Source organism: Burkholderia sp. 572, from assembly GCF_040545135.1.
Lineage (GTDB): Bacteria > Pseudomonadota > Gammaproteobacteria > Burkholderiales > Burkholderiaceae > Burkholderia > Burkholderia cepacia.
The window spans coordinates 1-56,045 of record NZ_JBEPLH010000006.1 but is presented as its reverse complement, the minus strand read 5'-3'; the positions used below and the strand labels follow the sequence as shown (position 1 = coordinate 56,045).

General features: G+C 67.1%; 52 protein-coding genes and 1 pseudogene (1 of these 53 running past the window's edge). 33 read left to right on the top strand and 20 right to left on the bottom strand.

The genetic code is table 11. The annotated features are described in order from the left end of the window. From ABIC51_RS13290 to ABIC51_RS13275, 4 genes are all read right to left on the bottom strand, one after another. A protein-coding gene (locus ABIC51_RS13290) for a response regulator transcription factor (RefSeq protein ID WP_060174506.1) crosses the window boundary here: on the bottom strand, window positions 1-479 show its 5' portion. 205 nt of this gene lie to the left of the window's left edge; only the first 479 of its 684 coding nucleotides appear in the window; it begins with the start codon at window positions 477-479; its stop codon lies beyond the left edge, outside the window. Window positions 480-537: 58 nt separating this feature from the next. Continuing rightward, on the bottom strand, window positions 538-1,935 hold the full coding sequence (locus ABIC51_RS13285) for a sensor histidine kinase (protein WP_049096825.1): 1,398 nt from the start codon (window positions 1,933-1,935) through the stop codon (window positions 538-540). A 13-nt stretch (window positions 1,936-1,948) separates the two neighbouring features. Continuing rightward, window positions 1,949-2,626 (bottom strand): response regulator transcription factor, encoded by a 678-nt coding sequence (locus ABIC51_RS13280; RefSeq protein ID WP_021160456.1) that lies wholly within the window; start codon window positions 2,624-2,626, stop codon window positions 1,949-1,951. A gap of 321 nt (window positions 2,627-2,947) precedes the next feature. Then, complete coding sequence (locus ABIC51_RS13275; RefSeq protein WP_027792903.1) at window positions 2,948-3,157, bottom strand: hypothetical protein; 210 nt, start codon at window positions 3,155-3,157, stop codon at window positions 2,948-2,950. A gap of 278 nt (window positions 3,158-3,435) precedes the next feature. On the opposite strand from ABIC51_RS13275, the gene ABIC51_RS13270 reads away from it, so the two are divergent. Further along, the gene (locus ABIC51_RS13270) at window positions 3,436-3,741 is read left to right on the top strand and encodes a DUF4148 domain-containing protein (protein ID WP_027792904.1); all 306 of its coding nucleotides are present in this window, start codon (window positions 3,436-3,438) and stop codon (window positions 3,739-3,741) included. A 351-nt stretch (window positions 3,742-4,092) separates the two neighbouring features. On the opposite strand, the gene ABIC51_RS13265 is transcribed toward ABIC51_RS13270, so the two are convergent. The 3 genes from ABIC51_RS13265 to ABIC51_RS13255 form a co-directional block, all read right to left on the bottom strand. Then, window positions 4,093-5,085 (bottom strand): LysR substrate-binding domain-containing protein, encoded by a 993-nt coding sequence (locus tag ABIC51_RS13265; protein ID WP_354006505.1) that lies wholly within the window; start codon window positions 5,083-5,085, stop codon window positions 4,093-4,095. A gap of 613 nt (window positions 5,086-5,698) precedes the next feature. Further along, entirely contained in the window at window positions 5,699-6,571 is an 873-nt protein-coding gene (locus tag ABIC51_RS13260; protein ID WP_175861785.1) for a ferritin family protein, read from the bottom strand. Between the two features lie 56 nt (window positions 6,572-6,627). Then, window positions 6,628-7,575: a fatty acid desaturase family protein gene (locus ABIC51_RS13255; RefSeq protein ID WP_059697018.1), complete on the bottom strand. Its 948-nt coding sequence runs from the start codon at window positions 7,573-7,575 to the stop codon at window positions 6,628-6,630. A 418-nt stretch (window positions 7,576-7,993) separates the two neighbouring features. On the opposite strand from ABIC51_RS13255, the gene ABIC51_RS13250 reads away from it, so the two are divergent. Genes ABIC51_RS13250 through ABIC51_RS13140 form a run of 23 tightly spaced genes read left to right on the top strand, consistent with a single transcriptional unit; the run spans window position 7,994 to window position 31,733 of the window. Then, on the top strand, window positions 7,994-9,757 hold the full coding sequence (locus ABIC51_RS13250) for a fatty acyl-AMP ligase (RefSeq protein WP_354006504.1): 1,764 nt from the start codon (window positions 7,994-7,996) through the stop codon (window positions 9,755-9,757). Continuing rightward, window positions 9,754-10,464, top strand: coding sequence for an ABC transporter ATP-binding protein (locus ABIC51_RS13245; RefSeq protein ID WP_354006503.1), 711 nt, complete (start codon window positions 9,754-9,756; stop codon window positions 10,462-10,464). The genes ABIC51_RS13250 and ABIC51_RS13245 overlap by 4 nt, the downstream gene beginning before the upstream one ends. Beyond that, the gene (locus tag ABIC51_RS13240) at window positions 10,436-11,653 is read left to right on the top strand and encodes an ABC transporter permease (RefSeq protein WP_027792910.1); all 1,218 of its coding nucleotides are present in this window, start codon (window positions 10,436-10,438) and stop codon (window positions 11,651-11,653) included. The genes ABIC51_RS13245 and ABIC51_RS13240 overlap by 29 nt, the downstream gene beginning before the upstream one ends. Next, a complete protein-coding gene (locus ABIC51_RS13235; protein WP_027792911.1) occupies window positions 11,650-12,390 on the top strand; it encodes an outer membrane lipoprotein-sorting protein in 741 nt (246 codons plus the stop codon). The genes ABIC51_RS13240 and ABIC51_RS13235 overlap by 4 nt, the downstream gene beginning before the upstream one ends. Then, complete coding sequence (locus ABIC51_RS13230) at window positions 12,380-13,699, top strand: hypothetical protein (protein ID WP_226228720.1); 1,320 nt, start codon at window positions 12,380-12,382, stop codon at window positions 13,697-13,699. The genes ABIC51_RS13235 and ABIC51_RS13230 overlap by 11 nt, the downstream gene beginning before the upstream one ends. Before the next feature lie 15 nt (window positions 13,700-13,714). Continuing rightward, the gene (locus ABIC51_RS13225; protein WP_175861673.1) at window positions 13,715-14,818 is read left to right on the top strand and encodes a hypothetical protein; all 1,104 of its coding nucleotides are present in this window, start codon (window positions 13,715-13,717) and stop codon (window positions 14,816-14,818) included. Between the two features lie 58 nt (window positions 14,819-14,876). After that, complete coding sequence (locus ABIC51_RS13220; RefSeq protein ID WP_006481176.1) at window positions 14,877-15,131, top strand: acyl carrier protein; 255 nt, start codon at window positions 14,877-14,879, stop codon at window positions 15,129-15,131. 7 nt (window positions 15,132-15,138) lie between these two features. After that, the gene (locus ABIC51_RS13215; protein WP_321939128.1) at window positions 15,139-16,032 is read left to right on the top strand and encodes a hypothetical protein; all 894 of its coding nucleotides are present in this window, start codon (window positions 15,139-15,141) and stop codon (window positions 16,030-16,032) included. Between the two features lies 1 nt (window position 16,033). Then, window positions 16,034-16,657 carry a hypothetical protein gene (locus tag ABIC51_RS13210; protein ID WP_027792014.1) on the top strand — a complete coding sequence of 208 codons (624 nt, stop codon included), beginning with the start codon at window positions 16,034-16,036 and terminating at the stop codon, window positions 16,655-16,657. Beyond that, window positions 16,658-17,641 (top strand): ferritin-like domain-containing protein, encoded by a 984-nt coding sequence (locus ABIC51_RS13205; protein WP_021164011.1) that lies wholly within the window; start codon window positions 16,658-16,660, stop codon window positions 17,639-17,641. It begins immediately after the preceding gene. Window positions 17,642-17,644: 3 nt separating this feature from the next. Further along, window positions 17,645-18,625, top strand: coding sequence for a ketoacyl-ACP synthase III family protein (locus ABIC51_RS13200; RefSeq protein WP_027792016.1), 981 nt, complete (start codon window positions 17,645-17,647; stop codon window positions 18,623-18,625). After that, window positions 18,615-19,790, top strand: coding sequence for a PLP-dependent decarboxylase (locus tag ABIC51_RS13195; RefSeq protein ID WP_175853804.1), 1,176 nt, complete (start codon window positions 18,615-18,617; stop codon window positions 19,788-19,790). Before ABIC51_RS13200 ends, ABIC51_RS13195 begins: the two co-directional genes overlap by 11 nt. Window positions 19,791-19,814: 24 nt before the next feature. After that, the gene (locus ABIC51_RS13190; RefSeq protein ID WP_354006502.1) at window positions 19,815-21,389 is read left to right on the top strand and encodes an acyl-CoA ligase (AMP-forming), exosortase A system-associated; all 1,575 of its coding nucleotides are present in this window, start codon (window positions 19,815-19,817) and stop codon (window positions 21,387-21,389) included. Next, window positions 21,386-22,477 carry a hypothetical protein gene (locus ABIC51_RS13185; protein WP_049097861.1) on the top strand — a complete coding sequence of 364 codons (1,092 nt, stop codon included), beginning with the start codon at window positions 21,386-21,388 and terminating at the stop codon, window positions 22,475-22,477. The genes ABIC51_RS13190 and ABIC51_RS13185 overlap by 4 nt, the downstream gene beginning before the upstream one ends. Further along, window positions 22,477-24,327: an acyl-CoA dehydrogenase family protein gene (locus ABIC51_RS13180; protein WP_175899670.1), complete on the top strand. Its 1,851-nt coding sequence runs from the start codon at window positions 22,477-22,479 to the stop codon at window positions 24,325-24,327. The genes ABIC51_RS13185 and ABIC51_RS13180 overlap by 1 nt, the downstream gene beginning before the upstream one ends. A gap of 1 nt (window position 24,328) precedes the next feature. Continuing rightward, window positions 24,329-25,573: a citrate/2-methylcitrate synthase gene (locus ABIC51_RS13175; RefSeq protein ID WP_354006501.1), complete on the top strand. Its 1,245-nt coding sequence runs from the start codon at window positions 24,329-24,331 to the stop codon at window positions 25,571-25,573. Window positions 25,574-25,611: 38 nt separating this feature from the next. Continuing rightward, on the top strand, window positions 25,612-26,274 hold the full coding sequence (locus ABIC51_RS13170) for a class I SAM-dependent methyltransferase (RefSeq protein WP_146253032.1): 663 nt from the start codon (window positions 25,612-25,614) through the stop codon (window positions 26,272-26,274). 3 nt (window positions 26,275-26,277) lie between these two features. Beyond that, window positions 26,278-27,351 carry a TauD/TfdA family dioxygenase gene (locus ABIC51_RS13165; RefSeq protein ID WP_354006500.1) on the top strand — a complete coding sequence of 358 codons (1,074 nt, stop codon included), beginning with the start codon at window positions 26,278-26,280 and terminating at the stop codon, window positions 27,349-27,351. Between the two features lie 13 nt (window positions 27,352-27,364). Then, the gene (locus ABIC51_RS13160) at window positions 27,365-28,378 is read left to right on the top strand and encodes an ATP-binding cassette domain-containing protein (protein WP_021160284.1); all 1,014 of its coding nucleotides are present in this window, start codon (window positions 27,365-27,367) and stop codon (window positions 28,376-28,378) included. Continuing rightward, the gene (locus ABIC51_RS13155) at window positions 28,371-29,450 is read left to right on the top strand and encodes an ABC transporter permease (RefSeq protein WP_059697031.1); all 1,080 of its coding nucleotides are present in this window, start codon (window positions 28,371-28,373) and stop codon (window positions 29,448-29,450) included. Before ABIC51_RS13160 ends, ABIC51_RS13155 begins: the two co-directional genes overlap by 8 nt. A 44-nt stretch (window positions 29,451-29,494) precedes the next feature. Then, window positions 29,495-30,037, top strand: coding sequence for a permease (locus ABIC51_RS13150; protein WP_301764644.1), 543 nt, complete (start codon window positions 29,495-29,497; stop codon window positions 30,035-30,037). Between the two features lie 2 nt (window positions 30,038-30,039). Further along, a complete protein-coding gene (locus ABIC51_RS13145; RefSeq protein ID WP_354006499.1) occupies window positions 30,040-31,458 on the top strand; it encodes an FAD-binding oxidoreductase in 1,419 nt (472 codons plus the stop codon). Window positions 31,459-31,490: 32 nt separating this feature from the next. Then, on the top strand, window positions 31,491-31,733 hold the full coding sequence (locus tag ABIC51_RS13140; RefSeq protein ID WP_027792026.1) for a hypothetical protein: 243 nt from the start codon (window positions 31,491-31,493) through the stop codon (window positions 31,731-31,733). A 100-nt stretch (window positions 31,734-31,833) separates the two neighbouring features. Here ABIC51_RS13140 and ABIC51_RS13135 read toward each other — a convergent pair whose 3' ends face one another. From ABIC51_RS13135 to ABIC51_RS13120, 4 genes are all read right to left on the bottom strand, one after another. Continuing rightward, window positions 31,834-33,186, bottom strand: coding sequence for a TRAP transporter large permease (locus ABIC51_RS13135; RefSeq protein ID WP_027792027.1), 1,353 nt, complete (start codon window positions 33,184-33,186; stop codon window positions 31,834-31,836). 4 nt (window positions 33,187-33,190) lie between these two features. Beyond that, complete coding sequence (locus ABIC51_RS13130) at window positions 33,191-33,760, bottom strand: TRAP transporter small permease (protein WP_175853786.1); 570 nt, start codon at window positions 33,758-33,760, stop codon at window positions 33,191-33,193. Continuing rightward, the gene (locus tag ABIC51_RS13125; protein WP_048027553.1) at window positions 33,757-34,743 is read right to left on the bottom strand and encodes a TRAP transporter substrate-binding protein; all 987 of its coding nucleotides are present in this window, start codon (window positions 34,741-34,743) and stop codon (window positions 33,757-33,759) included. The genes ABIC51_RS13130 and ABIC51_RS13125 overlap by 4 nt, the downstream gene beginning before the upstream one ends. Before the next feature lie 462 nt (window positions 34,744-35,205). Continuing rightward, window positions 35,206-36,291, bottom strand: coding sequence for a helix-turn-helix transcriptional regulator (locus ABIC51_RS13120; RefSeq protein WP_226128462.1), 1,086 nt, complete (start codon window positions 36,289-36,291; stop codon window positions 35,206-35,208). A 433-nt stretch (window positions 36,292-36,724) separates the two neighbouring features. Between ABIC51_RS13120 and ABIC51_RS13115 the strand changes: the two genes are divergently transcribed. Further along, on the top strand, window positions 36,725-37,837 hold the full coding sequence (locus tag ABIC51_RS13115; protein WP_060349617.1) for a histidinol-phosphate transaminase: 1,113 nt from the start codon (window positions 36,725-36,727) through the stop codon (window positions 37,835-37,837). Window positions 37,838-37,900: 63 nt separating this feature from the next. Here ABIC51_RS13115 and ABIC51_RS13110 read toward each other — a convergent pair whose 3' ends face one another. Both ABIC51_RS13110 and ABIC51_RS13105 read right to left on the bottom strand, forming a co-directional pair. Next, a complete protein-coding gene (locus ABIC51_RS13110; RefSeq protein WP_027792032.1) occupies window positions 37,901-38,152 on the bottom strand; it encodes a hypothetical protein in 252 nt (83 codons plus the stop codon). A gap of 775 nt (window positions 38,153-38,927) precedes the next feature. Beyond that, complete coding sequence (locus ABIC51_RS13105) at window positions 38,928-39,416, bottom strand: RidA family protein (protein WP_175899675.1); 489 nt, start codon at window positions 39,414-39,416, stop codon at window positions 38,928-38,930. A 280-nt stretch (window positions 39,417-39,696) separates the two neighbouring features. Here ABIC51_RS13105 and ABIC51_RS13100 point away from each other — a divergent pair, with 280 nt between their 5' ends. Next, a complete protein-coding gene (locus ABIC51_RS13100; protein WP_021160271.1) occupies window positions 39,697-39,996 on the top strand; it encodes an H-NS histone family protein in 300 nt (99 codons plus the stop codon). Window positions 39,997-40,168: 172 nt separating this feature from the next. Here ABIC51_RS13100 and ABIC51_RS13095 read toward each other — a convergent pair whose 3' ends face one another. Next, on the bottom strand, window positions 40,169-40,501 hold the full coding sequence (locus ABIC51_RS13095; protein WP_027792034.1) for a cupin domain-containing protein: 333 nt from the start codon (window positions 40,499-40,501) through the stop codon (window positions 40,169-40,171). 348 nt (window positions 40,502-40,849) lie between these two features. Here ABIC51_RS13095 and ABIC51_RS13090 point away from each other — a divergent pair. Then, a pseudogene (locus ABIC51_RS13090) lies at window positions 40,850-40,973 on the top strand (integrase); the annotation flags it as partial. 372 nt (window positions 40,974-41,345) lie between these two features. Here the strand turns inward: ABIC51_RS13090 and ABIC51_RS13085 are convergent. Further along, window positions 41,346-42,416, bottom strand: coding sequence for a substrate-binding domain-containing protein (locus tag ABIC51_RS13085; protein WP_060349615.1), 1,071 nt, complete (start codon window positions 42,414-42,416; stop codon window positions 41,346-41,348). 248 nt (window positions 42,417-42,664) lie between these two features. Between ABIC51_RS13085 and ABIC51_RS13080 the strand changes: the two genes are divergently transcribed. Genes ABIC51_RS13080 through ABIC51_RS13065 form a run of 4 tightly spaced genes read left to right on the top strand, consistent with a single transcriptional unit; the run spans window position 42,665 to window position 47,205 of the window. Continuing rightward, window positions 42,665-43,681 carry a sugar ABC transporter substrate-binding protein gene (locus ABIC51_RS13080; protein WP_027792041.1) on the top strand — a complete coding sequence of 339 codons (1,017 nt, stop codon included), beginning with the start codon at window positions 42,665-42,667 and terminating at the stop codon, window positions 43,679-43,681. Further along, entirely contained in the window at window positions 43,678-45,228 is a 1,551-nt protein-coding gene (locus tag ABIC51_RS13075) for a sugar ABC transporter ATP-binding protein (RefSeq protein WP_175853783.1), read from the top strand. The genes ABIC51_RS13080 and ABIC51_RS13075 overlap by 4 nt, the downstream gene beginning before the upstream one ends. Beyond that, a complete protein-coding gene (locus tag ABIC51_RS13070; RefSeq protein WP_059688743.1) occupies window positions 45,225-46,253 on the top strand; it encodes an ABC transporter permease in 1,029 nt (342 codons plus the stop codon). Before ABIC51_RS13075 ends, ABIC51_RS13070 begins: the two co-directional genes overlap by 4 nt. Next, window positions 46,246-47,205, top strand: a complete 960-nt coding sequence (locus ABIC51_RS13065; RefSeq protein WP_059495812.1) for an ABC transporter permease — start codon at window positions 46,246-46,248, stop codon at window positions 47,203-47,205. Before ABIC51_RS13070 ends, ABIC51_RS13065 begins: the two co-directional genes overlap by 8 nt. A 33-nt stretch (window positions 47,206-47,238) precedes the next feature. Here the strand turns inward: ABIC51_RS13065 and ABIC51_RS13060 are convergent, their stop codons facing one another. Further along, window positions 47,239-48,303, bottom strand: a complete 1,065-nt coding sequence (locus ABIC51_RS13060) for an ABC transporter permease (protein ID WP_226257412.1) — start codon at window positions 48,301-48,303, stop codon at window positions 47,239-47,241. A gap of 3 nt (window positions 48,304-48,306) precedes the next feature. Continuing rightward, window positions 48,307-49,830, bottom strand: coding sequence for a sugar ABC transporter ATP-binding protein (locus ABIC51_RS13055; protein ID WP_175853782.1), 1,524 nt, complete (start codon window positions 49,828-49,830; stop codon window positions 48,307-48,309). 689 nt (window positions 49,831-50,519) lie between these two features. Between ABIC51_RS13055 and ABIC51_RS13050 the strand changes: the two genes are divergently transcribed. Beyond that, window positions 50,520-51,827, top strand: coding sequence for an MFS transporter (locus ABIC51_RS13050; protein ID WP_175861660.1), 1,308 nt, complete (start codon window positions 50,520-50,522; stop codon window positions 51,825-51,827). Window positions 51,828-52,180: 353 nt separating this feature from the next. Here ABIC51_RS13050 and ABIC51_RS13045 read toward each other — a convergent pair whose 3' ends face one another. Beyond that, entirely contained in the window at window positions 52,181-52,351 is a 171-nt protein-coding gene (locus ABIC51_RS13045) for a phosphotransferase-like protein (protein WP_080982067.1), read from the bottom strand. A 31-nt stretch (window positions 52,352-52,382) separates the two neighbouring features. Further along, window positions 52,383-52,994 carry a GNAT family N-acetyltransferase gene (locus ABIC51_RS13040; protein ID WP_175855532.1) on the bottom strand — a complete coding sequence of 204 codons (612 nt, stop codon included), beginning with the start codon at window positions 52,992-52,994 and terminating at the stop codon, window positions 52,383-52,385. Between the two features lie 1,139 nt (window positions 52,995-54,133). Between ABIC51_RS13040 and ABIC51_RS13035 the strand changes: the two genes are divergently transcribed. Then, window positions 54,134-55,138, top strand: coding sequence for a hypothetical protein (locus ABIC51_RS13035; protein ID WP_226129222.1), 1,005 nt, complete (start codon window positions 54,134-54,136; stop codon window positions 55,136-55,138). 116 nt (window positions 55,139-55,254) lie between these two features. Here ABIC51_RS13035 and ABIC51_RS13030 read toward each other — a convergent pair whose 3' ends face one another. After that, on the bottom strand, window positions 55,255-55,890 hold the full coding sequence (locus tag ABIC51_RS13030) for a hypothetical protein (RefSeq protein WP_354006498.1): 636 nt from the start codon (window positions 55,888-55,890) through the stop codon (window positions 55,255-55,257). Window positions 55,891-56,045 lie beyond the last annotated feature (155 nt).

Sequence of the window (56,045 nt, the reverse complement as noted above, 5' to 3'; positions counted from 1 at the left end):
AGCAGCAGGCATTCGCGCCGCGTCACGGCGAGGCGCAGCTTGCCGTCCTTGAGTTCGCGCGCGAGCGTCTCCAGCATGGACACCGCCGCGACCGGGCCTTCCGTATCGCGCGGCCCGGCCAGCCGCTGCAACGCCTGCAGGCGCTCGTGCAGTTCGATGAACGAATACGGCGCGCCGAAACACGCATCGGCACCTGCGTGCAGCACGCGGATGCGCTCGCGTGCCGATGCCTGGCCGATCAGCACCACCAGTGCCGCACCGCCGCCGTCGGCGACGAAACGCGGCAGCATCGCGATCAGCGCGGCATCGCTGCCCGGCTCGAACGCGGTCGCGACGATCGCGTCGAACGTCTCCTGCGACGCGAGGAACAACCCGTCGCGCAGATCGTCCGCACGCTGCAGGCTGTGCCCGCTCTCCTGCAGCGCCTTGTACAGCCACGATGCTTCCGGGTGCGGCGAAGTCACGAGCAGCACGCGCATCGTCAGCCAACCTCGCGGCGGCAATGCGCGCGCACGTATAGGCGGATGCGAACGCCCGTCATGCGAGCGACCTCGGCCAGCATTCGATCGTCACGCGCGTACCCGGCTCGGCATTGCCGATGCGCAGCGTGAAGTCGTGCACGTTGACGACCGTCGACACGATGCTCAGGCCGAGCCCGGCCCCGGCGAGGTGCCCGGTGCGGCGGCTGCGGTAACGATGCTGCAGCACGGCCTCGCGCTCGTTCGCCGCGATGCCCGGGCCGTTGTCGACCACGTCGATGCGCGGACCGGACGGCGTATCGTGAAGTTCGAGGCGCACGGTGTCGCCCGAGGTCGTGTACTTGAGCGCGTTGTCGAGCAGGTTCGTGAGCGCCTCGAACAGCAGCGCGCGATCGCCGTGAATCCGCGCGACCGGTTCGACGAGCACGACGAAATGGATGGCACGGCTGTCGGCGAGCGGCTCGAACAGTTGCCCGACGTCCGTGACGAGATCTTCCAGCGCGAGTTCGGCGAACCCGCCGCGCCGCTGCAGCGACCCGATTTCGGCGATGCGCAGCATCGCGCGAAACCGGCTGAGCAGCACGTCGGTCTCGTTGCGTGCGCGGGCGACGAGCGTCGCCAGCGCGGCATCGTCGAGCCCGTCCGCGCGCTCCGCCGCATGCGCAAGCAGCGTATGCACGTGCGCGAGCGGCGTACGCAGGTCGTGCGCGATACCGTCGCAGACGCCCTTCACCTCGTTCATCAGGCGCTCGACTTCCTCGAGCATGTGATTGACCAGATGCGACAGCAGGTCGATCTCGTCGTGCCCGCCGATCGGCAGCCGCTGCCCGAGGTCGCCCTGCGCGATGCGCTGCGTGATGCGCCGGACTTCCTTCAGGCGCCGCATCTGCCGCACGCTGAGAATCAGGCCGCCGACGACGCCCGCGCCCAGGCAGAACAGGCCGCCGCCGACCAGCGCCTGGATGATCGCCGCGCGAATCCGCAGGATGTGCGTCAGGTCGCGCCCGAGCACCAGCACGTCGCCGTTGGCGCGCCGCTCCGCCATCGTGCGGACGACCGGCGGCACCTGGTCACCCGCGATCGTCATCGTGTGGTCGAGCGTCACGCCGGTGCGATCCGGCCGGATGCCGTCGGGCATGGCCAGCACGTCGCCGGCGACATGCCTGCCGTCGGCCGTGAAGAGCCCGTAGTAGTTGGTGTGCATCCGCTCGTGCTCGATCCGGTGCTGGATGGCCGCGGCAAGCTGGTTGTCCTGGAGCGAATCGAAGTAGATCATCTGCCAGTCGATCACCACGTCGGTTTCGCGCTCCATGTCGTGCGTGATGATCGATGCGATGAAGCCGAGCAGCAGCATCACCGACACGGAAAACGTCACCGCGTAGACCGACACGAGCCGGAACGTGCTGGAATACCAGTGACGCTTCGGCGCCGGCTGGACGTGATCCGTCGAGGACATCAAGGTTGCGGACTCAGCCAAGGATGTAGCCCGCGCCGCGTACCGTCTGGATCATCTGCTTCGCATCGGGCGGATCGATCTTCTTGCGCAGCCGGCCCATGTGCACTTCGATCAGGTTGGTGCCGGGATCGAAGTGATAGCCCCATACGGCCTCGAACAGCATCGTGCGCGTGATGGTCTGGCCGGCATTGCGCATCATGTATTCGAGCACGCGGTATTCGGTCGGCAGCAGCGCGATTTCGTCGCCGTCGCGAAACACCTTGCGCGAAATCAGGTCGAGCCTGAGCGGGCCGACGGTCAGCGTCGTGGCGAACGGCGCCGGCGCGGTCTGGCTCCGGCGCAACAGCACCTCCAGGCGTGCCGCCATTTCCTCGGGATCGAACGGTTTGGTCAGGTAATCGTCGCCGCCCGCACGCAGGCCGCGCACGCGTTCGTCGACATCGCCGAGCGCGCTCAGCATCAGCACCGGGGTGCGCACGCCGACGCTGCGCATCGTGGTCAGGATCGTGAGGCCGTCGACGACCGGCAGCATGCGGTCGAGCGTGATCACGTCGAACTCGTTGCCGAGCGCGCGGGCCATGCCGTCGCGGCCGTTCGCCACCCATTCGACCGTGAAGCCGCGCCCTTGCAGTTCCCTGACTATTTCGTTCGCGGTGATTTCGTCGTCTTCGATCGTCAGTACATGCGCGATGGCCGTACCGCTCTTGGCCAGCCGGTCGGGCAGGGCCGGCGTGTTACCGGGGGAAACTGATGATGCCATTTACGATTCTCGTCTTCAGCGAAGGGACGCACGCGCTTCGACACCCGAAGGGCGAGCGCGTTCGGATGGAGACTACACGCGCGCGCGTAAATCGTGCGCGTCGACTTCATGAAGAAAGTTTCATATACGGCGGCAACGCCCGCCGGGGCTACCGGCGCGCGTTGTTGCGACAGGATGCCGCACGACCCTTCGCCTTCGCGCACGGGCGGTTGCAACCGATCGCGTCGAAAGGTATCGGTAAAGAATCGCGCATCAGCTTCGGTGCGGCTCCGCGCCGGGCTGGTCGACGCGATGCGAAGCGACGCGATGTGCCGCGTTCTCCACACGCTGCGTGCGCTCGACCTTCTCGTGCGCGAGCGTCACGTCGGCAATCGCGAGCCCCGTTCCCTGCACCTTTGCGAACGCCAGCACCGGTGAGCACACCAGCGCGATGAGCGCGGCCATCCTGACGGTCTCTTTCATTGCATTACCCCGATGCAGGCCGCGCCGTGCGCAGCGTCGATTGATCACGGGTTCGACGATACGCCCGCACGGCTAACCGTTCGGTCGCGCATGCATGAAGGTTTCTTTAAGGTTCGATGCGTACGACGACGATCGCTTCCGCGCGCGGTCGATCCGGATAAAACTAGTTTCATCTTCGCGCGGCCGTTTCGATAGTCCACGGTGCCTAACCTGTGTCGTGAGGTCGACGTTGGCAATCCACCGTACGGCCGGTTCCCAACGCTTCCCAGGAGTCGAAGATGAAACATCCCGCCCGTTACCTCGCCTGTTCCGCGCTGCTCGTGATGAGCTTCGCCGCGCATGCCGCACCGACGCTCACGCCGGCGCAATGCCACGACTATCCGTTCGTGCATACGCACGGCCCGGTCTCCCACCGGCAACTGATCAACGAGCTGAACGAGCTGGAATCCGTCGGCTACAACCCGTCGTCGGGCGACGAGAGCAGCTATCCGGACGATATCGATTCGGCGCAGGCGCGCCTGATGACCGAGTATCAGAAGGATTGTGCGGGCGCAGCCAACACCGTCGCGTCGAACGGCAACTGACTCGCCACCGGCGAACGATCTCCGAGTTTGCGCGCGTGCCTCGCGGCCGCGCGTTTTTTTCGTCGATGCCGTGCACGCTACGCGACGGCTTTTTTCAACGACGGGCGGATCGCGACGGAAGGCAACGTCGTGATCGTGAACGTCGCCGGACGCGCGGTGATCGGCACGATCGATTTCACCGGGTACCACGGGACGCCGCGATCGTGTGTTGTCCCCGTATGGCAAGCACGCACGCGCTCGTGATCGGCTTCAACGTGTCGGTGTCGCTGTTCGGCGGCACGCCGCCGCTCGTCGCCGCATGGCGCGTCGATCGCACCGGCGTCGCGCGCGGCGGCACGCCGCGTACCCGTCCTATCCGACGCGATACATCGGCAGCACGTTGCTGCCGGCCGCTTCCTGGCCCGACGCGAGCGGATGGTGCGCCTGTGCGAGCAGCCAGTTGGTCAGCACCGCGATGTCGAACTCGTTGCACGCATCCGGGTTCTGCACCAGCACGTAACTGCCCGATGCGACCGTGCAGTGCGCGAACAGCTCGACGAGCCGGCCCTGCTTCAGCAGCCCGTCGACCAGCGGCCGCCGCCCGATCGCGATGCCGTGCCCGTCGACCGCCGCCTGCACCAGCTGGTCGTACTGGCTGAAATGCAGCGCGCCGGCGGGCCGCAGGCGCGGCACGCCGAGTTCCTTCAGCAGATGGCTCCACCCGTGCCACGGCCATTCGCAGCGCGGATCGTCGAGATGCAGCAGCACGTGCTTTTCAAGATCCTCCGGCTTCATCGACGCCGCGTCGCCCGCCGTCGCCATCAGGCTCGGGCTGCAGACGGCCACGACGCGCTCGCGAAACAGCACGTCCGTATCGTCCGTCGACGTATACGGCCCCGCATATCGCACGGCCAAATGCAAACGTTTGCGCTTGAGATCCTCAATTTCGCTCGTTGCCGATACGCGCACGTCGATGTCGGGGTAGCTTGCGCGGAACGAACCGAGGCGCGGAATCAGCCACAGCGCCGCGAACGATACGGTCGTCGACAACGAGATCGCGCGCTGTCCCACGCTCGACGACAGCTTGCCGATCACCGATTCGAGGTCGGACAACGCGAACGAGATCGCGTCGTACAGCTCCCGCCCCTTGTCGGTCAGCGTCAGCGATCGAATGTGCCGGTGAAAGAGCTCGATCCGGAGCTGCTCCTCGAGTGCCTTGACCTGCCGACTCACGGCAGATTGCGTGACGTTCAGTTCCTGCCCGGCGCGTGTAAAGCTCAAATGACGCGCCGCGCATTCGAAGCCTCTCAGGAAATCCAGCGAAGGCATACTTCTCAATCGTTTTGCCAATCTCACATTAGCCATACCGCCGCCTCAAAGTTGCACCCATCGACAGGCAAGTCGCCTTTCGTTCCCCTGAATCGTTTCTCCTATTTGGATTCGGAAGCGATTTTATATTGAAGAATGGATGCCGATCATTCTTATTTTCAATCGTGACACTCGTATTTATCTATCGATTTTAGTCGACCCGATATTCTTACATTAACATTATTAAGTAGTGGTTTTGTAAATAAATATCCGGGTGGAATGACGCGAGGAATGGCCGAGAAATACCCACCAAAACAGGGCATTGCGGGCAAAAATCGATGGCACGGCGGACATCTCGACGCCGCAACGGAATCGCACCCCGTGCCTACAATACAATTTCAATCACCCGACATATCATTTCATTTGCCGCATTACGGAAAGAAAACACACGCCAACATACACGCGAAATACCATTTAAATCAGGAATTTCATGTTTATGAAAATATACTAAACGCATGAAATTCGATTGAATCATGCAATAACAGGAAATTGATGAACCCATTATGTCCGGAAATGAATATCCCGCCGGCCGGATACGGGACACCGTGCGCACTACGCCATCTTGCCGGCCGGAATCGGTTCCGCCCAAGCTGGACGGGACACGCATCCGCTATACGCCGTCCACCACGCCATCCGCCACACGGTTCGTCCGCGCGGTCACTTCGCGGCGATAGCGGTTCAGCTCCTGCGCGGTCGTGAACGTGCGCCCGAACAGGATCGACAGGTTGTGCAGGATCCGCTCGACGACCTTCTTTTCCCACTCGCCGTCGAACCGGATCTGTTCGTCGAGCCAGCGCTCGAGCCATTCCGGATCGGGCAGGCGCGACTGCACGGTATCGCGCGGGAACAGCGCCTGGTTCACGTGCAGGTTGGTCGGGTGCAGCGGCTTCTCGGTGCGGCGCGCCGACGCCATCAGCACGCCGATCTTCGCGAACGCCGCGCGCGCGACGTCGCCGCAGTCGTTCAGCGCCTTCTTCATGTAGCGCAGGTAGGCGCCGCCATGGCGCGCTTCATCGCGCGAAATCGTTTCGTAGATCTGCTTGATGACCGGCTCGGTATGCCAGTCGGCCGCGCAGCGGTACCAGTGGTTCAGGCGGATCTCGCCGCAGAAGTGCAGCATCAGCGTCTCGAGCGGCGGCGCCGGGTCGAATTCGAAGCGTACCGCGTGCAGCTCCGCTTCGGTCGGCACCCTCTCCGGCCGGAAGCGGCGCAGGTATTCCATCAGCACGAGCGAATGCTTCTGCTCCTCGAAGAACCACACGCTCATGAACGCGGAAAAGTCGCTGTCGTGCTGGTTGTCGCGCAGGAACATCTCCGTCGCGGGCAACGCCGACCATTCGGTAATCGCGTTCATCCTGATCGTCTCGGCCTGCTCGTCGGTGAGCAGCGACGCGTCGAACCGGTTCCACGGAATATCCGTCTCCATGTTCCAGCGCACCGCTTCCAGCGACCTGAATAATTCCGGATAGAGCATCGTCGTCACCGTCGTTGAACAATGTTCCGGCACGGCACGCACGCGGGCGGCCGGCCCCGTCGCGGTCATGCCGATTGCGTGGACGCCGGCGCCGCCGTTTCGGCATCGGGCGCACGCTCGTCCGCATCGTCGTCCACCGTGCGCGGCGCCAGCCTGCCGCGCAGCAGCGCGTAATAGAACTGCCGGTACGTGCGGTGGTAATAGCGGATGCGCGGCCCGATCGCGCCATGCAGGTCGTGCAGCCGCTCGATCGGCAGGTTCGGCATCATGTGGTGCTCGACGTGATAGTTGTTGCCGTTCGTGAACCACGTCATGAACGCGTTGCTCTCGATCGTCCGCGTGTTGCGGAACGGGTCGGTGCTCGTCAGGTCGCAGCGGTAGTGCTCGGGCATCTCGACCAGCGCATGCACGGGCGCGGCGACGAACACCAGCGGCACGACCCACACCCACACGGCAAACCACGTGTGCAGCGCGACCGACACGCCGGCCAGCAGCGCGATCGCCGCGACCATCAGCAGGTGATCGCGGCGGATCGCGCGCGACACGAGCGGGTTGTCGCCGAAGCGCGCCCCCGGCACGACGAGCTTCGCGACGTTCTTCGCGAACTGGATATAGTGCGCGGCCATCGACAGCCGCCACGCCCACAGGCCGAGATTGACGACGGGGCTCGCGCCGTACTGGTCGCCGTAGTCGAAGAACTCCTTGTTCTCGGGCGTGCCGAGCAGCCGGTGATGACGCAGGTGGCTGTCCTGGTACGCGTGGAACGACACCAGCATCGGCATGCCGAGCAGCACGCCGAACACCATGTTGAGCCGCTTGCTCCGGAACCCCTGGTAGTGCAGCGCCTGGTGCTGCAGCTCGACGCCGTGTGCGTACATCGCGCCGATCAGCAGGATCCCGACGATCTTCAGGATCACATACGTCGACAGCGCGAACAGCATGCCGTGCGCAACGAGCGCGACGTATACCGCGAGCTTCAGCGAGAAGACGACGCCGCTCGGGCGGCTCTTCATGTCTGCAACCGGTTTCTGACGGGCGACAAGCGATGAGGTGACGGACAAGACGCTCTCCTTGAGCCGGACCTTGCCCGGCGCCATGACACGGCGACGCTGGCGCGCTGCCGGGTTGCAATTCTTCTGTGAGTCGATGCTTCGGACAAACGAATTTTCCGAACGCATTGCATGACGCCCGCGCATGAGCGCACCACATCGTGAACTAGACGACCGGTCGAATGCGTACCGGCCATTCACCTGGCGCGGGTTCAGATGCATACGTGCGGGGCAGACACGAGTGGATGCGTGCCGCTCATGCATAGCCTGCAAATATTCCGTTTGTCGCGTCACGTCGATCCGGCAAGAATCCCCCTCACTCGACGAACGGCGCCGCCGGCACCGTGGCACGAGCGGCCGTGTTCCTCAACGGGAGATTCTCGTGACGAAGTGCGCATCCACCATTCATCGCCTGATCGAATCGCTCGAGGACGTCGCGGGCGCCACGCATCGCATGACGTTCGTCGACGAGGCCGGCAACGAGGCAGGCATCACGTACCGGCGCTTCGCGGAAGAAGTGTTTCACCAGGCCGGCGCGCTGCGTGAACTCGACGTGCGCGAGAACGACCTGGTGATGCTCGCCTTGCCCGCATCGGTCGAGCACGCGGTCGCGATGATGGCCTGCGTGATGACCGGCGCGCTGCCCTGCACCGTGCCCGTTCCCGCGCGCCGCGCCACCGCCGGCAGGCAAGTGATCGACGTCGCGTGCGAGCTGTATCGGCCGCGCCTCGTCATTGCCGCCGACGCACAGGCCGCCGCGTGGCACGACGACGCGTTTCCCGCGGCATCGACGCGCGTGGTCGATCTCGACACGCTGTCGATCGCCGCGGATGCCGGCGCGCGCGCACTGATCAGCGCGAAGAGCGGCCACGACCCGCATCACGTGCAGCTCACGTCGGGCTCGACGTCGCACCCGAAAGCTGCGGTGCTCAGCCACGAGAACGTGATCGCGAACGTGCTCGGCATCGGCGGGTCGGTCCGCTTCGACATCGCGGCCGGTGACGGCACCGCCTCGTGGCTGCCGCTCTATCACGACATGGGGCTGCTCACGCTGCTGTCGAACCTGCACTACCGCGCGCCGCTGCTGATGATGCAGCCGAACAGCTTCATCCGGAATCCGCTCGGCTGGCTGAAGCGCATCGCGTCGGCGCGCGCGACAACGACGTCGGTGCCGACCTTCGCGCTGCGCTACTGCGTGCGCCGCTTCAACGCCGCCGCGATGGAAGGCGTCGACCTGTCCGCGTGCCGCAACATCTTCATCGGCGGCGAACGCGTGGACGACGCGACGCTGCGCGACTTCGCCGCGACGTTCGCGCCGTACGGCCTCGCGGCATCGGCGCTGCAGCCGTGCTACGGGATGGCCGAATCGACGCTCGCGGTGTCGATGCATCGTGCGTGGCATGAAGGCACGGTGGACGGCGCACCGTACGTGATCGCCGACACGCTCGACCGGCGCGCGCTGATCGAGCGCCGCGACGCGCAACCGGCCGCCGCGAACGACGGCGCCGACACCGAGACCGAAACCGTGCTCGCGATGGGCACGCCGATCGACGGCATGGCCTTCCGGATCCTCGACGACGGCGACCACGCACTCGCGAACCGCGCCGTCGGCGAAGTCGCGATTCGCGGCACGTCGGTGATGCTCGGCTACCTGAATCCCGACGACGGCTCGATCGCCGCGCCGCTGACGGCCGACGGCTGGTTCCGCACCGGCGACATCGGCTACGTCTCGGACGGCCAGCTCCATATCCTCGGGCGCAAGAAGGAAGTCATCATCATCCGCGGCAGCAACTACTTCCCGCACGACATCGAGGAAGCGCTGGCATCGCATCGCACGCTGCGCAAGAGCACGTGCATCGCGTTCGGGCTGCCCGACCCCGAGACGGGCACCGAGCGGCTGGTCGTCGCGATCGAGGCGCGGCCCGCCGATGCGACACCGCAGACGCGTGCCGAGTGCCAGCAGCTGCTCGCGTCGCGCATCGGCTTCGCCGCGCAGGATCTGTGCTTCGTCGAGCCCGGCTCGTTGCCGCGCACCACGAGCGGCAAGCTGCAGCGCCTGAAATGCCGCGACCTCTATGCGAACGGCGCGCTGCCTGTCATCCACGCAGCGGCGGCGGTCGAAATCGGCCAGGGAGCGTACGCATGACGGCCGCCCCGCTCACGCCGGTGCTCGAGCTGCGCGACGTCACGCGCGTGTACGAGGGCGCGGGCCGCGTCGTCGCGGTGCGCGACGCGTCGATCTCGATCGGCCCGCGCGACGTCGTCGCGCTCGTCGGCACGTCGGGCAGCGGCAAGAGCACGCTGCTCAACCTGGCCGGCTTTCTCGACGTGCCGAGCAGCGGCGAACGCTGGCTCGAAGGCCATCGGATCGACGACGTGCCGGACACGCTCGAACGGATCCGCCGCGAGCGCATCGGCTTCGTGTTCCAGCAGTTCAACCTGATTCCGGTGATGTCGGCGCTCGAGAACGTCGAGCTCGGCTGCTTCGCGTGGGGCACGCCGCGCACGCGCCGCGAGCGCGCCCGCGCGATGCTCGACGCGGTGGGGCTCGCCGCGCGCGAACGCCACCGCCCCGGCGAGCTGTCCGGCGGCGAGCAGCAACGGGTCGCGCTGGCGCGCGCGCTCGCCAAGGAGCCGGCGATCGTGATCGCGGACGAGCCGACCGCCAGCCTCGACAGCACCAACGCGCGCGCGGTGGCCGAGCTGATCCTCGACACCAACCGCACGCTGGGCACCGCCTTTCTGATTGCGTCGCACGACGATCGTCTGTGCGCGCACCTGCCGCGCCGCATCGAGATGCGCGACGGCGTACCGGGAGTGAACCGTGAACTGGTCGACGTTTGCGTGGCGTAACCTCTGGCGCAACAAGCGCCGCACCGTGCTGACGATGGCGATGATCGGCGTCGCCGCGTTCGCGTCGAGCCTCGCGCTCGGCTACGTGATCGCGACCTTCGACGCGGTGCGCGAAGGCTCGATCGACAGCGGCGTCGGCCACGTGCAGGTGCTGCACCACGGTTATCTCGACCTGATCGGCGAACGGCCGCTGCAGTACGGGCTGACCGCCGACGAGCAGGCTGCCGCCGCGCGCGCCGTCGCCGCGCTGCACGGCGTCGCCACCACCGCGCGCGGCATCGACTTCGACGGGCTGATCTCGAACGGCGATCTCAGCTACGGCTTCGTCGGCGAAGGCATCGAGCCGAACCGCGAGCCGCCCGGCTTCTTCGACTATCACACGGTGCTGTCGGGCCGCTACCTGTCGCCCGCGAATGCCGGCACCGAAGTCGTCGTCGGCGCCGAACTCGCGCGCAAGCTCGGCGTGCACGTCGGCTCGGTCGTGCAGTTGATGGCCTCGACCGCGCACGGCGGCATCAACGCGACCGACGCGCAGATCGTCGGCGTGATGAGCACGGGCAACAAGGACGTCGACGAACGGATCGTCGACGTGACGTTCGCGGCCGCGCAGGCGCTGCTGCGCACCGACCGCGCGTCGCGCATCGCGGTGTTCCTGTCGGACACGGCGCACACGCCGTCCGCCGCCGCGACGCTGCGCGCCGCGCTGCCCGCGCTCGACGTGAAGACCTGGGACCAGCTCGTGTCGCTCTATCACCAGGTCGTCGCGCTGTACAAGAACCAGTTCTCGGTGTTCGGCGCGATCCTGTGCGTGACGATCCTGCTGTCGATGAGCAACTGGATCCTGATGAGCATCGTCGAGCGCCGCCGCGAGATCTCGACCCTGCGCGCGCTCGGCGTGCCGGCCGCGACGGTGCGCGGCGTGCTGATCCAGGAGACCGCGTTCCTCGGCCTGCTCGGCGCGGCCGCTGGCATCGCGGCGGCGCTGCTGACGATGGTCGCGCTCAACCATGCGCAGATCCACCTGCCCGCGCCGCCGGGCCGCGTGAAGCCGATCCTGCTCGAATTCACGGTTTCGCCGGCCGCCGTGGTCGCCGTCGAAGGCGCGTTCGTCGTGCTCGGCGTGGCCGCCGCGCTGCTCGCGACGCTCGGGCTCGCCAAACGCAACATCCTCGAAGGACTCGCCCCATGAACCGCATTCGCCTGATGGTCGCCGCGCTCGTCGCGTGCGCGCCGCTCGCCCACGCAGCCGACGCACCGGCGGCCCAGACCATGCTCGCCCGTGCCGACGCGTACCGCAGCACGGCCGCCGATACGCAGACGAACATCCAGATCACGAACGAGGTCGGCGGACAATCCGGCGACGCGACGCGCTATCTCGTCTACACGCGCGGCAACGGCGACACGCTCGCGCTGACGCGCAGCGGCGAGAACGACGGCCAGAAGTATCTCGCGACGACGCGCGGCCACTGGTTCTACGTGCCGAACACGCGCAGCGCGGTACGCATCAACGGGATGCAGCGGCTGCAGGGCGAGGTCGTGATCAGCGACATCACGCGCACGCACTGGGCGGACAGCTATCGCGCATCGGCCGCGCCCGGCGCGACGACGATCGCCGGCAAGCCGGCCACCGAGCTCGACCTGACCGCGACCGATCCCGACAACGTCTACCCGACGATCAAGCTGTGGGTCACGCCCGACACCGACGTGCCGGTGCGCGCGCAGTTCTTCCTCGCGAGCGGGCTGCTGTTCCGCAGCGCCGATTTCTCCGCGCCGGTCGAGGCGAACGGGCGCAAGGTGATCCGCAAGATCACCTATCGCAACGAGATCGAGAAGCAGCGCGCGAGCGTCGTCGACATCCTCGACGGCCAGCCGCGCAAGATTCCGTCGGGCTGGTTCAACCCCGACACGCTTGCCGATGGCCAGTGACTACGACGCCCATGCCGACGCCCGTCGTGACCGCCCTCGTCCCTCGCCCAGCCGCCTCCGGCGCGGCGTCGTACTCGCCGTTCCGCTCGCGCTCGGCTGCACGCTCGCGCACGGAGAATCGCTGATGGAACAGTTGAGCACGCTGAACGGCATCGCCTACGCACGCTCGGTCGACAGCATGGACGGTCATGCGCTGCTCGGCAGCCTGATCGGCGACCAGCCGCGCAACCAGCAGGAAGCGGGCCTGCTCGCGCGCATCGACGGCGAGAACCTGTTCCTGAACGCGCGCGCCGTCGCGAGCAACCATTCGCTCGGCGCGCAGGCCACCCGCTTCAACGAGGCCGGCGTGCGCTACGCATTCGACAACGGCATCACGCTCACCGCCGGCAAGCGGATCGACCCGCTCGACACGTCGCAGGCGTTCTTCCCGCTCGGCTTCTTCCAGAAGCGGGCCGCGACCGCCGACATCTACGACCGCTACGGCGACGTCGAAGGCACGCCGCTCGTCGAAGCGAAATGGGCCGGCGAGCAGGCCACGCTGCAGTTCATCGCCGGCGAGAACCGCACGCTGCGCAACGACGTCGACAACCGCGACGTGCAGGGCGCGACGCAGCTCGTGCGCGGCGCGTACAACTGGTCGGGCGGCTCGGCCGCGCTGCTCGCCGGGCGTCATGCGGGCCGCGGCGGCGCGGGCGCGACGCTGTCGTTCGACGTCGCGCGCTCGAACACCGTCTATGCGAGCGCGTGGCTCGAACGCGGCACGACACGGCCGCTGCCGGCCTTCATCGCGAACGGCACGCCGCTCGACTCGCCGGCCGCGTACGACGCCGTCGATCGCCGCAACGACCGCCAGGTCATGTGGCGCAGCGCGGTCGGCATGCAGAGCGCATTGCCCGGCAACCTGTCGCTGATCGTCGAGTGGTCGCACGACGAGGCGCGTTACGACGCGAACCAGTGGCGCCGGATGGTCGGCGCGGTGCGCGCGAACAACGCGCTGCTGCCCGTCGCGCCCGGCCCCGCGCTGGCCGGCCTCGGCGGCACCGCCGATTTCGTGAGCGCGGACGGCAACCTGCGCGACTACCTGTTCGCGCGGCTCGGCAAGAAGATCGGCCGCGTCGAGTATTCGCTGCGCGGCGTGTATTCGCCGCAGGACAAGGGCCTGCTCGCGATCGCCCAGGTCGTCGCCGACGTGAACAAGCGCGTGAGCGTCGATGTCGCGCTCACCCGCGCGTTCTCCGACAGCAATTCCGAGTACCGGATGGTCGGTCTCGGCACCCGTATCGACGCCGCCGTGCGCGTGCGCTTCTGACAGGAACCCCGCCCCATGTCCACGCTTTCCGCCCCCGCTTCGTCCGCCGACCTGCCGCCGCCGCTGCTGCTGCGCGTGGCCGACCAGGCCGCGTATCCGGTGCTGCGCCACCTCGACACGATCGGCACCATCGGCACGCCGCCGCGCGCGGCCGCCCGGCTCGTCGAGGCGGCCGCCGTGCGGCTGCTCGACAGCGAGATGGTGATCGCGCTGCGCGCCGCCACGCCGGACGTGCTGCCCGATTCGTCCGCGTCGACGCCGCTGCGGCACGACGAGGCGCCGCTCACCGAAGCGCTGCTCGGCCAGATCGAACGCGAAGGGTTTCATCACCTGTTCAAGCCGTTCATGCGCGCGTTCATCCGCATCATGTTCGGGTTGTTCTTCTCCGACGACCAGAACCGTCGCGCATGCGACTGCATCGACAGCGGCCACAACTTCGCGTTCCTGATGAGCGACGGCGGCGGCCCGACCCTCGCCGCCTGGCGCACGGTCGTGCGCAGCGACGATAACGGCCTTGCGCTCACCGTCGACAAGGTGTGGGGAATCGAAGCGCATCGCGACTGCATGGCGGTCGTCGCCGCGCGGCTGCCGGGCGTGATGTTCCCGGCCGCGTACCTCGTGTGGCCCGACGAGTACCGCAAGCTCAAGCGCACGACCTGCGGCGCGCCGTTTCTGGCGGGCAACCTGCAACTCGCGAACGTCGGCGGCCAGGTGCGCGTGAGCGCCGAGGATCGCCTGCGGATCGGCGGCCCGACCGTGTTCAACAAGTACCTGACCGTCGTGCGCCCCTACTTCGTCCGCGCGTTGATGGCGCACGTCGAATGGCTCGCGCAAACCGGCCGCGTCGAACTCGACGCCGACGCGCGCGCCGTCCACCGCTTCATCGCGGACGCCGCGCGCAGCCAGACCGACGACGCGCACTACAGCTTCGGCAAGGTGCAGCGCGTGCTCGCGATCAAGCTGCTGTCGAACGAGTTCCTGACGGCGCTCGTGCGCGACGGCCGGGTCGCGACGTTCGACGACCAGCGCGACCTGCTGGCGTTTTCGAAGATGGAAGGCAGTTCGTACCGTTGTTATCACGAGCTTCGCAAGAGCCTGCGCTGCGAAGCCGGCAGTTGACCCACGCGACAGGCCGATCGATCCCGATCAACCCACTTCATTACCAGGAGCTCCTCTCATGACGACCCAGAACGTTCCGGCCGACGCGCTCGACATCCTGTCCCGCGAAGTCGCGAAGATCCTCAATGTCGAGACCGTCGACACCGACGCCGGCATCGGCGAACTCGGCATCGATTCGCTGAACATCGTCGAGCTGATCGTGTTCTGCGAACAGCTCTACGGTTCGATCGACCCGGAAGCGCTGAACATCACGCAGTACACGACGCTGCAGCAGCTCGACGCGCAACTGCGCAGCCAGCAGCACGCCGCCTGACACGACGATGCTCGCGCCCCTTGCGACCGTGGCGGCCGCCGCCGCCGAGCCGCTCCCGGCGGCCCCGGCGACCGCGCTGACCGTGCAGGCGCTCGCGTACCGGCGCGTCGCGCCGTCACGCGACGGCGCGGCCGTGCCGCTCGACGACACGGCCCGCGCGATCGGCTCGCTCGCGTGCGCCGAACGCGAGCGGCTGTGCGGCGCGGTCGGCGCGGACGACTACGTGGTCAGCTCGACGATCCTGTCGATGCTGCTGATGAACGATTCGCCGCAGCATCGCGTGTTCGCGCAGGCGCTCGCGGGCGCGAACGACTACACGCCCGACTGGATGACCTGTTCGTACGAATGCGCGGGCTGGGGCTACGTGCTGCGCCGCGCGCTCGCCACCGCCGCCGAAACCGGGCCGCGCACGCTGCTGCTGCAGATCGTCGACGTCGACGTGCACGGCTATACGTACTGGCACGGCAACCCCGCGTGGGGGCGTTCGGGCTTCGGCGTGTGCACGCTGCTCATCGACGTCGGCCGCGAAGCGTCTCCGGCCGCACCGTCGGTACTCGCGGACGCCGCGCCGCCGGCCAGCGCGGTCGTGCGGCTCGGCCGCGACATCCGCACCTTCTGCGCGGCCCGCCCCGGCGTGCACGCGGCGCTGCCGTTCTTTCCGGCGACGTCGCGCCGCGCGCTGCTCGCGTCGGTCGGCAAGACGCCACTGCTGCCCGACGGCCACGGGCTGTTCGGGCATGCGTTCGGCAGCGACCCGTGGCTGTCGGTGCTGCTCGCGCATCGCGACGGCGACACGCCGCGCCGCGCGGCCGTCTGCTCGCTCGCGCTGAACGGCTATTACGCGGTCGCCGACGTCGCATTCGCGCCGGACGCGACGTTCTCTCTCGACAGCGAGGCATGACATGGTGCGGCCCGTTCACTTCACCTACCGGATCGAGCGCGATGCGCGGCAGCCGGTCGCGGTCGCCGCGAGTGCGTACCGGATGCCGCTCGACACGCCGGCCGACTATGCGCGCGCCGCGCTCGCGGAAGCGGCCGGCGAACCGTACGACGCCGGCGACGCATCCGGCGGCGAGCGCCGCGTGCTGCTCGACCACGTCCAGTATTTCGCGTTCCTCGCGGAAGCGACCGCGCGAATCCGCGACGCGGTGCATCCGGACGCACGCGTGTTCATCGAAGTCTGCGCGCCGTACTTCGGCGCGCTGCCGGCCGAACTGCTCGCGCCGCACGTGCTGCTCGGCGTGCACCTGTACGACGAAGCGTTGCGCGATGCCGCGCGCGGCGCGCCCGTCGTGTGGATCGGCGACCGGATCCTGCGCGATGCCGAGTTCTCCGGCGACAACCGCGTGTGCTGCGCGATCTGGCCCGCGCGGCTCGCCGATGCGTTTGACGCGCAACTGCGCGGCGCATGGCCGTCGTACGCGATCCGCCTCGTGCCGCATCCGCCGACACCGCGCGCCGCCGCCACGACGCTTACCGATTCCGCCCATCATTCCGGCGCCGCCGCGCGGCCGGGGAGACCCTAAATGACTGACACGCTCACCGTTATGCAGGACACGGCCGACATACGCTGGTCGATGCCCGTCGACGCCCTGATGTCGAACGACTACGCGCTGCGCGAAGAGGCGCTGAACCGGCTTTACGAAAAGGCGAAGGCCGCGCAGTGGGACGTCGCGACCGACGTCGACTGGAGCCACGACCTCGACCCGGCGAATCCGCTCGGCATGCCCGACCCGACGCTGCTGATCTACGGCACCGAGCTGTGGAGCAAGCTGTCCGACGCCGACAAGCGCGAGGTGCGCCATCACGCGCAGGGCTGGCTGCTGTCGCAGATCCTGCACGGCGAGCAGGCCGCGCTGATCTGCGCATCGAAGCTCGCGTCGGCCGAGGATGGCCTGAGCGCGCGCCTGTGCGCCGCCGCGCAGATGATGGACGAAGCGCGCCACGTCGAGGCGTACGCGAAGCTCGTCAACGAGAAGCTCGACGTCAGCTACCCGATGAGCCGCTCGCTGAAGGGGCTGCTGCACGACACGATCACGAGCAGCGCGCTCGACATGACGAACCTCGGGATGCAGGTGCTCGTCGAGGGCATCGCGCTGTCGATCTTCCAGAGCGTCGTCGCGTACAGCACCGATCCGTTCATCAAGGATCTCTTCCTGCGGATCCAGCGCGACGAGGCGCGTCACTTCGCGGTCGGCCGGATCACGCTGTGCCGCGTGTATGCGGAGATGAGTTCGACCGAGCTGCGCGAGCGCGAGGAATTCGTCTGCGAAGGCGCGGCCGTGCTGTACGAGCACCTGTGCGCGGACGACATCTGGGAGCCGATGGGCCTGTCCAAGCGCGAATGCAGCGCGATGGTGCGCGAGTCGCCGGTCTCCAGCTCGATCCGCCGCTCGATCTTCCGGCGCCTGGTGCCGACGATCCGCGAGATGGGCCTGCTCACGCCGACCGTGCAAGCGACCTTCGAAAAACTCGATGTTCTCGACTACGCGGCAATGCCGCTCAACTGAACCATGACGAACTCCTCCCAAGCGTCACGCGATTTCTGGATCGGTATCGACGCGGTGGCCTACGAACTGCCGGGCCTGCCCGTCGACATCGAGGCGTGGGCCGCCGAGCGCGACTACCCGGCGCAACGGGCCGCGGCGATCGCGCAGTCGGGCAGCCGCTACTTCCACATGGCGCTCGACACGAGCGAGACCGAGCTCGCGATCGCGGCGGCGGGCCGCCTGCTCGACACCGCGCGCGTGCATCCGTCCGACATCGGCGCGATCGTCCACGTGCACACCCAGCAGTTCAGCGTGCCGCCCGCGCCGCGCAGCCTGCCGCACGAGCTCGCCGCGCAGCTCGGCATCGAGCCGCTGTGGCTCGGCTCGGTCGCGCAGCTGAACTGCGTGTCGGTCGCGGCCGGCATCGAGACCGTTCGCGCGCTGATGCGTCGTTATCCGCAACTCGACGCGGCGCTCGTCGTGTCGTCCGACCGCGTGTACGGCGAGGATTACCGGATGCGGCAGATGACGGGCGTGCAGTGCGACGGCGCGGCCGCGATGCTGATCGCGCGCAACAGCACGAAGAACCGGCTCGGCGGCATCGCGATCGAGACGCACGCGAAATGGCATCGCGGCTCGGACACCGTCGCCGCGAACGAGGCCGACCTGATCATGATGGAGTGGCCGTACACGCGCAAGGCGATCGACGCGGCGGTCGCGCTCGAACCGCACGCGCTCGACGCATACGAGCTCGTGCTGCCGCACAACGCCGACCTGCCGGGCTGGAACGCGCTGTGCCGCGCGATGCGCGTGCCGGCCGAGCGGCTGTATGCGGAGAACATCCATGCGCGCGGCCATGCGTGCTGCTCGGATTTCCCGATCAACCTGGCCGACGTCGGGCTCGACGCGGTCGCGCGCGGGCAGCGCGTGCTCGGCGTGATGCAGTCGAACTGCGGCGCGTATGCGGCCGCCACGCTTCATCCGGTGGGCCGCCATGACGCCTGAGCGCCCGCTTCCACCCGCCGGCGACCACGCGTGGATCGCCGACCTGCGCACGCCGTGCTACGTGTACGAGCCGGAAGTCGCGATCGCGCGCTACCGGTCGCTGAAGGCGCGGCTCGGCACGCGGCTGATCGTGTCGCTGAAGGCGAACCCGAACCAGGACATGCTCGCGCGCTGTGCCCATGCGTACGAGGACGGTGTCGAACTCGCGAGCCGCGGCGAACTCGACGCGGTGATCGGCCGGATCAGGACGCCGCGCTACCTGAACAACCCCTCGATGGACGAGATGTTCATGCGCGCCGGGCTCGCGTCGCGCTGCCATTTCGTGCTCGACAACCCGGATGCGGTCGCGCGCTTCGTGCCGCTGGCGCGCGAAGCCGCGGCCGGCGGCAGCACGCCGGGCCCGGTACTGCTGCGCGTGAATGCCGGCGCGCTGGCCGGCGACGACGCGCGGGCGCTGTGGCACGACCACTTCGGGATGACGCCGAACGAGGCGCACGACGCGGTGCGCACGCTCGCCGCCGCCGGCCTGCCCGTTGCCGGGCTGCACGTGTTCTCCGGCCCGCATTCGTTCATCCGCCAGGACGCGACGCAGCCCGACACGCTCGTGCTGCCCGAGCGGCTCGCGGCGCTCGCCCGCGATCTCGCGCCGGCCAACGGCGCACCGCTCGGCTCGCTGAGCCTCGGCGGCGGTTTCGCCGACGATCACCCGGGCGATGCCGCGTTCGAGCGCTATGCGACCGCGCTCGCCCCGCTGGCCGACCGGTACTCGCTCGCGCACGAATCCGGCCGCGCGATCTTCGCCGACGCGGGCGTGTTCGCGACGCGCGTCGTCGCGGTCAAGACATGGCAGGACCGCACGATCGCCGTCTGCGACGGCGGGCTGTCGCATGCGTTCCTGCTCGCGCAGACCGAATCGGTGATGCGCCGGCTGGCCGCGCCGTCGCTCGTGCGCCGCACGCCGGCACCGCCCGCGCGCGGCGTGCCGACGATCTACGCCGGCAGCACGTGCAGCCGCGCGGACGTGATCGGCCGCGACGACACGGGCGCGCCGCCGCAGGTCGGCGACATCGCCGTGTTCGCGCGCTGCGGCGCCTATCACCGGACGTACTCGATGGCGCATTTCCTGTCCCACGAAGCCGCGCACGTGTACGTGCGGCCCGCCTAGACCCACCAGAGAGAGGAGCCGATCATGAACGCCCTGATCAGCATCGCCGACCTGCTCGACCACGGCGCCGCGCGCTGGCCGCATCATCCCGCGTATGCCGACGGCGGCGGCACGATGACCTACGAACAGCTCGCGCGCGCGGTCCGCCGCGCGGCCGCCGCACTCGCGTCGCGCGGCGTGCGGCCCGGCGAGCGCGTCGCCATCTACGCGCCGAAACGCATCGAAACCGTGGTCGCGATGCTCGCGGCCAACGCACTCGGCGCGATCTTCGTGCCGGTCAATCCGCAATTGAAGGAAGCGCAGATCGAACACATCGTCGCCGACAGCGGCGCGGCACTGTTCATGACCGGCGCGCAGCGATTGAAGCGCCTGCCGGCGATCGCCGCGCTCGTCGGCACCCGCACGATGCTGATCGAGGAGCTGGCCGATGCGATCGCCGCGTCCGACGCCGGCGCTCCGGCGCCGTTCGCCGCCGGCCGCCCGGTGGACGACGATCCCGCCGCGCTGCTCTACACGTCCGGCTCGACCGGCAAGCCGAAAGGCGTGGTCGTGTCGCATCGCAACCTGGTGTCGGGCGCGTTCAGCGTCGCCGCGTACCAGGGGCTGGCCGACGACGACGTCGTGCTCGGCGTGCTGCCGCTCAGCTTCGACGCGGGCCTGAGCCAGCTCACGACCGCGCTGGCGTCCGGCGCATGTTATGCGCCGCTCGACTTCCTGCAGCCGGCCGACGTGCCGCGCCATTGCGACGCGTTCGGCGTGACGTCGATCACCGGCGTGCCGCCGCTGTGGATGCAGCTCGCGTCGGCCGGCTGGAGCGATACGGCGCGCACGCGAATCCGCCGCTTCGCGAACACCGGCGGCCATCTCGCGACGCCGCTGCTGCACCGCCTGCAGGCGCTGTTCACGCACGCCGCGCCGTACCTGATGTACGGACTGACCGAAGCGTTCCGTTCGACGTACCTGCCGCCGGCCGACGCGGCGTTGCGCCCGACGTCGATCGGCAAGGCCGTGCCGAACGCCGAGATCCTCGTGCTGCGTGCGGACGGCAGCGAATGCGCGGCCGACGAGCCCGGCGAACTCGTGCATCGCGGCGCGTTCGTCACGCTCGGCTACTGGAACCGGCCCGAGCTGACCGCGCAGCGCTTTCGCCCGCTGCCGCGCCGGCACGGCGAGATCCCGCGCCCCGACGTCGCGGTGTGGTCCGGCGACATCGTGCGGCGCGACGCCGACGGCTACCTGTACTTCGTCGCGCGCGGCGACGACATGATCAAGACGTCCGGCTACCGCGTCAGCCCGACCGAGGTCGAGGACGTGCTGTTCGCGCTGCCCCACATCCGCGAGGCGGCGGTGTTCGGCGTGCCGCACGCGTCGCTCGGCGAGGCGATCGCCGCGTGTGTCGTGTCGACGCTCGACGCCGACGCGTGCCGCGCCGACATCGCACGCGCGTGCCGTGACGCGTTGCCGACCTACATGAGCCCGCTCGTCGTCGAGCCGCTGCCGGCGCTGCCGCGCAACCCGAACGGCAAGATCGACCGCCCCGCGCTGAAAAACCAGTATCGCGACGCGTTCGCGCACACGAACGAGGAGACCGCCGCATGACCCTGTCGACGCTCGATGAAACCTGCCTCGGCGCGCGCCGCGTCGCCGAGCCCGGCACGCTCGCCCTGTCCGGCGGCGTCGTGGTGCTGCCGCCCGCCGTCGTGTTCAGCGCGATCCAGGCACAGGAGCGCCATCCCGGCTACCGGCACCTGCTGCTGCCGCAGGCGCGCTTCGCGCGGCCGCGCGGGATGGGTGCGCTGACGCCCGAGGAAGGCACGCGCCTCGCGCCGGGCGGCCGGCCCGCGCTGCGGGTCGCGCCGCCCGGGCGCAGCCTCGCCGATCTCGCCGCCGACGCCGCGCTCGACCTGCGCGACCAGCTCGGCTCCGGGCAACTGGCCCGCACGACCCACGTGATCGTCGCGAGCTGCGCGCTCAACGAAGGCATCGGCGACTCGGTCGTCGGCCGCATGCAGTACGAACTCGGCCTGCAGCGCGTGACGCCGTTCGCGCTCGGCCAGAACGGCACGCTCGGCTGGTATTCGGCGCTGATGCTGCTCGACGGGCTGCTCGACGAAGGCGACCAGGCGCTCGTGATCCTCAGCGACAAGTGGCTCTACCCGTTCTTCCGCCAGTTCGGCGACCTGGTCGGCTACGGCGACGCGGCTGCCGCGCTGCTCGTGTCGCGCGCGGGCCCGGCGCCCGAGCCGGCCGACTGGGGTGGCGTGCGGTCCGTCGCGCTCGAGTTCGGGCCGTCGATCGCCGATCCGTGGGCCGACGCGCCGGGCGCGCTGCGCGACACGCTCGCGCCGCTCGCCGCGCGCGCGATCCGCCGCGCGCTCGACATGGCCGGGCTGCGCGCCGACCAGATCGACTGGTGCGTGCCTCCCGGCTTCGATCCCGGTTTCGCGGCGCGCGTGGCCGACGCCGCGTCGATCCCGGTCGGCGCGCGGATCCAGCACGACGGATCGGGCCACCTGTCGTCGGCCGAATCGGCGGCCGCGCTGATCCGGCTCGCCGGTGCGCTCGACGAAGGCGAGCGCCGCACGGTGCTCGTGTGGGATGCGGCACTGCATGGCGCGGCGGCGGCGGCCGTCGTCGACCTCGCCGGCGGCCTCGATGCCGCGCTCGATATCGAAGGAGACGCATGATGAGCGCCTACAAGGTCAGCCTGCGCGAACTGCGCTTCTTTCTGTGGGAACTGTTCGAAGCCGACAAGCAGTTCCTGGCGGAACACGGCCTGTACGGCACCCACGACCGTGCGTCGATCGACGCGCTGCTCGAACGCGCGCGCGACTTCGCGCTCGACCTCGGCCGCAGCTACCAGCAGGCGGACGTCGAGGGCTGCACGCTGCTCGACGACGGCCAGGTGCGCATTCCGTCGCATTTCCACGCGTTGTGGGCGCGGTTTCGCGACGAATGGTCGAACACGCTGTTCGGCACCGCGCACGGGCTGCCGCCGATCGTCACGCAGATGATCTACGAGATGTTCATGGGCGCGAACCCGTCGTTCATGACGTACGGCGGCTTCACGCGCCCCGCGGTCAAGCTGCTGCAGATGCACGGCACGCCGCACCAGAAGGCGCTGATCGCGCCGCTCGAGGCGTACCGCTGGGATGCGTGCTTCTGCGCGACCGAGCCGCAGGCCGGCACCGACCTCACCGCGGTCGCGCTGCGCGCGACGCCGCTCGAACGCGACATCTACGCGATCGACGGCGAGAAGGTCTACATCTCGGCCGGCATGCATGAACTGACCGAGAACACGCTGTATTTCGTGCTCGGCCGCATCGACACCGCGTCGCCCGATTCCTTCTCGCTGTCGTGCCTCGTCGTGCCGCGCTTCTGGCCGGACGAGGAAACCGGCGAATTACAGCCGAACCACGTCGACTGCATCGGCCTGCCGCGCAAGATGGGGCTCAAGGGCTGCGCGAACACGCACCTGGTGTTCGGCGCGAACGGCACGACCCGCGGCTGGCTGCTCGGCGGCCGGCGCAACGTCGGCCTGCTCCAGCTGATGCCGCTGATGAACCAGGCGCGGATGAGTACCGGGATGTTCGGCGTCGGCGTCGCGTCGAGCGCGTACCTGCACGCGGTCGAGTATGCGGGCCGCCGGCTGCAGGGCCGGCCGATCGAGCGCGCGTCGAACACCCATGCGGCGCGCGTCGCGATCGTCGAGCACGCGGACGTGCAGCGCATGCTGGTCGACATGAAGAGCCGCGTCGACGGCTGCCGCGGCCTGCTCGGCAAGCTCGCCGCGACCGCCACGCGCGCGGCGATGCTCGAAGCGACACCCGACGCCGATCCGGCCGAAATCGAGCGCCACCGCAAGCTGCAACTGCTGCTGACGCCGGTCTGCAAGGCGTTCATCTCCGACCAGGCGTGGCGGATCTGCGAAACCGCGATCCAGGTGCACGGCGGGCTCGGCTACACCGACGCGAGCCCCGTCGAGCAGAACGCGCGCGACGTGAAGATCCTGTCGATCTGGGAAGGCACGAACTACATCCAGGCGCAGGACCTCGTGCGCGACAAGCTCGGCTTCGGCCGCCATTCGCGGCTGATCCAGTACTACCGCGACGAACTGGACGTGTTCCTTGCGCGCCAGCATCACACGGGCACGCATGCGGAGCTGCGCCCGCTGTTCGACGCGCTGCGCACGGGCGCCGACCGGATCGCCGCCGCGCTCGACGACATCGCGCGCGACGTGCAGGACGGCCACACGCACCGCAGCAGCCAGTTCTACACGCGTTTTCTCGAGATGTTCGGCGTCGTCACGTCGGCGTGGGTGCTGCTCGAATCGGCGACGATCGCCGCGCACCGGCTCGATGCGCCGGATACGGCCGACACGCCGGCCGAACTCGCGTTCTATCGCGGCAAGCTGAAAAGCGCGCGCTACTACTTCGCGAACGTGCTGCCCGTGGTCGACCAGCACGCGGCCGTGATCGCCGCGATGGCGCACGCGGCGATCAGCGTCAGCAGCGAAGAACTCGCGCAGGCGGAATGACATGGACACGACACTCGATTCCGGCACGAACGCTTCGGCCGCCTCGACCGGCGACGCCCCGCGCAACCTGCTCGGCCGCCCGGCAACGCGCCATCGCGGCACCGACATCGACGGCGCGACGCTCGAGCCCGAAGCGCTGCGCGTGCGCGATCTCGACCTGAACGCGCTGATCGGCGCGACGACCTTCGAAGGCGCGCTCGCGCACCTGTGGTTCGACGTCGCGCCGGACAACGCGGCTCATGGCAAGCACGAGGCGGCGATCCGCACGCGGCTCGCGGCGTTCGCCGAGGCGCTGGCGCCCGGCTCGGCCGCGCAGTCCGTCGCCGCGGATCTCGGCGCGGCGGGTGTCGCGCCGGTGTTCGCGGCCGCGTCCGGCCTGTTGCGCGGCTTCGACGACGTGACGGCACGCATGCCCGGCAACGCGCCGGACGATGCCGATCTCGACACGATGCTGCTGTGCGCGGCGGCCGCGCCGTTCCTGCTGCACGCGGCGATCGAAGGCCGCCCGTTTGCCGCCGGCACCGACGGCGGCGCTTCGCTCGATACCGCCGCGACGCAAGCGCAACGCATGCTCGTGCTGACCGGCGCGACGCGCCACGATGCGCAGGCGCAAACCGCAATGGACATGCTGCTCGTCGCGTGGCACGCCGGCTTCGGCTACATCACGCCGACCGTGCTCGCGCCGCGCGTCGCGATCGGCACCGGCGTCACGCTCACGCAGGCGATCGCGTCCGGTTTCCTCGCGAGCGGCCCGTCGCACGTCGGCGCGGCACTCGAAGCGATGCACTGGCTCGCCGCGCTCGCACGCTCGGCCCCGGGCGGCATCGACGCACCGCCCGCCGCGCTCGACGCCGCCGGCCGCGCGGCGATCGATGCGGCGCTCGACGCGAAACACACGCTGTACGGCTTCGGCCATCCGCTGTTCGTCGCCGATCCGCGGCCGCCGCACATGCGCGGCCTGTTCGCCGCGCACGGCTTCGACGGCGCGTACGTGACGCTGTTCGACGCGTGCTGCGCCCAGGCCGACGCCCGTCGCGCGTTGCGGCCGAACATCGATTTCCTGACGGCCGCGACGCTGCTCGAACTCGGTGTCGCCGCGCCGTCGTGGGGCGTCGGTGTCGGGCTCGGCGCGCGCATCGCGGCGATGGCCGCGCATGCGGTCGAGCGCCGGCGCCGCCCGGCTTTCGGCGTCAACAGCGCGACCGCGCGACGGCTGCTGGCCGCCGTGCCGGTCGGCTGGCTGTGAACCTTCATCCATCGGCACCATTCAGCAAAAGGAACGTCATGCTGCTCAAGAACCTGCGCCCGGCGAACGACTACGATCGCTTCGCCACCGAAACGCTCGAACCGTGGGACCTGCTGTTCATCAGCCGCATCCGCCAGCTCGCGCGCGGGATGACGCCCGGCGTGATCGCCGACATCGGCACGGCCACCGGCGTCGTGCCGGTGCGGCTCGCCACCGACCCGGCGATGCGCGGCTGGCGCTACGTCGGCATCGACCTCGATCCGGCGATGCTCGACGAAGGCCGCCCGCGCATCCGCGAACTCGATCTCGACGACACGATCGAGATGCGCGTCGGCGACGCGCTCGCGCTGCCGTTCGACGACGGCACGCTGACGATGGCCGTCGGCCGCGCGACGCTGCACCACCTGCCCGACAAGGCGCTCAGCCTGACCGAGATGTATCGCGTGCTGGAGCCGGGCGGCATCGCGCTCGTGCACGACATGCGCCGCGACGCGCCGCAGCACCTGCTCGACCGCTTCACCGAGATGCGCGCCGCCGCCGACTATCCGCCGACCCACGTCGAGGAAAAGATCACGCTCGACGAAGCGCACACGCTCGTCGCCGAAGCCGGCCTCGCGGACGTCGCGTCGATCTACAGCCCGAGCGCCGGGCTCGGCGCGCTCGGCTTCGAGATCCTGCTGAAGAAACCGGCGCTGGCCTGAGCGATGACCGACCTCGCCTTTCTCGCCGCGCACGCCGCCGTGCGGCTCGGCGCCGACGACGTGCACTGCGCGGCGGTCGCGCCCGGCGCGACGCTGCCGCTGTGCGTGACGCCGCGCAGCGCCGAGCTCGCGACCTCGCCCGAGATGTTCGTCGCGTGGTACCGCTCGCGGCTCGACACGATCGACACGCTGCTCGACGCGTGCGGCGCGCTGCTGTGGCGCGGTTTCGCGGTGCCCGACACCGCCGCGTTCGGCCGCCTCGGCGCGCTGTATCCGGCGCACGCGAACGGTTACACGGCGGGCGCCGCGCCGCGCAAGCAGATCGACGGCCAGGTGTACGAATCGACCCGCATGCCGCCGCCGTTCAAGATCGGGCTGCACCAGGAGATGGCCTACATGCCCGCGTTCCCGCGCCTCGTCGCGTTCTATTGCCGGCGGCCGGCCGATGCGGGCGGCGAAACGCCGATCTGCGACATGCGGCGCGTGACGGCGCGCGTGCCGGCCGCGCTGCGCGAACGGTTCGCCGCGCGCGGCGTGATGTACCTGCGCAACTTCGCGGCGCCCGGCGATCGCGCGGACGGCCTCGCCGCCAACCCGAACCTGCCGTTCGCCGAATACCACCGGCCGTGGCACGACGCGTTCGGCACGCTCGACCGCGACGAGGTCGAGCGGCTGTGCGCGGAACGCGGCGTCGGCTGCCGCTGGCTCGACGACGGCAGCGTGACCGTGTCGCACGTCGGCAGCGCGCTGCGCGCGCATCCGCGCACCGGCGAAACCGTCTGGTTCAACCAGGCGAGCGCGCAGCACCCGAACCCGCGCTCGATGGGCGAGCTCAGCTACCGCTACCTGCAGCGCATGTACGGCGCGCGCGCCGCGTTCCCGTACGAGATCCGCTACGGCGACGGCTCGCCGATGCCGTTCGACGATCTCGTCGCGATCTACGACGCGTTCGACGAAGAGGAACTCGCATTCCCGTGGCAGGCCGGCGACGTGCTCGTCGTCGACAACATGCTGGTCGCGCACGGCCGCAACCCGTACCGGGGCGCGCGCGACACGCAGGTCATGCTGTTCGACTGACAGGAAGCCGACGATGAGCGATTCGTTCCTCGCCTCCGTGCGCGCGCTGTTCGGCCCGCACACCGCGTTCGACCGGCCGCTGCGCACGGCCTCGCAGCCGCTGCCCGATGCGCACGCGCCGGGTGCGGCGCTCGGCGCACGCGCGATCGACGTCGCGGCCGGCGATTTCCGTTTCTCCGCGCGCCACGTGCGGTTCCGGCTCGGCGCGGTCACGGCGATCGTCGGGCCGAACGGTTCCGGCAAGACCACGCTGCTCGAAACGCTGCTCGGCTTCCGGCGCGGCGGCACCGACGTGCGCGTGCTCGACGTGCCGGCCGCGCGCTTCATGCGCGACACGCCGTCGCTGCGGCGGCTCGGCGCGCAGCTGCAGAAGGTCGAGTATCCCGACCATCTCCGCGTGTCGGAGATCGTCGCGCTGCACCGCGCGATGTACGTGCACGCGGACGCCGCGGTCACGGAGGCGCTCGGCATCGCCGAACTGCTCGACAAGCCGTGCCGCGCGCTGTCGAAGGGGCAGCGCCAGCGCGTGGATCTCTACGTGGCGCTCGCGCACCGCCCCGAACTGGCCGTGCTCGACGAACCGTTCACCGGCCTCGACCGTCGTTATGCCGGCGTCGTGATCGACCTGCTGCGCCACCGCGCGCGCGGCACGAGCGTCGCGATGATCTGCCACGCCGAGGAGGAGCTTGCCGTCGTCGACGATCTCGTCTGGGTGCGCGACGGCGGCGTGCGCTACCAGGGCGACAAGGACGCGCTGCGCGCCGAGCTCGTCGGCGAAGCGCGCGCGGTCCTGCATTGCCGCGACGAAGCCGACGCGCGCGCGCTGCGCAAGCGGCTCGCGGCGCTGCCGGGCGTGACCGGCGTGCGCGTGTCGGCCGCGCACGTCGTCGAGGTGTTCGGCGATGCGACGCTGCATCCGAACGTGCACCGCATCGTCGGCGAACAGGGCATCCAGCATCTCGCGCTCGCGCCGAGCACGCCGGGCGACCTGCTGCGCCTCTGTACCGAGGGCCCCGTCCATGACTAAGGTGTTCCTGATTCTCGTGCGCAACGAGCTGCTCGGTTATCTGCGCAGCCGCTCGTCGCTGTTCTGGACGCTCGTGTTCCCGGTGTTCCTGCTGAGCGTGATGCTGTTCGCGTTCGGCGGATCGGGGTCGCTCGGCACCGCCGACATCGCGTTCGACGTGCCCGGCGGCGCGACGCCGTACAGCCGCGCATGCGAAGCGCAGATCGTCGCCAGCCTCACGCACAGCGACACGGTGAAGGCGACCTTCGGCGGGCACGGCGCGGCGGCCGATCGCGTAACCGTCGTGCTCGGCGCCGACGAGCGCACGCCGGCGACGATCCGCTACGACTTCAACGGCTCGCTCGCGGTCAAGGCCGCGTCGCGCGTCGTCGAGATCGCGCTCGCCCGCTGCGCCGCGCAGCGGCTCGGGCTGCCGGCCGCGCAGGCGCGCTTCGAGAACGCGGCACCGGCGCGCCGCCCGTTCGACTATGGCGCGTTCTTCGCGACCGGCATTCTCGTGATGGCGTTCATGGCGATCGGCCTGAACTCGACGACCACCGCGATCGCGTCGCTGCGCGAACGCAATACCTTCAAGCTGTACGTGTGCTTCCCGGTCTCGCGCGGCGTGTTCCTCGCCGCGCTGATCGTCGCGCGGATGGTGATGATGGCGCTGTCGGCGCTCGTGCTGCTGACGGTCGCACGCGTCGCGTTCGGCATCGCGCTGCCGATCGCGACGCCGGACGGGCTGCGCGCGTTGCCGATCGTGCTGCTCGGCGCGGCGATGGTGCTCAGCATCGGCGTGCTGCTCGCGAGCCGCACGCGGTCGCTCGCGGCCGCCGAACTCGCGTGCAACGTCACCTACTACCCGCTGCTGTTCTTCAGCGACCTGACGATCCCGATGCACGACGCACCGGCCTGGCTCAAGGCGGTACTCGCATTCCTGCCGACCAACCAGTTCGCCGTCGCGCTGCGCGGCGCGCTGGTCGACGGCGCCCCGTACGCGCAGCTCGCGCCGCAACTGCTCGGCATGACCGCGAGCACGGCGCTGTTCCTGTTCGCCGCCGCGCGGCTGTTCCGCTGGCACGACGCATGACGCATGACGCGTCGCCCATTGTTTCGACGAAGGAGAATCCCCCGATGAAATCGAGCAATCCCATCACCGACTACCTGCTGCACGCGAGCAACTTCCTGCCGGCGATCGTGTTCCTGTTCTACGGCCGGCTCGGGCCCGGACAGCCGGACGTGCGCTGGACGCACGCGTTCGTGATCGGCGGCGTGCTCGCGCTCGTGCACGGCGCATGGCTGATCCGCCGCGCGGACCGCAACAGCATCGCGATCGGCGTCGACCTGTTCCTCGTGATCGGCGCGGTGCTGGCGCTCGTGTCGCCGACAGGTAGCCGTTTGTGGGGAGAAGAACTCGGGCCGGCCGCGATGCTCGTCTGCGTGCTGGTCGTCGGCATCGTGCATACCGCGTGGTCGGACGGCGGGTTCGTCGACGGCACCTTCGTCGACCATGCGCGCGCCCGTTCGCTGTCGATCGTGCTGCTCGCCGTCACCGTCGTCGCGCTCGCGGTGTCGATCGCGATGCGCCACAGCCCGCTGTGGGGCGGCGTCGTGCCGCTGATCGCGCTGGTCGTCGTGCGCGGCCGCCTGCGCAAGCAGCTCGTGCGGGCCGGCTGACGATGAGCGCGCTGCCCGACCGCGCCGCCCAACGGCACGCGCTCGCCGCGATGCTCGGCGACGGCTGGCTCGACGGTGCGTCGGCCGAATCGTGCGAGCCGTACGCGACGGACGTGACGCTGCACAGCGGCGTCGCGCTCGGTGTCGCGCGGCCGGCGTCGACCGCCGACACGAGCGCGCTCGCGCGGGTCGCCGTCGCGCACCGCGTCGCGCTCGTCGCACAGGGGGCGCGCACCGGGCTCGTCGGCGCCGCCGTGCCCGATCGTAGCGGCACGCAATGCGTGGTGTCGTTCGACCGGATGCGCGCCGTTCGCGCATTCGACGCGGCGAATCGCAGCATCACGGTCGAGGCCGGCGCGCGGCTGTCCGACATCAACCGCGTGGCGGCCGACGCCGGCCTCTGCCTACCGATCGACCTCGGCAGCGATCCGGCGGCCGGCGGCCTCGTCGGCGCCAACGCGGGCGGCAGCCGGCTGATCAAGTACGGCGACGTGCGCCGCAACGTGCTCGGCGTCGAAGTCGTGCTCGCCGACGCGGCGGGCACCGTGATCGACGCGCTCGCGCCGCTGCGCAAGCGCAACGCGGGTTTCGACGTCACGCAATGCTTCATCGGCGCGAACGGCGCCCACGGGCTCGTGACGGCCGTGTCGTTCGCGCTCGCGCCGCTCGAACGGTCGTCGTGTGCCGCGTTCGTCGCGTTTGCGTCGTACGACGCGGCGCTCGCCGGCCTGCTCGCGTTCGAGCGCGCGTTCGGCGAGATGCTGTCGGCGTTCGAATTCATGTCAGCCGCGGCCGTCGGCTGCGTCGCCGCCGCGTTTCCGGCGCTGCGCATTCCGTTTGAAGCCAACGCCGCCGCATGCTACGCGCTCGTCGAGATCGCGACCGGCATGCCGGGGCTCGACGGGCTGCTCGAGGAACGCACGATTGCGACGCTCGACACGCTGGCGGGCGAACGCGTGGTACTCGACGCGGCCTGCGCGCCGGCCGAACGGTTCTGGCGGATCCGCGATGCACTGCCGGTCGCGGTTGCGCAGCACGGCATTCCGCTGTCGTTCGACGTGTCGTTTCCGCGCGGCGCGCTGGCCGCATTCGTCGCCGATGCCGAGCGATGGATCGCGGCGGCGCATCCGTCGCTGCGCTGTCACACGTTCGGTCATTTCGGCGACGGCGGCTGCCATCTCGTCGTGTCGATCCCCCACGCCGACGCGGAGCGCTACGGGCCGCTGCAGCAGGTGGCGCTGCGCGGCGCGCTGTACGAGCGCGTCGTGCGGGCCGGCGGCTGCTTCAGCGCGGAGCACGGCGTCGGGCCGGTCAACGTCGCGTATTACCGCAAGCACGTGCCGGCCGCGCAACGGGAACTCGCCGCCGCCGTCCAGCACGCCGTCGACCCGTTGGGGTTGATCGGGCGTGTGCGCTATTGATGCGCCGTTTCGCGGCGCCAGGGAGAAATCGCATGATGCTTCGACACCCGCCCGGCCCGGGTACGGCTTCCGAACCGGATACCGACCCGCCGCTCTCCGGCATTCCGGCCACGCTGCCCGACTCGGGAGCCGTGATCAACGTGCGGGGGGTGGCCCACGTGATCCCGCTGCCGCCGCGCGATCACGCGCGCCCGGCGCTGTGGCGCGAGCTTGCGGATCGGCGCGACGAACGGTCGGCCGATGGAAACGGCGAACCGGAGGCGCGGCAGGATTGAGCGGGCATGTGCGCTCCGGTGAATTGAAATGGCACCGCGCAAACGAACGCGGCGCCGGACAACCTCGGTCGTCCGGCGCCGCGTCAGGCGACGCATACGATCAGAACACCGCGTGCCCGCTGATCAGGCTGGGCAGCCAGGTCGAGAAGAACGGCATGTAAGTGACGATGTTGATCGCACTGAAGATCGCGAGGTAATACGGCCACGCCATCTTCGTCGTCTCCCCGATCGACACGTTGCCGATCGCGCAGCCGACGAACTGCACCGAGCCGATCGGCGGATGCACGAGGCCGAGCGAGCAGTTCAGCAGCAGCATGATCCCGAACTGCACCGGCCCGACACCGCACGCCATCGCGATCGGCAGGAACAGCGGCGTCGTGATCAGGATGTGCGCGGCCATGTCGACGAACGTGCCGAGGAACACCTGGATGATGTTGATGTACAGCAGCATCAGCCACGGCGCGGCGGTCGACTGCTTCAGCAGCCCCTCGATCGCATCCGGAATCTCCAGGTACGACATCTGGAAGCGCAGCATGTTGGACACCGCGATCAGCAGCAGCACGACCCCCGTCGTGCGCGCCGCATGCGACAGCGCGCGGCGCAGCTTCTCGGCCGTCAGCGTGCGGTACACGACCGCGGTCAGCACGAGCGAGTACACGACGGCGATCGCGGCGGCTTCGGTCGCGGTCGCGATCCCCTTCGCGACGCACACGAGGATGATCGCGATCACCATCAGCCCGGGCACCGCGCCGACGAAGCTGCGCAGCACCGCATACCAGCCGGGAAACGCGGGCAGCGCGGACGAACCGTCTTCGCGGCGCGGGTAGCCGTGGCGCACCGCCTGCCAGTACGCGGCGGCGAGCACGAAGCCCATCACCCACAACACCGGCAGCAGCCCGGAAAACAGCAGGTCGCCGATCGACACGCCGCTCACCGGCTGGCCGTGCAGCATCCCGGTGATGCCCTGTGCGGCGAACGCGTAGATGATCATGTTGGTCGACGTCGGCATCAGCGCGCCGGCGAGTGACGCATGCGTCGTCACGTTGACCGCGTACGCGGCGCTGTAGCCTTCGCGCTTCATCAGCGGAATCACCACGCCGCCCATCGCCGACGTATCGGCGGTCGGCGAGCCCGACACGCCGCCGAACAGCGTGCAGGCGACGACGTTCGCCATCCCGAGGCCGCCGCGGAAATGGCCGACGGTCGCCTGCGCGAAGCGCAGGATCCGGTCCGCGATGCCGCCGTGCAGCATCAGTTCGCCGGAGAAGATGAAGAACGGCACGGCGAGGAACGAGAACGCATTCATCCCCGAGATCATCGCCTGCATCGCGGTCGCGATCGGCAGGCCTTCGACCATATAGGTCAGCACGCAGGCGATGCCGAGCGCGAACGACACGGGCACGCCGAGCACGAGGAAAATCAGAAAACTGACGGACAGGATCGCGAGTTCCATGGCGTTATTGCCCCGGCGAAGAACGACGAAGCGCGAGCAGGTGCTCGAGCGAGAAGAGGATGATGGCGATCGCGGCCGGCATCGCGATCAGGTAGCGCACGCCTTCGGGCAGCCCGATGATCGGAATGCGGTCGCCCATCGTCTCGGCGGCCATGCTGCCGCAGCCGGCCATGATCATGATCGCGAACGCGATCAGGCTCACGTGCTGGATCGCGATCACCACCGTGCGCGACCTGGGCGGCAGCCGGCGCACGAGCGAATCGAGGCCGATGTGACCACCGTCGCGCACCTTCATCGCCGCGCCGAACATCGCGATCACGATCACGAGCAGCAGCGCGATCGGTTCCACGAAATCCGGCGCGTTCTCGAACACGTAGCGCATCACGACCGCGTAGAACACCAGCACCGTCAGCACCGCCAGGCACGCCGACGCGATCACCGCCAGCACGCGGAACAGCACGTCGTTCACGCAGCGCAGGAGCGGCGCGACATGCGGCCGCGCCGGCCCCGCGCCGTCCGGGGCGGCCGCCCCGCCGGCGGCCGCGGCGCCGTTCAGGGAAGTGCGACGCGTCACTTCGTGGCCTCGATCTCGTCGACGATCTGCTTCATCTGCGGCGTCTTCTCGTACTTCGTCCACAGCGGCTGCATCGCCTTCACGAACGCCGCGCGATCGATCTGCGCGGCCGGCAGGACCTTCGCGCCGCCCTTCGTCACCGCCTGCTGCGCGGACGCCTCGCGCGCGGTCCACAGCTTCTGGTAGTACGGCACCGAATCGGCCGCGGCCTTCCTGATCGCCGCCTGCTCCTGCGGCGACAGCGTGTCCCAGACCTTCTTCGAGAACACCAGCACTTCCGGCGTCATCGCGTGCTGCGTCTCCGAGTAGTCGGGCGCCACTTCGTAGTGCTTGGTTTCCTCGTACGACGGCATGTTGTTTTCGGCCGCGTCGACGAGGCCCGTCTTCAGCCCCGTGTACACCTCGGCGAACGGCATCGGCGTCGGCGTGCCGCCCATCGCCTTGATCTCGTCGACCATCAGGTCGGACGGTTGCACGCGCACCTTCAGCCCCTTCATGTCGGCCGGCGAGCGCACCGGGCGCTTCGCGTAGATCGAGCGCGCGCCGCTCTCGTAGAACGTCAGCGCGATCATCCCCTTCGCGGTGAACGCGTCCAGGATCTTCTGGCCGGCCGGGCCGTACATCGCCTTGCGGAAATGATCGACGTCGCGGAACAGGAACGGGAACGACGGGATCAGCGATTCCGGCACGATCTCGTTGAACGACGCACCGTTCACGCGCGCCATGTCGATCGCGCCGATCCGCACCTGGTCGACCGTGTCCTTCTCCGAGCCGAGCGCGCTGTTGCCGAACACCTTGATCGAATCCTTGCCGCCCGTCTGCTTCGACAGTTCGTCGCCCATGAACTTCACGGCCATGTTGGTCGGGAAGTTGTCGCCATGCACGTCCGCCGAGCGGAACACGCGCGCCTGGGCGGACATCGCGAAGCCGGCCAGCAGCGCAACGGCCAGGGCGGTACGGGAGCGGGTGAATCGGTGCTTCATCGTCGGTCTCCTTGATGGTTGTACTCGTTGTCGCGCGGCGATCGGCCGGCATGCGCATGCTTCGGCGCCGTGCTCGCCGACCGCAGAGTCATACGTCGTATGACGTGTTGACGCGAATGTACGTCGGTTAATCGTTTAACTCACTTGGTGCATACCCGTAGAACCGCAGCCACGATGGGTTTGCAGCGAATTTCAGGGAATCGTATTCTCTGTTTAGATGGCTCTATGCGAAACGTTTTCCGGAAGCGGGTTCGCATTTGCGCCGAGCGGTTGGCGGATCGCCTCGACCGACAGGGGAAATCGATCGATCGCTTCGCTTCAGACTGTCATAGGATGACTGATCTCAACGTGCGTACGTCGGCGCAATGTCATGCGCACACGCCGCCGGCGGCGGCGCGATTCAGGAAGGAAAGAACGAGGGGGAAAGCGTGCAACGACAGGCGCGCTCGCCTGCCGTTGCCGTCATGTCTGCATGACCAGCGACGTCAGTTGCGCCGCGCGCGCCACGGCCGTCTTTGCGTAGATCGACTTGATCTGCGTGCGGATCGTGCCGATCGACACGCCGCGCAGCCCCGCGCATTCCTGCGGCGACAGCCCGTCGCAGCACAGCAGCACGGCGAGATCGGCCTCGGCCGACGACAGCCCGTAGAACACGCGCAGCCGCTGCGCGCGGGCCGACGGCGAACGCAGGTCGGCGGCCGTCATCAGCGTCGCGACGCCCGGCCGCTCGCGCATCAGGCGCGACTGCTCGGGCACCGGCATCAACGCCAGCGGCAGCGGTTCGCCCGTCGCGCGCCGCAACAACAGCCCGCCGCGCGCGTACGCGTGCCGCCAATGCACATCGTCGACGCAGCCTTCCGGCGCGAAACGCCCGTTCACCACCCGCAACGCCGGCTCCGCCGCGATCAGCTGATCGGCCGCGCGATTCGTATAGCGCAATTCGCGCTGCGCGCCGAGCAGGAAGACCGGCACCGGAATCGCATCGAGCGCCGATTCGGCCGCGGCCACGCGCGCCTCGAGCTCGCCGATCCGCGCCTGGATCTGCAGCGCGCGGCTGATGTGCATTCCCATGTTTTCGATCGCGCGGCGCTGATCGTCGGACAGCCCCTGCGATTCGAGGCCGCCCTGGACGCTGAGGAATGCGCCCGAACCCTCGCTGCGATGGATGTACAGGCCCGAGATGCTGCCGATCCCAAAAGGGTGAAGGAACTCCTGATAGAACTCGCTGTGCGCACGCTGGTGCGCGGACAGGTGCTTGACGTCCTCGAACCAGCGGCCCGCCGGCCAGTTGCCGGCGACCGGCACGACCGGGTCGTACCGATAGAACTCGGTGTTGTACGTGTGATAACACGCGGCGACCCATGACGCGTCGTCACCCGCCGCCTTCTCGATCGCCGGCACCCGCGCCGCATCGTCGAACGACAGCAGCGTGACCATGCGCACGCCGACCCACGATCGCAGCCCGTCCAGCACCGTTTCCCAGCGTTGATCGCCCAGTGCCGCGGCATAGACGTCATCGATCCATGCCGATGGAATCAACCCGTTCATTTGCATCTGGCTACCCCGCGCCGTGCGTTTTTGTCGAACGTCTTCTGCGCATCTTAGTCAATTGACGCCAACGTTTGAATCACTCGTTCGCATTTGGTCGAAATACGACGTTTGTTACCGTTTATCGTCAGACGTAATGCGCGTTTTGCCGGCGTTTCGGCTCAATCGAATCCGGCGCACGCAGGGTGGCGCGCTTTTCTTCCGGAGCGCGGTATGACATGATGCGGCGCATGACGATTCGAAACACCACGCTCTCGCTGCACCATCACCACGGACGCCCCCTGTTGCGCCGTGGTTCGTTTCGCATCTAGCAATTGCATCGGGTGAATGCCCGATCAAGACGACAACCAAGGCGCCTGCGGCGCCTTTTTTGTTTTTTGCCGCCTTAAAAACCTGCTGCGCCGATCAATCGATACCGTACGGAGTGTTTTCAATGCAACAGCCCTGGAAAGAAATCGCCTTGTCGGATTTGCCGCTGCGCGAGGACCTCAGGTTGCAGCACGCGTACGGGGCGCCGCAGCTCGACGTGCCGGTCTGCCTGAACGTCAACGAGAATCCCTATCCGCCGTCGCCCGCGCTCGTCGAGCGCATCGCGACCGCGGTGGCCGACGCCGCGCGCGCGGCGAACCGCTATCCCGATCGCGACTTTGCCGGGCTGCGATCGCATCTGGCGGCCTATCTGACGCACGACACCGGCGTGACGGTCGACGCAGCGGGCATCTGGGCCGCCAACGGCTCGAATGAGGTGATCCAGCAGATCCTGCAGGCATTCGGCGGCCCGGGGCGATCGGCGCTGGCCTTTACGCCCGCGTATCCCATGTATGACGAATACTGCCGCACGACTTTCACGCGCCTCCATACGTTGCCGCGCACCGGGGATTTCGCGCTGGACGTGGATCAGGCGCTCGACGGTATCCGCACGCACCAGCCGGGCGTGGTGCTGCTGACGTCGCCGAACAACCCGACCGGAACCGCGCTGCCGGTCGGCGATATTCGCGCCATCCTCGACGTCGCGCCGGGCGTGGTCGTCGTCGACGAAGCCTATGCGGAGTTCCGGCGTCGCGGCGTACCCAGCGCGGTGACGCTGCTACCGGATCATCCGCGGCTCATCGTGACCCGCACGTTGAGCAAGGCATTCAAGTTCGCGGGCGGCCGCGTCGGGTATTGCGCGTGTGCGCCCGCGATCGTGCAGGCGCTGAAGCTGGTTCGATTGCCCTACCACCTGTCCGCCTTCACCCAGGCGGCGGCCTGCGCGGCGCTGGTCGCGCGCGACGAGATGCTGTCGCAAGTCGAGACGATCAAGGCCGAGCGCGATTCGACCGTCGGCTGGCTGCGCGGCCTGGGCCTCACGGTGGCCGATTCCGATGCGAACTTCGTGATGTTCGGCGAGTTTGCCGATCGGCACCGGATCTGGAGCGGCCTGCTGCGCCACGGCGTCCTGATTCGCGAATCGGGCCCGCCGGCGTATCTGCGCGTGTCCATCGGCACCGCTGCGGAGATGGCCGCATTCCGTGCGGCCCTGCTTGACGTGATGGCGGCCGGATAAGCGACCGGCCATCCGGTCGACGACGCGACGAAACACATGCCGGCGCCGCATCCGACGATGTACTTACTTCATCGCCGCGAAGCGCATTTCCATCTCGTCGATCTTCGCGAGCACCGCTTCGCTGAGCTTTCTGATGTGGCGCGGCACATCGGGCGCCGACAGCAGCTCCTCGATTCGCCCGCGCCAGTAGCTCGGATGCCGCACACGCACCGCGCCCGACATCGACACATCGTCAGCGTTCTGTTCGCTGTCCAGGAGAGCCACCATTCTCTGGATGTGAGAGAGCTCTCGTTCCACATAGTCTCGTGCCAGCATATTGATTGAAATTCCCCGAAATACGACAGCAGGCCTTCCGTCATCAACGCGCCATCGTGCTGCGATGAAAGCGACTCACCGCACACATCGAACGCCATCGTAAGCAGAAGCTGTGTCAGTAGACTGCGTGGGCATGTGTTGATTTCGACTCGGAATGGCGGGCCTGCCCGCTTGTTCTGATGCCATCCGTCCCCGATGCCCTGTGGTCAATCGTAGGCTTACTGTCGGGCAATGGCATCTCCCAAAGTGGGGATGCCGTCCGATATTGACGGGGGGATTTCCGAAAATCGTGGGGCGTCGGGAGGCGCGCATGCGGCGGCCGGCCGGGGGTGAATTCTCGATCGGCCGGCTACTTGAATGGCGTGCAGCCGGCGCACTGCCGCCGGGCAAGCAAGGGGAGGATTTGCGGCGCGCATGAGCGTGGCCTGGGGTTCGTGTTCACGACGATTGCGGACGGGAACGTGTGACGTCCGTCGTACGCCGTGCGCGACGACAACGTTTGCGCCTGCGTAACGCGCCATCGTGCGAGATTGTTTCGACACGGAGTGCGCGACGGCGCAGCCCACTTACCCGGCTCGCCGCGCGCATTCACATCGCCGGTATCGAACGCCGCCCGACGCTTCGTCAAATCCTTTTGATCGGGCAACCTGTCGAAGTCCATCGGCGGGTGTTTTTTTGGGTATTGCAAGCGCTTGTCGGTAGTGACTCGCGTGTCGCGCGCGAATATCCGGATGTTTCGCGAAACGAACTACCCGCGAGATACAGCCCGTCGGAATCAGATACCGGCATTGCCCTGCTTCAACCCGAAAATGAAATCCGCTTCCACCGATGCGCCTTTGGGCAATTGCAGCACGCCGACCGATGTCCGCGTATGAACACTGGCGTCGCCAAGCACCGCATACAACACATCGGATGCGCCGTCGGCAACTTCGCTTTGCATCGTGAAGCCGGGTGCACTTCGCACATACACGGTCATGCGCGGCACCGTCGCTATTACGTCAAGCGTGCCGCAGCGCTTTCTGATCAGCGAGAGCGCACGGAGTGCCGATACACCGGCAGCCCGGCGACCTTCATCGAGCGAAATGGATTCCCCCACTACGCCAACGAAATGCACTACTTCGCCGATCCGTGGAATCTGGCCGGCAATATAGGCCGTATGCCCGTCGACCAGAACGGGGGTGTACTTTCCGCCAATCCTGATTTCCTCGTCCGGATTGAATCCGAATTCGGCGGCAATCTGAATCAGCTTCTCGTCTCTGTTCATCAGTGAATTCCCCGATACTTCATAAAAATGTAAAGAGTAGTTAAATCCCGATTGCTTGTCTTGAAGAAGAAAACCCGTGCAATCGGTCAACTTGACGTGCCGGTTCCGTTAAAGATGCCCGGGTAATCCTCTACGTCTTCGTCAATACGACACACTTCTCAGGTGTTCGAAGCAGTCCTGCATCTCCATATTGACGAAAAAACACGTAGTCGATGAGAATTTCCTCAAAATTTTCCGTTGAAACCGCTATCATGTGAGTACTCAACCTGAAGAGCGATACATGGCAACGTACAAGGAACTGAAAGCCCAAATGGAAGCTTTGGCCGAGAAAGCCGAAGCTGCACGTGCCGCGGAATTCCAGGCGATCGTCGACGACATCCGCACCAAGGTTGCGGAATTCGGTATTACCGAAAAGGACATTTTCGGTAACCGTCGCGGCCGTCCGGCCAAGCAAGCGGCCGCCCCCGTGCAGGCAAAGTATCGCGACCCGAAGACCGGGGCAACCTGGTCGGGCCGCGGTCGCGCACCCGCATGGATCAAGGACGCGAAGAATCGCAATCGATTCCTGATCCAGGAATAAGATTCTCGACGCGTACCGGCGCGCGGTTTTGCGCGCCGTCCTGCTATTTGGGCATCGATACCGGCGGTATTCAACGACCGCGCCGGGTTGATGAGGCTTTGTCTCATTCGGCGCGCGGCGGCATGCTGCGCGCCGGATCGTATTCGGCCCCGCCCTCGCAATATTTCCTGATTCAACGTTCGTAATAGATCGCAAGCCAGACGGTTTGCGTTTCTTCGTGCGTCCACGCTACGCGATGGCGGCAATGCGGCTCGATCAACACGTAGTCGCCGGGATGCATTTCATGGCGCGTCGGGCCTTCTTCGAATTCGAGCACCGCCGCCCCCGACAACAGCACGACCCATTCGGCGCGTGCGTCGTCATACCAAAAACCGTCCGGGCTCGTGTGGCCCATCGATACGATTCGCTCGACGTTCAGACGCTGGCCCGTGACAAGGAGGTCGATTTTTTCGTCCTCATCGCGCCGGGCATCGGCGGTGAACAGGTTGCCGGTTTGAAGTTGCATGGGTTGGCCTCGTCGGCGGTATTGGATGGGCGCCAGGGTTGACGGTGGCGGGAAATGTTCACTGTAGCCCAATGGATGCGATTGGAACCGGCTCGTTTCGCTGGAAGAAGACGATGGTGGTGCCTATTTCCCTGATCGGCCGATAAGAGACGATCATCGTCCTTTTCTCAATGACCGCTGTTGGGAGACATCGCGTCGAGCAGACGGCGGGTTTGGTTCGCGATCGTGTTGGAATCCTTGACCTCGCCAACCGCCGATGCGTTTTTACCGCTACACGAAAGCTCTTTCGAGTTCCTTTCCCTGACCGTCAAAACGAAAGAAGAGCGAAGCAGACAGCAAAAATTGATACTGCTTCCGAGTCGGCTGCACGCTTCGCCGCATCTTTCGATGCCGGCAATACGCTCGGCCGGTTCATCGCTGGATCGCGTCCGTCGGCCTGGACGATACCTCGGCATCGAGGTTGACGATGCGCTTGAGACGGCGGAACAAACGGAGACCTGACCCAACGGCCGGCGAGCGGTCGTTTGCCGGCCACAAGCGGCCATTGGCTCGTCCAAAGCAAACGGCCGCTTCCCGTCGGGATGCGGCCGTTCCTAGCGGCAACTGTCACGTTACGCAAATCGTTGGGTTTAGCCGGTCGTTCAAGTCATTGGGTCGATCACGCGAGTCAGGTTTTGATCGATGCAGCCATTGGCACGCTGATCGTCGACACTGAACTTGCCGTGCTGTTCATCGGATGCGGGAGATCCGTCGGATTGCAGACGTCTGCCCGGAAAGGCGCCCGAGAATCGCAGCCCGCCAGTGCTACGTATGGTCACGTACCGTAGACAAAAGCCACCACACGTTAATCCGTCGCCGGAATCCACGAGGCCGTCACCGCGTCGCTTGCGCGGAACGCGGGAAACTTCGCGCCGAGCTCCGCGATCGTGTGGATGTCGTTCTTCACGAGATCATCGCGCGTGATCAGCGTCGGCTTGACCACGATCCGCCGGCCCGGATCTTGCCCCGCGACGAGCAGCGCGGCGGCCCGCACCGACACCGCGCCGACGACCGCGGGATTCGTCGCGGCCGTCGCGACCCATGCGCTGCCGGGCGCGCGAATCGCCTCGATATCGGCGGTCGAAATGTCGGCGCTATAGATGCGCAACTTCGACGCCAGCTTCGCCTCGTCGGCCGCGAGCTTCGCACCGCGCGCGAATTCGTCGTAAGGCGCGAACACCACGCGGATGTCGGGATGCGCGCGATAGGCGGCCGCGGCCTGGTTCGCGACCGATTGCGCGATCGGATTGTCGACGGTGCCCCAGCGCGCCTGCTCGCGCACCTTCGGATGCGCGCGCTTGAAGTCCCGCCACGCGGCGTCGCGCCGGTCGAGCGGCGCGAATCCGGCGACGTACACGTAGCCGGCCGAGAACGCATCGCCGTTGTCCTTCACCGCCTGGTCGAGCAGCAAGTTCGCGAGGTCGCGATCGCTCTGCTCGATCTGCGGCACCTTCGGGTTACCGAGGTCGACATCGAACGCGACGACCTTGATGCCCTTGTCCAGCGCGCGCTGCACGACGTCCTTCAGCGATTCGGGGAGCCCGTGGTTGACGATGATCGCCGACACGCCGACGCTGATCGCCTGCTGGATCTGCTCGCGCTGCTCGGTTGCGTCCTGGCGGCCCTCGTAGATGCGCAGGTCGATACCGAGCGCCTTCGCCTGCTTCTGCGCGCCGGCCTCGTATGCCTGGAAGAAATCGCCGGTCGACAGGTAGTTGACGAGCGCGACCTTCACTCCGCCCTTGTCGAACGGCGCGGGTGCGCCTTTGAGCGGGCCGGCATGCGATGCGGGCACGGTCAACGCGGCAACGGACAGGAGCGCGAGCGCGCGGATCATCCGGACGGGGCGCAACGGACGGCGAAACGGGAATCGCATGCGGGTCTTCCTTGGCTGGTGTCGGTATCCGGAAAATCTATCAGCGCGGCGAACCGCTTCAAACCGAGCGATTCGGCAATCGATATTCCTTCGGATGGCAAATCGTTGAAGCCGACCACGTCGCGCCTGGCACAAGCATTCGAGCGCGCGCGTGATATGCGTAGCAGGAATCGATGGTTAGCGCGCGGGAGCGTTGTCATTAGAGTCGCAAAGTTCAGCTCCCTCTTTTTTCAGCGCCCATCGACGCCATGACCCGTCCCGCCCGAACCCGTCGCACCTTTGCCGCCGCCCTGCTGACGCTCGCCGCCGTCGCCGCGCTCTCCCCTGCCCGCGCGCAAAGCGATGCAGCGGCAAGTAACGCCGCCGTACCGTCGCTGAAAGGCAAGCGCATCGGCATCACGGCGATCGGCACCGATCATTACTGGGACCTGAAGGCATACCAGGGTGCGATCGACGAAGTGAAGCGGCTCGGCGGAACGCCGATCGCACTCGACGCCGGCCGCAACGACAACCGCCAGATCGCGCAGATCCAGACGCTGATCGCGCAGAAGCCCGATGCGATCATCGAGCAGCTCGGCACGGCGAGCGTGCTCGAACCGTGGCTGCAAAAGATCCGGCAGGCCGGCATTCCGCTGTTCACGATCGACACGGCCTCGCCGTCGAGCCTCAACGTCACGACCTCGGACAACTTCTTCATCGGCGAGCAACTCGCGCTGAAGCTCGTCAACGACATCCACGGCGAAGGCAACATTCTCGTGTTCAACGGCTTCTACGGCGTGCCGGTGTGCGCGATCCGCTATGACCAGTTGAAGGCGGTGCTCAAGTACTACCCGAAGGTGAAGATCCTGCAGCCCGAGTTGCGCGACGTGATTCCGAACACCGTGCAGAGCGCGTACGCGCAGGTCAGCCAGTTGCTCGCGAAATACCCGAAGGGGCAGATCGCCGCGATCTGGGCCGCGTGGGACGTGCCGCAAGTCGGCGCGACGCAGGCCGTCGACGCCGCGCGCCGCAGCGAAATCAGGACCTACGCGGTGGACGGCAGCCCCGATGTCGTCGCGCTCGTGAAAGACCCGAAATCGAGCGCGGCGGCCGTGGTCGCGCAACAACCCGCGCTGATCGGCAAGACCGCGGTCGACAACGTCGCGCGCTACCTGGCCGGCGAGCGCACGCTGCCGCCCTATACGTATGTCCCGTCGCTGCTCGTCACGAAGGACAACGCCGGCTCGGCCCAGCAGACGCTCGGGCAGGCCGCCGCCCCGAAATGAGCACCGACACGCGCCCGCCCGCGCTGGCGCTGCGCGGGATCGTCAAACACTTCGACGGCGTGCCGGCGCTGCGCGGCGCGTCGCTCGACGTCGCGCGCGGCACCGTGCACGGGCTGATCGGGCAGAACGGCGCCGGCAAGTCGACGCTGATCCGGATTCTCGCCGGCATCGACACCGCCGATGCCGGTACGATCGCGATCGACGGTGCGACACAGGCGCTCGCACACCGCGTGCCGCCGGAGGGCATTGCGTTCATTCATCAGGAGCGTCTGCTGCCGGCGACTTTCACGGTCGCCGAGGCGCTGCAGTTCGGCAACGAACCGGCCTATGGCGCGGGGCCGCTCGGGCTGCTGGCGGCACGCCGGATGCGACGCGATGCCAGCGACGCGCTGCACGCGCATTTCGGCCTCGACCTGCCGCCGAACCGCCTGATTGCCGAATTGAGCGTCGCCGAGCGGCAGATCGTGCAGATCACGCGCGCGCTGATGCGCGACCCGCGCATCCTCGTGCTCGACGAACCGACCGCCGCGCTCGTCAGCAGCGAGGTCGACCGCCTGCTGCAGACACTCGACCGGCTGCGGCGCCGCGGGCTGACGATCCTCTACGTGTCGCACTACCTGAACGAGATCGCGGCGATCTGCGATCGCGTCACCGTGCTGCGCGACGGCACCGACGTCGCGCACGTCGACGCACGGACCACGCCGACCGAGGCGCTCGTCGCGGCGATGATCGGCACCGGCATCGCCGCACGATCGCAAGCGCCGGTGCGCGTGCCCGGCCCGTCCGCGCTGCGGGTCGCCGGCCTCGCGGCGCCCGGCCGGTTCGACGACGTGTCGTTCGAAGTCCGGCGCGGCGAGATCGTCGGTGTCACGGGGCTGCTCGGTTCCGGCGGAAAGCAGGTCGTGCGCAGCCTGTTCGGTCTCGAACGCGGCGTGCGCGGCACGGTGACGCTCGACGGCCGCGTGACGCGGCTGCGCAGCCCGCGCGACGCGGTGCGGTGCGGCATCGCGTTCGTGCCGGAGGACCGCCGCTCGCACGGCATCGCGCCGAGCCTGTCCGTGCGCGAGAACATCACGCTCGCGAGCCTTGCGCGCTTCACCCGATTCGGTCTGGTCGCGCGGCGCCGCGAGGACGACGCGGTGCAACGGCTGATCGCCGCGCTCGACGTGCGGGCGCCCGGCCCGGACGCGCCGGTGCGCCAGCTGTCCGGCGGCAACCAGCAGAAAGTCGCGCTCGCGAAATGGCTGAGCCGCGGCGCCGATCGCACGTCGCCGGTGTATCTGTTCGACGAGCCGACGGTGGGCGTCGATATCGGCGCCAAAGCGGAAATCTACCGGCTGCTCGACCGCCTCGCACGCGACGGCGCGGCGATCCTGCTGTTCTCGAGCGACCTGATCGAGCTGCTGGACGTCACCGATCGCGTGCTCGTGATGGCACGCGGCCGGATCGTGCGCGACGTCGCGACCCGCGACGCCACGCGCCACGATCTGCTCGCGTGGGCGACCGGCGCACGCGGCCACACGCCGCGGCAGGAGGTGGCCGCATGAACCGGATCCTCGATCGTGCGCCGCCCGGAGCGGCGTTCGCGCGGCTGCCGGGCACGTTCGGCGCGCAATTCTGGCTGCGCTGGGGCGCGGCACTGGCGTTCGCTGTCGTGTGTGCGGTGTTTGCCGCGAGTTCGCCGCTCTTTCTGACCGTCGCAAACCTCGCGAACGTGCTGCAGCAGTCGGCCGTGGTCGGCATCCTCGGATTCGGGTTGACGGCCGTGCTGATCGGCGGCGGCCCCGATCCGATCCGCGGCGGTCTCGACCTGTCGGTCGCGGCGAACATGGGCCTCTGCGCAGCCGTGCAGGCCGTCGCGCTGCGCGACGGGGCGCCTGACGGCGCGGCGCTTGCGCTGATGCTGGCCACCGGCGCGGCGGTCGGTGCGCTCAATGCGTTCGCGGTGATCGCGCTGCGCATCGTCCCGCTGCTGGCCACGCTGACGACGATGAATCTCTGCGCCGGCTTCGAACTGGTGCTGACGCAGAACACGTCGGTCGCGGCGGCGAGCCCGGTGCTCGCCTTTCTGATCGACAGCGGCCCGTTCGACGTACCGCATCTCGCGCCCGCGTTGCTGATCGTCGCGCTGCTGTTCGGCGTGCTGCTGCACCGAACCCGCTTCGGCCTGCGGCTCGCCGCGACCGGTGCGCATCGCGATGCCGCCCGCGCGGCCGGACTGCGCGTGAACGCGTATGTCGCGGCCAGCTACGTGCTGAGCGGCGTCTCCGCCGCGCTGGCCGCGCTTGCGTCGAGTGCCTTGCTGAGCGGCAGCTCGCCCGGCGCCGGCGAAAACCTGCTGGCCGTCGTCGCGGTCGCGCTGCTCGGCGTCGTGTTCTCGCGGCGGCTCGTGCCGACGATACCGGGCACGCTGCTCGCCGCGCTGTTCGTCGGCATCGTCGGCAACGGCTTCCAGCTCGACAACGTGTCGAGCTACTGGGTCAACGGCGTCGAAGGCGCGCTGATCCTGTTCGTCGTCGCGACGACCGCGCTGATTCGGCGCCGCCATACGGAACACCATGCCCATGACTGAACGGATCGGCCGCCTGCAGCGGTTCTCGCTCGTGGCGGCACTGCTCGCGGTGATCGCCTTCTTCGCCGTGTTCGCACCCGGGTTCACGCGGCCCGCCAATCTCGCCGACGTGCTGGTGAACAACTTCGCGCTGCTTGCGATCGCCGCGCTCGGGATGACGCTCGCGCTGTCGATCGGCGCGGTCGACCTGTCGCTGGGCACCGCGATCGACGTCGCGAGCCTCGTGTTCGTGCAGCTGGTCGCGCATCAGGTGGGCGTGCTGCCGGCCCTGCTCGGCGGCCTCGGTGCGGCGGTGCTGGTCGGCACGTTCAACGGCGCGCTGGTCGCCGGGCTCGGGATCGCACCGTTTCTCGCGACGCTCGGCACGCTGTTCATCGGCCAGACCGTCCAGCAGCTCGCCACCGGCGGCGGCCAGCCCGTCTACCTGCTGAACGTGGCGCTGCCGCCGCTGTTCGGCGCGCTCGCGCACGGTACGCTCGCGGGCGTGCCGGTGCCGCTGTGGTGCGTCGTCGTGCTCGCCGCGGCCGTGCATGTCGTGCTCGCGCATTCGGCGTTCGGGCGCTACAGCGCCGCGCTCGGCGCGCAGCCGGGCGTCGCGCGCCATTCGGGGCTGCCGGTCGCGGCGACCGTCGTGGCGACGTTCGTCGCGAGCGCGCTCGTCTACGGCGTGGTTGGCCTGCTGCTGTCGTCGACGGTCAAGGCCTATGTTCCGCAGGCCGGCAACGGCTTCCTGCTGAATGCGATCGGCGCGACCTTCATCGGCACGACGCTGTCGCCGACACGCCGTCCAGGCGTCGCCGGCACCCTGCTCGGCGTGCTGCTGATCAGCCTCGTCGCCAACGGGCTGCTGCTGATCGGCTGGAACTTCTACTGGCAGCAGGTCGCCACCGGCGCGCTGATCCTCGCGGTGCTCGCGCTGAGTTTCATGGGGCGGCGTGTACGCGCCGCGTGAGCCGCCGCACGCCGTGCCTCCCCTACACCGCGTTCAGGCGCGGGCGTCCGCGCGCCGGCCGATGCCGAACGTGAACGCCAGCGCGAGCACCAGCAGCGCCCCTTTCACGAAATCCTGCAGGTAATACGGCGCATTGAGCATCGTCAGGCCGTTGAGCAGCACACCGACGAACACGGCCCCGACCACGGTGCCGAACACGTTCGGCCGTTTCGCGCCCCACACCGCGTACCCGACCAGCGCGGCGGCCACCGCGTCGAGCAGCAGCGAGTGCCCGGCGCTGACGTCGCCGCGCCCGACGCGGGCGGCGATCAGCACGCCCCCCAGTGCCGCGATTGCGCCCGATACGACATACGCCGCGACCCGGTAGCGCGCCGCGGGCGCACCGGCCAGCCGCGCGGCCGTCTCGTTGCCGCCGATCGCATAGATCACGCGGCCCCAGCGCGTCGCTTCCATCGCGATGCAAGCCAGCACCGTCACCGCCGCCAGTATCAGAACCGGCAACGGCACCACGTCGAACACGCGCAGGCGCCCGAGCGCGAGAAACGCGTCGGGAAACTTGCCGCTCGCTTCCGTGCCGTCGGGCAGCACCGAACCGGTCGCGAGCGAACGCCCGCCGGTCGGAATCAGCTGCAGGCCCGCGAGCAGGAACAGCGTGCCGAGCGTCGCAAGCTGGTCCGGCACGCGCAAGCGCGTGATCAGCACACCGTTGAACAGGCCGGCTGCCACACCGAGCGCAACGCAGGCCGCCACCGCCGCGAGCGCGCTGCCGTGCCAGACAACCAGCACGTAGCTGGCCGCCATCTGCGCGGATGCGGCGATGCTGCCCACCGACAAGTCGAAGCCGCCCGCCGCGAGCGTGATCGTCACACCGATCCCGAGCAGCGCGACGATCGACACCGCCTGCAGGATGCTGAACAGGTTGTCCACGTTCAGGAACGCGGGCTCGTTGACGGTAAAGACGACGACCAGCGCGGCGAGCACGAGCAGGATGCCGGTGCGTTCGAGGCCGGCGCGCAGGCGGGCCGACGCGGGCAGCGCCGGCCTGGTGGACGGCGCATCGGCTGCAACGGCAGGTGTGGCGGATTTCGGCATCGTCATGGATCAGTCCGACGGGTGGGAGGATGAATGATCGAGCGTCGCGCGGTCGAACCGGACGACTCGATCGGCGACTTCGACCGCTTCCTCGAGATCGCTGACGAACACGAGCGTCGCGCGTTCGTGCGCATGGCGCCGCAACATGTCGACGATATCGGCGCGCGCACCGGCGTCGATGCCCTGGAACGGTTCGTCGAGCAGCAGCAGCCGCGCGGGTTCCGCGTGCCAGCGGGCGAGCACGACCTTCTGCTGATTGCCACCGGACAGCCGCACGAGACGGTCGTCGGGGCCCGTGCAACGAATCCCGAAGCGCGCGATCGCGGCGGCGGCGGCCGTGCGCTCGCGCGCAGCGCGCACCGCGCCGCCGCCGAACCAGCGCGACAGGAACGGGAAGCTGATGGTGCCCGCGATCGACGCAAACGGCACGCTGTCGGGAAACAGCGACGTGCGCCAGCGGTCCTCGCCGGCGAGGAACACGCCGGCGCGAATCGCGTCGGCAGGTGAACGCGGGCGCCACGGCCTGCCGTCGAGCGTCATCGCGCCCTGCGCCGCGCGCACGGTGCCGAAGATCGTGTTTGCGAGGCGCGACTTGCCGCCGCCGACGGGCCCCGCGATCGCGACGATCTCGCCGCGCCGCACGTCGAGATCGAACGGCGCGCTGGCCTGCGTCAGGCGCAACCCGCGCACGCTCAGGCCGCTGTCGCCGGGCCGCGCGATCGGCGCCGGGCCCGGCGCACGCACCTTCGGCAACGGCCGCCCGATCATCGTTTCGACCGCCGCGTCGAAATCGACCGGTGCGGCGAGATCGGCGACGATCCGTCCGTCGCGCACGATCGCGACGCGATCGGCGATACGGCGCAGGTCGCCGAGCCGGTGCGACACCAGCAGGACCGCGACCCCTTCGTCACGCAATGTATCGAGCAGCGCGAACAGGCGCTCGGCCTCCGGCGCCGACAGGCTCGCGGTCGGTTCGTCGAGGATCAGCAGGCCCGGCTGCCCGGCAAGTGCTCGCGCGAGCGTCACACGCTGCTGGTCCGCCAGCGAAAGCGACGCGAGCGGCGCCGCCAGGTCGGCATCGAGCCCGACGCGTTCGGCGAGCGGCCGGGCGGCATCGCGCCGGGCGGCCGGCGGCACGCGCCACGGCGATGCCGGATCGCACAGCCGGTCGAGCAGCAGGTTGTCGGCGATCGACAGCGTCGGCACCACCGCGTCGGCAACCGACTGATGCACGGTCGCGATGCCGAGCTGCTTCGCCGCGTGCGGCGACGCGGGCCGGTAAGGCGTGCCGCGCAGCGTCAGCGTGCCGCCGTCGTGACGGATCACGCCGCTCAGGATCTTGACGAACGTCGATTTGCCCGCGCCGTTGGCCCCCATCAGCGCGACGACTTCGCCGGCGCCGATCGACAGGTCGAGCGATGCGAGCGCGGTCGTCGCGCCGAAGCGCTTCGACACGCCGATGGCCGTCAGGACGGGCGGCCGCGCGACGCGATGCCGTCGATCTACTCGGAGATTGGATGAAGTCGTCGTCAATGCGGTGTCGAAAAGATGTGCCTCTCGGCGGGCGGTGCCATGTGCGCAACGCCACCCGGTCACCGGAAACGTGCGGGGGATGCTTTGCGCGGGGGCAATCCCGCTTTGGCGGGGACGCCATGTCGCGGCTCATCGACTTCGGCCTCCACGTCGATCCGCGTCGAGCATGACTGTGCACCGGGCAGGCATCGACGCCGGTTCGGCCAATCTAGCGTGCCGCACGATGTACCCGCAAACAACGATTTCTGTCATCGATATGACGTGGGCGAGAATCCCGACTCCGCACCCTGTCACGATCCTTACGCTGCCGGAGATGTGCGAACCGCTGCGTGACGCGCTCTAATATTTTTTCTTTACCAGACTTTGTTTACCTGAAAATATAGCCCCGCAGTTCGCGCGATTTGCAAAGAGTCTGGACATTTACGGATACGCGTATCGCCGGCCCGGCATCGACCTGAATACGCGGCACCTCGTCACGCTTGGAGTAAGCAGTGCCATGAGCGGCTGCGAGAATCAATTGTGTTTCCGGCCTGGCGCTGCCTTGCATCTCGGCATCTCGGCATCTCGGCGTATCGCGCCGAGCAGATCCGCGAGGTATTCATTGCAAGGTTTTGCCGGGAATGCGCGGGCGTTCAATGCGGCAGCCATTTTCACATCCGTCGCCGACACGTTCCAGAATAACGAATAGCATGATGCCCTCGACCCGGTGGCAACTGATCGTGACGTATGTGTGCGCCGACGCAGCCGTGACGGTTTCGTCTCGCATCCTGCAGTTCTATGCCACCTGGCTTTTGCTGAAGGGTATCGCGAACCCGTCGGCACTCACGCTGACGCTGGTCGCAACGTGGGCGACGACCCTGCTGATCCTTCCGTTCACCGGCATCGTCGCCGACCGAGTCCGCAAAAGTACGGTTTTGCTGGGCGCATCGTTGCTTGCCCTTGCGTCGGTGATACCGGTCGTCGTCGTCGCACTTGCGCTTCACGGCACCTACACGAACTGGCTTATCGTCGTCATCGTCATCGCGAGTGTGACTTCGAGCGTCGCCGTGGCGGCCCTTATGCCGCTGAGCACGCCGCTCATACCTGAAATTTCACCGGATGCCGACGAGGTCCGTCGAGGTCTGCGCCTGAAGGCGTCGGGTTTCATCCTGAATATCCTGTTCGGCCCGACGCTGGCAGGTTTCATGATCGGGGCATTCGGCGGCGAGTCCGCGTTATGGGTGAGTGTCGCAAGCAGTTGTTTCGGCGTCGTAGCGGCGCTCGCCTTCCACATATCATTCAGCGCGGGCCAATCGGTGCACGCGCACTCCGGCGAAGCGCCGTCGTTTTTTCAGGATCTGCGCCGCGGGATGCAGCGGGTGCTTGGTATTCGAGCCGAGCGGGCGATCGCGACAGCGTCGCTGCTTGCCAACATGCTGTTCGTCCCGTTCGTTTTCTTCCTGTTGCCGGCCAAGGTTCTCGCGGAGGGCGGCTCGATGCTGAACGTCGCCGGCATCGAACTGTCATTGGGTGCGGGCGTATTGGCGGCTTCGGCCTTGCTGATCCAGCAAGCACGACGCATTGTTTCCGATCACGCCACTTCGATCGTCGGCATTGCAATGATCGGCGCCTCCATCTTCGCGTTCGGTTGCTCGCACACGCTCCCCGTCTGGTGCATGCTCGGTTTCGCATTGGGTACCGGATTGACGATGTTCAACGTCACCGTCAATTCGAAACGGGCAATGGCCATTCCAGCCGGGCATCGTGCCGGTATGGAATCGAGCCTGATGTTTCTTTGCACGGCCGCTGCTCCTTTGGGTATCTGGATGTCGGGCGCGGCGCTGAAGACCTTGTCGCCAAACGCAGTCATCATCTACGGCAGCGAACTTTTCGTATTTGCGCTCCTTTGCATTGCCTTTTCCAGGCCGTTGAGGCGCATGCTCAATTCCGACGATGGTGGCTCGCCCCACTATCTCCAGACCAACCGCGAACTGTTCGATCTTCAATCGCCGTCGTGACCTGTCCATTCCTGCCAGTGCCGAGTGTGGCTTCGTCATTGTCGACGGCGTTCGATTCCCGGCTGAAGTCCACGTATGACGATCGACTCGAATAACGCTCGACGCATGCGCCAGAGCTGTTTCCCGACAGGGTTCGCGCATACTTTGCGGCCGCGCAGCCAGGCGGATCAGTTCACAAATCAAAATCAATGTGCCAATATGACCGGCATGGAACTCCGTAACGTCCCGAACCAATTTCGTCATCATCACGGCCGTCACTCGATGCGCCGTGGTTCGTTACGTCCATAGCAGGACATCCGGGATTGCAGTTCCCCCTTCCTGTACACACGACCAAGGCGCCTACGGCGCCTTTTTTATTTTTTACCCCGAGGAGAACGCTCATGACCATGATCAAGCTCGACATGTAAGTAGCGTTCCTGCAGGTTCTCGCACAGATACTTGGACAACGTGCTTTTGCCCGAGCTACTTGGCCCGTTAAGTACAACGATGGCTCCCGGAGGGGGGAGCGTTTCGGTGATCGGCATCACGGAGCCCGTTCTAAGCCCGAAGGGGCGACTAGCTGATTGATAGGCGATATTGCGTCAGTCCCGGACGATCAATGCGTCCCTTGATCGCAAAGCCATGGCGCTCGTAGAACGGAATATTGCGCGACTCTGCGGTTTCCAAGGAAATCATCCCAGATGGTTCGATCTCGCGAAGATGCGCCAAGGTCGCATTTAGGAGCGTCGACCCGATCCCTTCGCCTTGTAGCATCGGGGACACACCGATGAACTCAATCCAGCTTGAGTTTGCAACAGAGGAGTTCGAGCCAGAACTCTCGCGAAGCAGATCGATTCTTCGCAAGGATAGTTCACCACAGGTGCTTGCGATCTGATGTCCCAGCTCGGCAAAGTTGCCGGATGATTCTGCGCGGGACGCCGGCGCAAAGTAGCTCACGGCAACGAGGTCACCGCTACGCCACGCGCCCAAAGCAGGCATGAGCGCATCGTGGTGATATCTCAAATAGCTTCTCAGATAGTTTGTGCGGCGCTCGTCGAATCCCCAGTTTTCAGCGAACAGGCACCAGGCAAGGATGGGGTCTTGTTCGAACGCTGCATCCAGCAAAACCAACGCCGATTCAAGGAACTGATGCGGCAGGGGCGCTACCGATAGTTTTGTATCGTGCATGTTCGGTTTAGGCAGCAGGCGCTCGTTGAATGAATTGGCGTAACTTACAGCGTAGCTTTTGATTTTGAGCCTTATCAGATAAGGTGCTGGTACTGCTGCATCATTGGGGTGACGGGTGCAGGTGCTGTGGTGGGTTGGGTGCTCATGTGACCGGGAAAAGTTACTTTGGCTGCCCGAGTTTACCAGTGGCTTCGGCGTTCACGCGCGAAGTTCGCCGTTTGACCAGGTGCGGGTGATGGTGAGCGGCAGCCAAGCGTTTCCAAACTCTCGCGACGCTAGACAACAAACAAGCAATCACAAAATATCAGAGACGGACCATTAGTACATACCTTCGCCCGGCTTGCACCAGGGCAAAGGTATTGACCGCATCGTAAACGTCACTCCGCGCGTATCGACGTTCGCATTCTGCGCGTGAATAAAATCTACGAAACGGTATTGATTTGGAGGTGGCAGATCTTCGCTGGCTCCCAGTCCAAACTGACGGCAGTGAGGCGTCTCGACACGAATGAACCCGTACTCGCCGTCCGGGCCATTCATATGCCTAGATAGATCCTTTGATAACCCGATGAGAGTCGCAGCGTTCTGTCCCTGCGCTGTCGAAACGACCGACAAGCCTGTTAATACAACCAGAATGAGTAGTGACTTCACAAGTTGCCCAGTTGGTTTTTCGCGACGACGCATGATTGTGACACGTTCGATGCCATGCCATTTTGGGCTAACGACAGATTCCGAAAAGGGTGGACGTAGTTATTGGCGTAGCTTTGCGGGCTGATCCTTGTCAGGCAAGGCGCAGGCACTGCTGCATCATTGGGGTGACGGTTGCAGGTGCTGCTGCGGGTTGCGTGCTCATGTGACCGGGAAAAGTTGCTTTGGCAGCCCGAGTTTACCAGCGGCCCGGGCGCGTCCGCGCGAACTTCGCCGTTTGGCCAGTTTCTGGTGATGGAGAGCGGTAGCGATCAGTATCACCCGGCTTTAGCATCCCGACCCGGCGCATAACGATAACAAAGACCAGCCATTCGACATCCTCCAGCAGATCGTCGACAATCAGCACGCGCTTCGAGCAACGACATGGCAGTGTCGCGTTGCCCAAAGGATCTGGCGTATGTCGAAGTCTTCGAACTGACGCACCGGGAATTACCATGAGATATCCGAGAACCTCGTTCATTCTGTCGGCGATCGATCCGGATCTTCTGTACCCGTGCCTCGAGGTTCGATTCGAAACCGACGACCTTGATGCGCTGCGGCGACTGGTCGACCCGAACGCATCCGAGGATGCGGACCTCGACGACTGCTATCTTCTGTCGCCGACACAGGTCGCCAACGTATGCGACGCCTTCGCGATCGAGTTTGAACATGGTTCGCGCGAAACCCTTCTCGCAAAATATGTGACGGCTCGCATTCTCGTACCGTACCTTGTCCATACCGGCTACGAGCTGGCTTTGATGGTGCAAGGGCGCAAACCATTCGGGTTCATTGAATTCAACAGCGAATGGCCGCCGTCGGTCGTACTGAAGGCTCGCTTCGACGAGTATGTGGCTCAAGGCGTCTTGCATTCCCAGGAAATCATCCGCGAGGTACCGGCTTGTCCAGGCCGCCCGGCGCGTCGAATCGGACAAGTTCTGTATACGCTCAAAGGCGAGGAGTGGCGCATCCCGGCTCTGGAATTTTTTCGTCAGAATCTCAACAGGGAAGGCGACGGCTGCGAGAACATGGTGCGCTTAGAGGGCGCGTTGCTCGGTTACGAGCGATGGCAAAACGACTGGTGGATCGACCATCTCGAGCGCAGCGGTACAGGCCTTTGTGGCATGTCCAGTATCGTCCAGGTGAACCGGGCGCAATTCGACTGGCTTGACCATGCGGGTTTCCGGGCGCTTCCGCCGGTCGACGCACCGACGTTCACACTATATTCGTCGCGTTGGTTCGACGAGGACGCAATGAAAGCCGCCATGCGGAACGACCAGACCATTGAAGCGTTCGTTCAGTTCAACGTCGGGTTGGTTCACATCATGCATGCAGCCGACTTTCGGACCGCAGGCCCTTATGAGATTCCGGCAACACTGATTCCGACGATAAACCATCACCTCTTGCGCGCGGTGAGGGTCTTGATCCGTCGAAGTGATTGCCTCGAAGCTTCCTCTTTGTAAGGAGGAGTCTGGCAAGTTCTCGCCGGCGGAGAAGCGGTCATATGAGTGACGACTGTAAGCAGTCGAATTTCTCTGGGAGGATTCCTTCGATGAAAGGATCGGGCCGACGACCTCTGCTACATAGCTTTCATTGAAAACCGATCATCATAGGGAAAGTGATCGACGCTATCCTTGATAACGGTAACAAAACAGCGGTTCGCGAGGAGTTCCATGCGCTCCTTCGGCGACAGTCCTTCTTCGTTGCACGATTCTGCATGAAGTTCCAAAAGATCAACCGTGCCGTCGACATTAAAGTGGAAGGTGTCGCCAAGGTGGTAATCGCGCCTAAAAGAAGTTCGCCATGATGAGTTGTGCCCCCACCCGTGGGCGAGATCGTGGTGCGGTCGTGTCTTTCTGCGAAAAGCCCAATAAAGAGTAGAAGCGTCAGCGACCTCTGGGCGCATGACACTGGCGTTTGCAGATAGAGTGACGCCCGCCCGCATCAAAAGAAGCGGACCGAGCATCAGGCATGGCCAGTGATATTTGGCAATTTGAGGTGACTGAGCCGCCTCAGCAGAGCAAAGTAGAGCAGCGATCTCGTGATGGAAAGGCGAATATCGATCGGGTCGCACGACATCCAAGCCGATGCGTTCCGAGAAGCACACAAGCTCATCCTCCGAGATGGCGGGGCCACGCCACTCAGTTCCATCGGCTCGTCCACTCTGGAAACAAAGCACTAGAAGCTCGAAAACGCGGCTAGCTGCATAAAGCAACCAGCGTTCGTCTTCGGATACATTCGGAATAGGCCTACCGCTTCTTAAGCGAATGGATCGGTGTTGATTTCCACCGAATCTTGACCCACCGTTTTCATCTAAATCTGACCCACCCCGAGACAGCGTAGTACATCTATTCCGGTGTGGATAACTCC

Bases quoted from the DNA above. Each gene is read 5' to 3' on its own strand.
- ABIC51_RS13150 (WP_301764644.1), top strand. From the start codon at position 29,495: ATGAAATCGAGCAATCCCATCACCGACTACCTGCTGCACGCGAGCAAC.
- ABIC51_RS13235 (WP_027792911.1), top strand. From the start codon at position 11,650: ATGAACCGCATTCGCCTGATGGTCGCCGCGCTCGTCGCGTGCGCGCCG.
- ABIC51_RS13230 (WP_226228720.1), top strand. From the start codon at position 12,380: ATGGCCAGTGACTACGACGCCCATGCCGACGCCCGTCGTGACCGCCCT.
- ABIC51_RS13210 (WP_027792014.1), top strand. From the start codon at position 16,034: ATGGTGCGGCCCGTTCACTTCACCTACCGGATCGAGCGCGATGCGCGG.
- ABIC51_RS13145 (WP_354006499.1), top strand. From the start codon at position 30,040: ATGAGCGCGCTGCCCGACCGCGCCGCCCAACGGCACGCGCTCGCCGCG.
- ABIC51_RS13155 (WP_059697031.1), top strand. From the start codon at position 28,371: ATGACTAAGGTGTTCCTGATTCTCGTGCGCAACGAGCTGCTCGGTTAT.
- ABIC51_RS13180 (WP_175899670.1), top strand. From the start codon at position 22,477: ATGAGCGCCTACAAGGTCAGCCTGCGCGAACTGCGCTTCTTTCTGTGG.
- ABIC51_RS13035 (WP_226129222.1), top strand. From the start codon at position 54,134: ATGAGATATCCGAGAACCTCGTTCATTCTGTCGGCGATCGATCCGGAT.
- ABIC51_RS13225 (WP_175861673.1), top strand. From the start codon at position 13,715: ATGTCCACGCTTTCCGCCCCCGCTTCGTCCGCCGACCTGCCGCCGCCG.
- ABIC51_RS13105 (WP_175899675.1), bottom strand. From the start codon at position 39,416: ATGAACAGAGACGAGAAGCTGATTCAGATTGCCGCCGAATTCGGATTC.
- ABIC51_RS13265 (WP_354006505.1), bottom strand. From the start codon at position 5,085: ATGGCTAATGTGAGATTGGCAAAACGATTGAGAAGTATGCCTTCGCTG.
- ABIC51_RS13050 (WP_175861660.1), top strand. From the start codon at position 50,520: ATGATGCCCTCGACCCGGTGGCAACTGATCGTGACGTATGTGTGCGCC.
- ABIC51_RS13195 (WP_175853804.1), top strand. From the start codon at position 18,615: ATGACGCCTGAGCGCCCGCTTCCACCCGCCGGCGACCACGCGTGGATC.
- ABIC51_RS13220 (WP_006481176.1), top strand. From the start codon at position 14,877: ATGACGACCCAGAACGTTCCGGCCGACGCGCTCGACATCCTGTCCCGC.
- ABIC51_RS13040 (WP_175855532.1), bottom strand. From the start codon at position 52,994: ATGCACGATACAAAACTATCGGTAGCGCCCCTGCCGCATCAGTTCCTT.
- ABIC51_RS13115 (WP_060349617.1), top strand. From the start codon at position 36,725: ATGCAACAGCCCTGGAAAGAAATCGCCTTGTCGGATTTGCCGCTGCGC.
- ABIC51_RS13085 (WP_060349615.1), bottom strand. From the start codon at position 42,416: ATGCGATTCCCGTTTCGCCGTCCGTTGCGCCCCGTCCGGATGATCCGC.
- ABIC51_RS13120 (WP_226128462.1), bottom strand. From the start codon at position 36,291: ATGAACGGGTTGATTCCATCGGCATGGATCGATGACGTCTATGCCGCG.
- ABIC51_RS13275 (WP_027792903.1), bottom strand. From the start codon at position 3,157: ATGAAAGAGACCGTCAGGATGGCCGCGCTCATCGCGCTGGTGTGCTCA.
- ABIC51_RS13285 (WP_049096825.1), bottom strand. From the start codon at position 1,935: ATGTCCTCGACGGATCACGTCCAGCCGGCGCCGAAGCGTCACTGGTAT.
- ABIC51_RS13185 (WP_049097861.1), top strand. From the start codon at position 21,386: ATGACCCTGTCGACGCTCGATGAAACCTGCCTCGGCGCGCGCCGCGTC.
- ABIC51_RS13175 (WP_354006501.1), top strand. From the start codon at position 24,329: ATGGACACGACACTCGATTCCGGCACGAACGCTTCGGCCGCCTCGACC.
- ABIC51_RS13095 (WP_027792034.1), bottom strand. From the start codon at position 40,501: ATGCAACTTCAAACCGGCAACCTGTTCACCGCCGATGCCCGGCGCGAT.
- ABIC51_RS13215 (WP_321939128.1), top strand. From the start codon at position 15,139: ATGCTCGCGCCCCTTGCGACCGTGGCGGCCGCCGCCGCCGAGCCGCTC.
- ABIC51_RS13255 (WP_059697018.1), bottom strand. From the start codon at position 7,575: ATGAAGAGCCGCCCGAGCGGCGTCGTCTTCTCGCTGAAGCTCGCGGTA.
- ABIC51_RS13205 (WP_021164011.1), top strand. From the start codon at position 16,658: ATGACTGACACGCTCACCGTTATGCAGGACACGGCCGACATACGCTGG.
- ABIC51_RS13110 (WP_027792032.1), bottom strand. From the start codon at position 38,152: ATGCTGGCACGAGACTATGTGGAACGAGAGCTCTCTCACATCCAGAGA.
- ABIC51_RS13140 (WP_027792026.1), top strand. From the start codon at position 31,491: ATGATGCTTCGACACCCGCCCGGCCCGGGTACGGCTTCCGAACCGGAT.
- ABIC51_RS13165 (WP_354006500.1), top strand. From the start codon at position 26,278: ATGACCGACCTCGCCTTTCTCGCCGCGCACGCCGCCGTGCGGCTCGGC.
- ABIC51_RS13160 (WP_021160284.1), top strand. From the start codon at position 27,365: ATGAGCGATTCGTTCCTCGCCTCCGTGCGCGCGCTGTTCGGCCCGCAC.
- ABIC51_RS13200 (WP_027792016.1), top strand. From the start codon at position 17,645: ATGACGAACTCCTCCCAAGCGTCACGCGATTTCTGGATCGGTATCGAC.
- ABIC51_RS13135 (WP_027792027.1), bottom strand. From the start codon at position 33,186: ATGGAACTCGCGATCCTGTCCGTCAGTTTTCTGATTTTCCTCGTGCTC.
- ABIC51_RS13100 (WP_021160271.1), top strand. From the start codon at position 39,697: ATGGCAACGTACAAGGAACTGAAAGCCCAAATGGAAGCTTTGGCCGAG.
- ABIC51_RS13065 (WP_059495812.1), top strand. From the start codon at position 46,246: ATGACTGAACGGATCGGCCGCCTGCAGCGGTTCTCGCTCGTGGCGGCA.
- ABIC51_RS13270 (WP_027792904.1), top strand. From the start codon at position 3,436: ATGAAACATCCCGCCCGTTACCTCGCCTGTTCCGCGCTGCTCGTGATG.
- ABIC51_RS13060 (WP_226257412.1), bottom strand. From the start codon at position 48,303: ATGACGATGCCGAAATCCGCCACACCTGCCGTTGCAGCCGATGCGCCG.
- ABIC51_RS13045 (WP_080982067.1), bottom strand. From the start codon at position 52,351: ATGCCGATCACCGAAACGCTCCCCCCTCCGGGAGCCATCGTTGTACTT.
- ABIC51_RS13080 (WP_027792041.1), top strand. From the start codon at position 42,665: ATGACCCGTCCCGCCCGAACCCGTCGCACCTTTGCCGCCGCCCTGCTG.
- ABIC51_RS13245 (WP_354006503.1), top strand. From the start codon at position 9,754: ATGACGGCCGCCCCGCTCACGCCGGTGCTCGAGCTGCGCGACGTCACG.
- ABIC51_RS13170 (WP_146253032.1), top strand. From the start codon at position 25,612: ATGCTGCTCAAGAACCTGCGCCCGGCGAACGACTACGATCGCTTCGCC.
- ABIC51_RS13075 (WP_175853783.1), top strand. From the start codon at position 43,678: ATGAGCACCGACACGCGCCCGCCCGCGCTGGCGCTGCGCGGGATCGTC.
- ABIC51_RS13190 (WP_354006502.1), top strand. From the start codon at position 19,815: ATGAACGCCCTGATCAGCATCGCCGACCTGCTCGACCACGGCGCCGCG.
- ABIC51_RS13070 (WP_059688743.1), top strand. From the start codon at position 45,225: ATGAACCGGATCCTCGATCGTGCGCCGCCCGGAGCGGCGTTCGCGCGG.
- ABIC51_RS13125 (WP_048027553.1), bottom strand. From the start codon at position 34,743: ATGAAGCACCGATTCACCCGCTCCCGTACCGCCCTGGCCGTTGCGCTG.